Raw genomic sequence first — 57,671 nt, 5'->3', positions numbered from 1 at the left:
GACATGCCGCTGTCGGTCTTGCTCGGCAAGCCGCCCAGGATGACGCGCGACGTCCGCCGCCTGCCCTCGCCCAGACAGGCGCTCGACGCCGCCAAGCTGCCGCTGCGCGAGGCGGTCTACCGCCTGCTGCGGCTGCCCACGGTGGCCGACAAATCCTTCCTCATCACGATCGGCGACCGCACCATCACCGGCCTCGTGCACCGCGATCAGATGGTCGGACCCTGGCAGGTGGCCGTGGCCGATGCAGCGGTGACGCTGGCCGACTACACGGGTTACGGCGGCGAGGCCATGGCCATGGGCGAGCGCACCCCGCTCGCCGTGCTCGACGCTGCGGCCTCGGCGCGCATGGCCGTGGGCGAGGCGCTGACCAACCTGGCGTCGGCTCCGATCGAGAGCCTCGAGCGCGTGAAACTGTCGGCGAACTGGATGGCAGCGGCCGGCGCCCCCGGCGAGGACGCCAGGCTCTATGAAGCCGTGAAGGCGGTGGGCCTCGAGCTGTGCCCGGCGCTCGGCCTCGCCATCCCCGTCGGCAAGGACAGCATGTCGATGCGCACGGTCTGGGACGGCGGCCAGAAGAGCGTCGTCTCTCCCATCTCGCTCATCGTCTCGGCCTTCGCCCGTGTGCCGGACGTGCGCGGCGCGCTCACGCCCCAGCTCCGCACCGACGCCGGGGACACCGTGCTCGTGGCCGTCGACCTGGGGCGCGGCAAGAATCGGCTGGGCCTCTCGGCGTTCGCCACCGTCAGCGAGCAAGTGGGCGACAGCGTGCCGGACGTCGACTCGCCGGCCGATCTGCGCGCCTTCTTCGAGACCGTGCAGGGCCTGCGGCAGCGGGGGCTGGTGCTCGCCTACCACGATCGCTCGGACGGCGGCCTGTTCGTCACCTGGGCCGAGATGAGCTTCGCCGGCCGCGTCGGCGCGGAGCTGTCGCTCGATGCGCTGGCGGCGGACATCTCGCTTCCGGCCGCTCAGGCTGCAGCCTTGTTCTCGGAAGAGCTGGGCGCCCTCCTGCAGGTGCGTGCCCAGGACGCGCCCGAGGTCATCTCGGCCTTCGCCCGCGCCGGTCTCGAGGGAGCGGCGCACGTCGTCGGCAAGCTCCGCAGCGACGATCGGCTGGTGGTGACCGCGGGCGGCCAGGTCGTGCTCGACGAGCCGCGCGTGGACCTGCGCCGCGCCTGGTCCGAGACCAGCTACCGCATGCGAGCGCTGCGCGACAACCCCGAGAAGGCCCGCGAGGAGTTCGACGCGCTGCTCGACGCCGGGGATCCGGGCATCTCGCCGCATCTGCCCTTCGACGTCGAACGATCGCTGGCTCGTCCGCTGATCGAAGCCGCCAGCGAACGGCCCAAGGTGGCCATTTTGCGCGAGCAGGGCGTCAACGGTCAGATCGAGATGGCCGCCGCCTTCCACCGCGCCGGCTTCGCCGCCCACGACGTGCACATGAGCGATCTGATGAGCGGCGCCGTGTCGCTCGAGAGCTTCCGCGGCCTGGCCGCCTGCGGCGGCTTTTCCTACGGCGACGTGCTCGGCGCCGGCATGGGCTGGGCCCGCTCGGCGCTCTTTCACAGCGAGACGCGCGAGGCGCTGTCGGCCTTCTTCAGGCGACCGAACACCTTCGCCCTCGGCATCTGCAACGGCTGCCAGATGATGGCCGGCCTCAAGGACATCATCCCCGGTGCCCAGCGCTGGCCGCGCTTCGTCAAGAACCGTTCCGAACAGTTCGAGGCCCGCCTCGCCCAGGTCGAGATCCTGGAGAGCCCCTCGGTGCTGCTGCGCGGCCTGGTGGGCGCGCGCCTGCCCGTGGCCGTGGCCCACGGCGAGGGTTATGCCCACTTCGAAAGCGACGCCGATCGCCGCGCGGCGCGTGTGGCGGCACGCTGGGTGGACGGCCGCGGTCAGGTCGCCACGCGCTACCCCGCCAACCCCAACGGCTCGCCCGACGGCATCACCGGCCTCACCACCGACGACGGCCGTGTGACGATCCTCATGCCGCACCCCGAGCGCGTCTTCCGCGCCGTGCAGCACAGCTGGGCTCCCCCCGAGTGGTCGGAACGCGGCCCCTGGCTGCGCCTCTTCGAGAGCGCGCGGGCGTTCGTGGGCTGAGGGTCTCTCCGGGAGCTTCGCCCCGACCGACCAGGAGGGCGGGAAATCGTCACGCCGCCCGAGGGCGGCGCGCGCCTCGAAAGCTTCTCCCACAACGCCGCGCGAAAATCGTTGTAGTCGTTGCGGCACCTGCGATGGCAGAGCTCCGGCCGAGAGACCCGAAGGGGCAGCGCGAGGGGTTCACGACGGGCGCGTGCGCGGCCGCCGCGGCCAAGGCGGCGGCGCGCGTGCTCGCGCGCGGCGCGGCGGTCGACGCCATCGAGACCACCCTGCCGAACGGGCAGAAGGTCACCTTCCCGCTGAGGCGCTGCGATCGCGACGGGCCGCGCGCCACGTGCAGCGTCATCAAGGACGCCGGCGACGATCCCGACTGCACGCACGGCGCCGAGCTCGTCGCCGAGGTCGAGCTCCGCCGCGAGCCGGGCGTCGAGATCCGCGGCGGCGCCGGGGTCGCCGTCGTCACCAAGCCGGGGCTCGGGCTGCCCGTCGGCGCGCCGGCCGTGAACCCCGTGCCCCGCCGGAACATCACCGAGATGGTCCTCGAGGAGCTCGAGGGCTCGGGCTTCGCCGGGGCCACGGTGACCCTCAGCGTCCCCCAGGGCGAGGAGATGGCGAAGCAGACCATCAACGCGCGGCTCGGGCTCATCGGAGGCATCTCCATCCTCGGGACGAGCGGGATCGTGAAGCCGTACTCGACCGCCGCCTTCCGCGCGAGCGTCGTGCAGGCGATCGACGTCGCCGCGGAGCGCGGCATCGCGGCGCTCGCGCTGACGACCGGCGGCAAATCCGAGGCGTACGCGATGAAGCTCTACCCGGAGCTCCCGGAGGAGGCGTTCATCCAGGTGGGCGACTTCATCGGCACCGGGGTCCGCCACGCCGCGCGGCGGCGGATCGCGCGCGCTGTCATCGTCGGCATGATCGGCAAGCTCTCGAAGATGGCCGACGGCAAGATGATGACGCACGCCGCCGGCTCGGAGGTGAGCATGGAGCTGCTCGCGCAGATCGCCGAGGAGCTCGGCGCGCGGCCGGAGATCGCCGCCGAGATCCGCCAGGCGAACACCGCGCGGCACGTGCTCGAGCTGTGCCAGCGCGAGGGGCTCACCGGCGTGCCCGGGGGGATCTGCCGGCGCGTCGTCGAGCACACCTCGCGCCACGCGGGCGGCGCCCTCGAGGTGCACGCCTGCCTCGTCGATTTCAACGGGGCGCTGCTCGGCCGATATCCGGCCGGCGACGCCGGTGCCATCGGTGCGGACAGAGCGGAGAAGGCGGAGGAGCCATGAGCGGTGATGAGGTGCGCGCGGTGAACGACATGCGGCAGATGACCGCGCTCGGTCGGCGCATCGAGGACAGGAGCTTCGCGATCATCGACGAGGAGGCCGGCGCGCACGGCTTCCCGGAGGCCGAGTGGCAGGTCGTCCGCCGCGTGATCCACGCGACAGCCGACTTCGAGTTCTCGTCGCTCATGCGGCTCCACCCCGAGGCGATCGCGCGGGGCATCGCGGCGCTCCGGGGCGGCGCGCCGGTCCTCGTCGACGTGAAGATGATCGGCGTCGGCCTGAACGAGCAGCGGCTCGCCTCCTACGGCTGCGCGATCCACTGCTTCATCTCGGACGACGACGTCATCCAGGCCGCCTCCGCGGCCGGCTCGACCCGCGCGATCGAGTCGATGCGCAAGGCGCACCGGCTCGGGCTCCTCGACGGCGCGATCGTCGCGATCGGCAACGCGCCGACGGCGCTGCTCGAGGTCGTGCGCCTCGCCCGGGAGGAGGGCGCGCGGCCGGCGCTCGTGATCGGCGTGCCGGTCGGCTTCGTTTCGGCTGCGGAGTCCAAGGAGGCCCTGCTCGAGTCCGGGCTCCCCTTCATCGTGGCGCGCGGCCGCAAGGGTGGCAGCCCCATCGCCGTCGCGATCGTCCACGCGCTGCTGCTCCTGTCGGCGGACTCGGCGGGACCGGCAGGACCGACAGCATCCGCGGGCCCGGCCGAGCCGGCCAAGGTGGCGCGATGAGCGCGCGCCGCGCCGTCACCGTCGTCGGCATCGGCGACGACGGGTGCGCCAGCCTGTCGAGCCGCGCCGCGTCCGCGGTCGCCCGCGCCGAGGTGCTCGTGGGGGGCGAGCGGCACCTCGAGTTCTTCCCCCAGTTCCGCGGCGAGAAGATCGCCCTCAAGGGCGGCCTGTCCGCGGCGCTCGACCGCGTGGACGCCCTGTCCGCCGAGCAGAACGTGTGCATCCTCGCCTCGGGCGACCCGCTGTTCTTCGGCGTCGGCGCGCTCGTCGTCCGGAAGCTCGGCGGCGAGCACGTCGAGATCATCCCGAGCCTGAGCTCGGTCCAGTGGGCGTTCGCGCGCACCGGCATCGCCTGGGACGACGCCGCGTTCGTCTCGGTCCACGGGCGCTCCCCCGAGGGGTTCGCGACGCGCCTCCGCCGCCTCTCGAAGGTCGCGGTGCTGACCGACGGGGAGAACAGCCCGGCCCGCCTCGCGGCGCGGCTCCTCGAGCACGGCGACGCCGGCTGGAAGGCGTGGGTCTGCGAGAGCCTCGCGGGCGCCGGCGAGCGCGTGCGCGCGTTCGATCTCGCCGCGCTCGCCGCCTGCGAGGACATCGGCCCGCTGAACGTGCTCCTGCTGCTGCGGAGCGACCCCGCGTGGCGCCCTCCGCCGGCCGTCCCCTACCTGCACGAGGACGCGTTCGCGAAGCGCATGCCGAAGAACGGCCTCATCACGAAGCGCGAGGTCCGCATGCTCTCGATCGCCTCGATGGCGATCCGCCCCGACGCTGTCGTCTGGGACGTCGGCGCCGGCTCGGGGTCGGTCTCGATCGAGGCGGCGATGCTCTGCCCCCTCGGGCGGGTCCATGCGATCGAGGTCGACCCGGAGGGCGTGGAGATCTGCCGCGACAACGTCCGCGCGCACGGGGTGGACAACGTGCGCGTCGTCGCGGGCCGCGCGCCCGAGGCGCTCGCGGCGCTCGAGGACCCGGACGCGGTGTTCGTCGGAGGGAGCAAGGGGAGCATGGAGGAGATCGTCACGGTGGCGCTCGATCGGCTGCGCCCCGGCGGCCGGCTCGTGGTCAACGCCATCACGATGGAGAACGTCGCCGAGACGTACCGCGCGCTGCGGGCGCGGGGGCTCGACCCCGAGGTCACGCTGCTCTCGGTCTCGCGCGGCGTCCCGCTCGCGCGCTACGTGCGGTACGAGGCGCTGAACCCGATCCACATCTTCGCCGCGACGAAGCCGGCGAAGGCGCAGGAAGCCGTGGAGGGCGCGGCGCCGACCCAGCCTGCGGCCGGCGGCGCGCGGCGGTCCACCTCGGAGGCGTCATGAGCGGCCTCGGCAAGCTCTACGGCGTGGGCGTCGGCCCCGGCGCGCCGGACCTGCTCACGCTGCGCGCCGTGCGCGTGCTGCAGGAGGCGGACGTGCTCGCGCTCCCCCGCAGCTCGGATTTCGGGGCCTCGATGGCCTACCGGATCCTCGAGCCCGTCGTCGGCAAGCAGCGGGACAAGGAGCGGCTGCTCCTCACCTTCCCCATGAGCAAGGATCCGGATCGCGTCCGCCCCTACGTGGACGCGGCCGTCGAGCAGATCGGCGACCGGCTCTCGCGCGGCCTCACCGTGGCGTTCGCCACCGAGGGGGATCCGTCGCTCTTCAGCACCTTCGTCTATGTGCGCCGCGAGGCGCTCCGCCGCTTCCCCGGGCTCGAGGTCGAGGTCGTCCCCGGCGTCACCTCGGTCACGGCGGTCCCTGCCGTGAGCGGGCTCGCGCTCGCCGACGGGCAGGAGCGGATCGCCATCCTGCCCGCCACGTACGGCGTCGACGACCTGACCGACGTCCTCCGGCGCTTCGACACCGTGGTCCTCATGAAGATCGGCTCGGAGATGCCGAAGGTGACCGAGGCGCTCACGCGCGCTGGCCTCCTCGATCGGGCCGTGTTCGTGTCGAAGGCGACGATGCCCGAGCAGCGGATCGTCCGCGACCTCCGCGCCGCCCAGGGCGAGCGGGGCGACTGCTTCGCCATGGTCGTCGTCACGCGCGGGGAGCGGAGCGGGCTGCTCGTCGGGGAGGCCCCGGCCTCGCCGCCGGGCGGCTTCGACAAGGCTCTTACCGAACCGGAGGCCCCATGACCGCCGAGCGCAAGCCGTACGCCATCTACGCCATCACGCGGCACGGGATCTCCATCGCGCGCAAGCTCATCGAGGGGCTGCCGGGCGCGGATCTCTACGTGTCGCAGAAGCTGTTCGACGGGGCGCCGGCGGGGGCGAAGCCGCTGCCGCTGCCGATGGGGCCGCTCCTCACCGAGGCGTTCACGGCCTACGACTGCCACGTCTTCGTGATCAGCGTCGGCGCGGTCGTGCGCATGATCGCGCCGCTGCTCAAGAACAAGAAGGTCGATCCTGCGGTCGTGTGTGTCGACGACACGGCGCGCTTCTCGATCTGCGTGCTCTCCGGGCACGTCGGGCGGGGCAACGCGTTCACCGAGAAGGTGGCCGGGCTGCTCGGCGCGCAGCCGGTGGTGACAACGGCGTCCGACGCGCTCGGGACGCTGACGGTCGACATCCTCGGCCGGGACCTCGGATGGACCCTTGACGATCCCGACCGCAACGTGACGCGCGGCTGCGCCGCCGTCGTGAACGCCGCGCCGGTGCTGTTCGTCCAGGAGACCGGCGAGCCCTCGTTCTGGCCCGAGGCGACGCCGCTGCCGCCTGGCGTGCGTTACGCGACGTCGCTCGACGGCGTGGATCCCGGCGCGTGGGAGATCCTGCTCGTCGCGAGCGATCGCGATCTCGCCCGCTCGCACCCCGGGATCGTCGAGCGCGCCGTCGTCTACCGGCCGAAGAGCCTCGTGCTCGGCATCGGCTGCGATCGCGGCGCGCCGCTCGCCATGGTGGAGCGCGGCGTCGACAGGCTGCTCGAGGAGCACGGGCTGTCGGCGAGGTCGGTGAAGGCGCTGGCGACGATCGACAAGAAGGCCGACGAGGAGGCGCTGCTCGCGCTGTCGGCGCGGCGGGGGTGGCCGCTCGTCACGTTCACGCCCGAGGAGCTCGACGCGACCGAGGGCATCGAGAACCCGTCGGATACGGTGAAGAAGCACGTCGGCGCCCGGGGCGTCGCCGAGCCGGCCGCGCTGCGGGCGGCGGGGGCCGCGAGGCTGCTCGTGCCGAAGCGCGCGTACACCGAGGAGGGCGTGGGGCGGTCCATGACGCTCGCGGTGGCGCGCGTCCCGTTCGCGAAGCGCATGGAGGAGAGCCATGGGTGACAGCAAAGGAGTCCTGTCGATCGTCGGGATCGGCCCTGGCGCCGAGGAGCACGCGTCCCGCGCCGCCCTCGAGGCGATCGCGGCCTCGGACCTCATCGTCGGGTACACGACGTACATCCGGCTGGTGAAGCACCTGATCGAGGGCAAGGAGATCATCAAGACCGGCATGACCGAGGAGATCGGCCGGGCGCGCGCCGCGGTGGAGCGGGCGCGGGACGGCGCGCGCGTGGCGATCATCTCGTCGGGCGACGCGGGCGTTTACGGCATGGCCGGGCTCGTCTTCCAGGTGCTGGAGGAGATCGGCTGGAAGCGCGGCGAGTCGCCGGAGCTCCGCCTCGTGCCCGGGATGACGGCGCTCAACGCGTGCGCGTCGCTCGTCGGCGCGCCGCTCGGCCACGACTTCTGCGCCATCTCGCTCTCCGACCTGCTGACCCCGTGGCCGGCCATCGAGCGGCGGCTCGAGGCCGCGGCCGCGGCCGACTTCGTCATTGGCCTTTACAATCCCGCGAGCGGGCGGCGCACGCGCCAGATCGTGCGGGCGCAGGAGATCATCCGCCAGCACCGCGCGGGCACGACGCCGGTCGCGCTGGTGAAGAGCGCTTACCGCAAGCTGGAGAGCGCGGTGCTCACCGATCTCGACCATTTCCTCGAGTACGAGATCGGGATGCTGACGACGGTGCTCGTCGGGTCGACCAACACCTTCATGTTCGAGGGGTACATGGTCACCCCGCGCGGGTATACCAACAAGTACACATGGGATGGAGCCGCGCTCCCCGGCCAGACACCGGGGCGCTCGCTCGTGCTCTCGGACGAGGGCGGCACCGCGGAGGAGGTCTAGATGGCACGCGTAGGGAGGCTGGGCGGCGCGATCCTCGCCGAGACCCAGGGGGCGTATTACCTCATCGGCAACACCAAGGCGCCGTGCGACTTCCGCGCGGCGGGGTTCGAGCCGCCGGACGAGGCCGATCTCGTGAAGGGGGCTTATGTCCGGCTCAAGCCGCTGCGCGACGCGGGCGAGATCGAGGTGGCGCCGCCGGTGCTCTTGCTCGATGTCGAGGGCGAGGAGCTCGCGAAGAAGCTCGTTCACCGCTTCGTGATCGACCGGAATGGCTCGGTGAGCGAGCGGCTGTGGCGGCTCGTCTACAGCCACGACGACCCGCTCGACGACGCCGAGGCGCCGGTCGAGCGGGACGCGCGCTGGCTGGGCGGGATCCCCGAGCCCATCTGGCAGCTCGTGCGCGACAACGTGCTGCGCTGCCTGTAGTCCGAGCGGACACGGGGAGGACGCTCAGCCAGCTCGCCTGGATGTCGGGGTGCTCGAGGCGACCCGCACGCTGGCCGCGCAGCGACACCCGGGAAGAGGTGTGTCCCACGCCCGGGCTCGTGTGACGTCGAGGATGCCGCTGTTCCATGGCGCACCATGGCCACGACGGCGGGATGCCGCTGCTCCTTGGTGCAACAAGGTGATGACGGCGCTACGCTTCGCGACGTGCAAGCGCTCAAGGCCCGCGTCCAGAACGGTCGCATCGTCGTGGACGAGCCCACGGATCTGCCGGAGGGCATGGTGCTCGATCTCGTCATCGCCGATCCGGGCGACGAGCTCGACGACGAGGAGCGCGCAGAGCTGCACGCGGCCCTCGAAGAGGGGCTCGCCGAGATGCGAACAGGGGCAGGTATCGAGGCCGACGTGCTGCTCGCCGAGCTGCGGGCGCGCGGGTGAAGGTCCGATTCCTGGGGAGATCGGCCGAGCAGGCGCGCGCGGTGGATGCATGGTGGCGCGAAAACCGTCCCGCGGCGCCGTCGCTGTTCGCCGATGAGCTCGCCGCAGCGCTCCGCATGCTGCAGCGCAAGCCGGAGATGGGAGCCCCCTACGGCCCCAAGGCGAAGGATGGAGTGCGGCGTGTCTTGCTGTCGCGTACGCAGTACCATGTATATTACGCGGTTGAGCCGGAGATGCGCCTCATCGGGGTGCTCGCTGTCTGGAGTTGCTTGCGCGGCAAGCCGCCCAGCTTGGGTCACGCGAAGGACGTGAAGAAGAACCGCTGAGGCGGAGAGCTCTCCCTCCAGCGGGCTCGGCTCGTGATCAACATCCGTTGCGAGGCTGCTCGCCCTGAGGGAGGCGCGACGCGCCGAGCCTCCTTCGTTGACAAGCGCTGGGCGATTCCGAGACAGACGGTGCCGGCAGGCTCTCCCGGAGCGCTCCGGTTCGCCCGCGGCCGTGCTCTCGCCGCTCGCCCCTTCACTGGCACCAGATCATGATCGAGCGAGCGGCTGTGGCGGCTCGTCTATAGCCACGACGACCCGCTCGACGACGCCGAGGCGCCGGTCGAGCGGGACGCGCGCTGGCTGGGCGGGATCCCCGAGCCCATCTGGCAGCTCGTGCGCGACAACGTGCTGCGCTGCCTCTAGGCTCGATCTGCTTCTCGTCGGCGACGAACTCGCGGTGGCGAACCACCGCGATCCGTCACTTTGACCACAGTTTTGGGGTCCCAGACCACCGATCGCGCCCCTTCGAAAGGCATGGCCCGAACATGGGCCCAACCGGTGAGTCGCGGGCCCGGGGAGCTCGCGATGGTCGATCCGTCGCCTTGGGCTGCCGTGGTCGCCTCGGCTACACGGGACGCCACGACCGCACCGTGGCCGTGCGTCCATGTCAACTGGCACAGCGGGGCAAGATGCCAGTTGCCTTCGGAGCGGTGTTTGGCCCCCTATCCCGCACGGGCGGCGTCAGGCACTGTAGAGGTTGGTTCCGATGACTTTCCCGTCTACCGTGGGGATGGGCGTGTTTCCAGTCAGAGCGTAGACGGGATCCTTCCCGGTGTCGACATCGGAAGCGATGAACGTGACGGCAACACCACTCAGGTTCGAAGCCGAGCAAGCCACCCAGGCCTGGGAGCTCACGTTGAGAGCCGCGGTCTGCCTGGCGAGGATTTTTTGCTGTGGGATAGTAAGGATTTGCGGCCTGGACGGCTGGTCGGGGACGACCCATCCCACGCTGTAGTGGTTGTTGTTGTCGGTCGTCCCGAGGGTGAGGGTGAACGCGCGCAGGGCGATATCGTAGTCACCCCTCGACGTGGCAGACAAGGTGATCGTCCAAGGCCAATGCCTGGTTTGATCCTCGCACTGAATCCATGTCGGCTCAACGAGAGACAGGGTCAGGTGCTGGCTTTCGTAAATGACGAGCGGAGCGGCAGACTGGCCTGACGTACTCAGAATGCTAGAATGCTTTTGTGTGGACATGGTGGATCAATCCTCGTGTTAAGACCCCAGAACTCGGGGTGGACCGACTGAGCAGGAGCAGCGCCCCTGGGTGTGACACCCGGCGATGAACGAACGGGGGCGAGCCAGGTGACCGCGCCCGCGCGCGCGATGACAACCGGCCAGCCGTCGCACGCGAGTCACCCTTGGAGCAACATCGAGGCCAGCGCGCACGGGCCCGGGCGTGCGTGTATTCTGGATAGATGGACGCCCACGATCCGAGGCCGGGCCTGGCGCCAGCGCACCCGTGTGAGGCCGCGCCGAGCGTTCACCGCAGGGCCACCACCGTGGACGCGTGGACGAGGAGATGCTCGGATGCCGTCGGGGCTCAGCTCTCGTCAGCCGGGCCTGCGTCCGGGGGGGACACTCCGCGTCCTGCTGAGACGCTGGTCCCGGATCGGTACGACACCTGCTTGCACGGGCGCGGGCGGTCGAGATAGGGCAGCTCTGCTCAGCAGGAGCTGGCCGGAGATCTCAGCCGGGGCCGACCGTCACGAGGAACGAGGGGCCCAGGTCGTCGTCCCTGCACCGGGTTGGGCCGGAGCACCACAGAGCGTGCGCTGTCGCGCGCCGCCTCCTCCAGATCGCCCACCATGGCCTCCGGGTCGTGGCGCTCTCGCATGCGCAGCTGCTCGGCGGCTATCGGGGCTAGACGAACAGAGGGACCGGGTTGAGCTCGCCCTCGGCGAGCGGGCGGGCGAGCCACCCGAGCGCGCACGGCACCTCATAGAGCCTCCCCGGGCCGAACCGGGGCCAGAAATGGCGCAGCCCTGGGACGATCACCTGGACCACGGGCAAGCCGATGTCGGGGCGGGTCTTGTCCACCGCGACGAGCTCCAGGCCCGCCCCGTCGAGGCGACCCAGGCATTGCTCGATGTCGGCGCGCAGATCGGCGCCGCCGATCCGGGGCAGGTGCTCGGCCGCGACCCGGCGGAGATCGGGGCTCGGGAAGAGATGCGCGCGGTCAGGCAGCCGCTCGAGGTCCCACGGCGCCCGGCGCGCGCCTTCAGGCTCGAAGAGCTGGTTGAGCTCGGTGAGCGATCGCTGCACGGCGAGGCGCGGGTCGATGTGGCAGCCGAACCCGATGGTGAATCGATCCCCCCGGGCCTCGTGCGCGAGCGCGACGCAGGTGGGGATACCGAGGTCGTGCGTCAGATCGAGCACCCAGACGGCCCAGCCGAGGCGGGCATAGTCCGCCTGGAGGGCCTCGAAGTACGGGTCCCCGAAGCTGTCGAGCTCGATGGCCGGGCGCGCGAGCCGGTTGTACCACCAGACCGCGGCGGCATCGCGCTCCACGAGCTCGAGCAGCGCCTGCAGCACGGCCTCCTCGAGGCAGGTGCCGGCCGCCACGCCGTTGCCGCAGGGGCCGCAGAACGCGGTGCCGCTCTCGGGCGGGGCCTCGGCGTAGCAGTAGGCCAGCGGGACGTAGCGCCGCTCGCGCTTGCTCAGCGACCACGCCGGGGTCCAGTCGATCCTGGTGCCGGCGTCGAGCGGCTCCGGTACCCACTGGCGACGATCCGCTGCCCGCGCGTTGAGCTGAGCGCGCTCGCGGTACTGCGCCTCGCTGAAGTTCAGCAGATCGCCGGGCGAGAGCGCCGCCGCGCCGAGCTCGTCCTTGCTTGCGCGGACGCGCGCCTCGTCTCCCTGGTACACGCCGCTGTAGCGCTCGAGCGCCTCGCAGAGCGCGCTCACCCTGGCCTGGTCCGCGCTGCGCCCCTTGCCGGCGCAGCCCTTGTCGAAGACGTTGGTGCGCGGGACGCCCTCCCGGGGGCAGGCCAGGTAGCCGGACGCGTACACGGCGCGGAGCTCGGTGTCCCGCCCCGGCATCGGCACGAGGTACGTCACGGCTCCGGTGATCGGGCTGACGAGGTGCTGGTAGCGCTCGTAGGTCCGCCGCGGGGTCTGCCGGCGATATCCACCGTCCTCGTAATGCGCCTTCTCCACCGGCTGCAATTCGATCGGGCGCTCGCCGACGGCCGCCATCCGCGCCGGATCGCCGCACGCCGGGCACTGCGGCCTCCGGACGACCGCGTGCGCGGTGATCTGGAACGTCGCCAGGTCGAGGGCGAGCACCCGGGCACCGAGCGCCTGGGGAGAGCTGGTATCGTCCCTGGCGAGCGCGCGGGCGATGGCCGAGGCGCCGAGCCCGCAAGCGGTCCGTACGCTCGCCTCGGTGGCCGCCCTGGGGGGAGGGACATGGCCCTCGTGCCCCCGGCGCCGGCGAACGAGCTCCTCGACCGGGCGGTTCTGGCGCATCCAGAACGCCATGCAATCCCAGCAGGGGCCGGCGCCGGGCTCGAAGACAGGCCCGATGAGCGGCTGGACGCCGGCAGGCTTGATCAGGAACCAGCGCGCTCCTTCACGCTGCGCGCGGCGGTTGATCGAGGCCAGCTCGGGGTGCAAGTAGTCGTCGGCCACGACCACCTGCACCGCCGCCTCGGCGTCGATCCGCACGCCTGCCTGCTCGAGCGCCTCGGTCATCCACCCGGCGGGAGCGGCTTCGCCGACGGCCAGGACCGACACCGGGGTCCGGCTCAGCGCCTCGGCGGCCGCCTTGCCGTCGAGACCCACCCCACGCCAGAACGCGGCGCTCTCGGAGGGAAGCTCCGGTGTTGCGGGGACCAGGTAGCCGCGCGCCGCGAGCCGGCTCAGGGCATACAGGGTCTCAGGCTCGGAGAACCGATCGCGCGCGGCGCTCAGGATCTCGTGCACCGTGCGCCGGCCGTCGACGAGCGCGGCGACCTCGGCGGTGCAGGCGCCGGAGAGGACGAAGCGCTCGCGCTCGCCGATCAGGAAGACCACGCCCGCATCCATGCGCTCGACGCGCAGCGTGGGATTGAACGCCAGCACCTGGCTCAGCTCCAGAGGATCCATCGTCGTTCCTGGTTTCACCCGCCAAGGAGCAGGCGCAAGTGGCGAGCTCGAGGAGAGCGACCACCGGATGGCCGGGGATCGCCTCGACCCCCCGAGACCCGTCAGAGTCCGGGCGGATCGGAGCTGCACAGGGCGCGCCCCTACATCCCCATGAGGCCGCAAGGGCTCTCCCAGAGGATCGCCCGCAGCGCCTCGTCCCCGAGCGCGTCCCGCAGCGCCATCATCTCGTCGACCATCCCGGGGCCGTGGTCGAGGTGGGGGAAATCGGTTCCGAATACCATCCGCTGGGGGCCGATCTCCCTCACCACCCGGTCGAGCATCACCTCGCCGGGCTCGAGCGCGATCCAGCACTGCCGCTGGAAGTACTCCGAGGGCGGCCGGCGCACCCGGCCGCGCACCTCGCCGCGCATCTGCGCGTACTCGACGTGGTCGAGCCGCCAGAGCCAGTAAGGCAGAAAGCCGCACCCCGCCTCGAGCAGGCCCACCCGCAGCGTCGGGTGGGCCTCGAGCACGCCGCCCTCGATCAGCGAGAGCAGCGCCATCATCGCCTCCATCGGATGAGAGCAGGCATGCCGGCCAAATTGGGTCTGGAAGCGATCGGCTCCCGCCGTGGGGAGGCGCGCGTGCGTGCCCTCGTGGAGGAGGATGGTGACCGCGTGGTGCTCGCACGCCGCCCAGAATCGCGCATAGGCAGGAGCGCTCAGCGTGCGGCCCCGTACCGGGTTGGGCCGGAGGACCACCGAGCGCACGCCGCCATGGACCGCTTGCTCGAGATCGCCCACCATGGCCTCCGGATCGTGGCGTGAGATGAGCGCCGGGCCCAGGAGCCTGGCAGGCGCGCTCGAGCAGAAATCGCCCAGCCATCGATTGTAGGCGCTGGCGTAAGCGCGCGAGCGCTCCGCGTCGATGGAGTCGTCGTTGACCAGGTAGGTCGCGAACGTGGGGAGCATGACGGCGACGTCGACGCCGGTCGCGTCCATCTCGGCGAGGTGCCCCCGAGGCGTCGTTGCGGCGGCAAGAAGCTCGCGACGCCCCTCGGCGATGAGCCCGACCTCGATGTACGCCGCCTCGGGGACACGCATGACGGGCTCGCCAGCCACACAGAGGATCTGGGGCGTGGGCAGGAGCGCGTGCTCACCCAGGCGATTCAGCCGCTCGGCCAGGGTCTCGGGGGGGCCGAAGGGCTCGAACCGAGGCGCAACTTCTCGCATCCGCGCCGGCAGGTACTCCGGCCACATGGCGACGGGCTCGAGGACGTGACGGTCCACATCGATGATCCGAAATCCATCCCGCATCCTCAGCTCCTCGGCGGCTGGAATACCGATCGCGTTGAAACTGGGAGAATTTTCACAGGGAGGCGGGGAGGCGGGGAGGAAGAAGAAAAAAAAAATGAATCTCTCGCTCTTGCCGTCTCTCGCTCCCCGCCTCCCCGCGAAATTCCTGCTTCCTCTCGTGGTTTCAACCCGTTTGTCGCGCTAGGAGCAGCAGCTGAACGGGTATTGTGCCCCTGCGGCGTTGTACGCGGCGAGGGCGAGAGGCTCGTCGCTCGAATTGTCCGGCGGCTGGGGCAGACAGAGCGTGAGCATGTGACGCCGGCTAGACTCCCAGGGGCCAGTCATGTTTTTGGGATTGCGATTTCCTGCGCCAAGACCCTCGTCGCTCGCTGCATCGCTATTTCCTACACCATTGCCCCTACCACCGGCGGGAGCCTTCCAATTAGAAGCGCAGTCCCACTTGGCGCCCTTGTCTTCCTGGATATAGAGCCCCATCTCCCAGGGCATTTTGTACTTTCGGATGGTCTGCAGAGCTTGCATGGCGTTGGTCTGGAGCATTTCTTTGAAGGACGGGTTGGCCCATGCCTTGGCCATCGCCCCGAGCAGCGCGACCTTGAACGCCGTGAAATCCGCGTCGTCAGGCATGAGCTGGCCGGAGATCGTCGGCGAGCTGATGCAAACCTCCCCGTAAAAACTGGTCGCGTCGCCCGGGTCGACCTGGAGCGGCGCGATGGCCTCATCCGTCGGTTTGATGCACCAGTTCCCCCAGTCGTCGCTGAACAGGTTCGCGTGCTGCATGTAAAACTCTGTAAGCGCACGAGCCTCGATCGGATGGTCGCCAGACGTCGTGCTCTCGGTGGAAGACGGCGCGCTGAGCGGCAGCCACAACGTCAGGCTGTCTATCGGGGGCAGGGCGGTCGGCGGGGTATTGCGGGGTGAAGACGGCGCGGGCCTGGGCCAGATCCACTCGTCGCCGGTCCAATGGAGCCTGGCGCCGCCCACGATCTGGATCTGGCATACGTTGTTCCACGGTGAGCGTTCCCAGTCAAAGCCATACTCCCTCAGGACAGTGATGGTGTTGCCGGTGCCAGCCTCGCTCGCGTAAGGGCTGGTGGTCAGCTGTTCAAGAAGTTCAGGATCGCTCCACGCTCCCGCGATCGCGCGCAAATACGCGGTGCGAAACCGCATCAGCTGGCTCATGTCTTTCATCGAGTTCTTCCTTCTTCGTGACGCTCTCCTCGATCCCTCGCAGGCACGGGTGAAGCGCGAGCAGATCGTCGAGGCGGGCTCGGTGTGGCGCGGCGCCGCCGGAGCGCCCGAGCAGCTCCAGCGTCGCCAGCGCTTCAATCCTCGGCATGTCGTGGTGCCGCGCGAGCCGGGCGGCTCGCTCCAGCGAGAGCCGCACGCCTTCGGCCGCAGGATCCTTGTGCGCCTCGTACATGGCCCGGCGGAGGTGGAGCTCGGGCTCGTAGTAGTGCTCGTCGTTCTCGCGGCACAAGGAGAGGCAATGGTCGATGCACGCGATGGCCGCGTCGAGATCGCCGCGCTCGGCCTGGCGGTCGGCCATCAGAGAGCCGTAGTACGAGAGGCCGAGCTTGCACCCGAGGCTGGAGAGGCCTTCCATGATCGCCCGGGCGCGCTGGTCGTCGCCGGTCGCCCAGTCGTGGAGGGTCTTCGCATATCCCTCGTAGGCAGGCAGCCCATATTTACCGCTCAGGGTGAGGATCTCTCCGGCCATGGAGGCGACCGCGCGCCGGTCGCCAGCGAGCTGGTAGATCATGCACCCATACAGCAGACAAAGGGCGATCGAGGGCACGTGGCCGACCTCACGCGCCCATTCGAGGGCGCTCGTGATGTGCGCGAAGGCAGAGGCGGTGTCGCCGGAGTACCAGCAGAGCTGCGCTACGTACGCCTTCGCCAGGACCAGCGAGTCCAGCCCGAACCGCACCCCGTGGTCCCGATGAAGGTCGGGATCGTAGAGCGTGGCCGCGCGCTCGGCCACGCGCCGCGCGGCTGCGTGGTCGCCATCCACGAAGAGGGCGAGCGCGTAGAGCGCCTCGACAGCGGCGCGGAGCCCCCGGTCGCCGGAGCGCTCGGCGATGGCGACCAGCTCTTCTATCAACGCGCGCGCCGTTCGGCGGTTGCTGGCCACGTGATGGTAGACGAACAGGAAGCTCAACGTCGGCACACGGTGCTCGCTGTCCTGTTCGAGCAGCTGCAGCAGGCTGGCCGAGCGATCGACGGTCGCCTTGACCCGCGGATCGGCCCAGCCATGGTTCGCCATCAGGGCCTGGGTCAGGACGCCGTTCGCGCGGAGCTCGGCCTCGACCCCCCCGGCGCCCGACAGCGCCTCGGCCCACGCCACGGCATTGGAGGCGTGCACGATGGCCTCGGCATAGGCCGAGCGTTGCAGCGCCTGCTCCGCGGCGCGCTGCGCGTAACCAGCGGCCTGCCCCTTCTGCTCCGCCGCCGCGTGGTGGTGCGCGAGCAGATCGGGCCGCGTCCGGACCATCTCCGGAAACCGCTCCTCCAGCGTCGCAGCGATCCGCGCGTGGACCCTCCGCCGCGCGCCCGTGGAGAGCGACTCATAGGCCGCGTCCCGCACCAGCGCGTGCTTGAACACCCCTACCGCGTCCTTCTGCCGCCGCTTGCGCAGCAGGAGCCCCGCGCTCATCAGCCGCTCCAGGTCGTCCTTCACCGCCGCCGGGCCGAGCGGGCTCGCTGCCGAGAGCACCTCGATGCCGAACTCCCGCCCCAGCGCGGCCGCGAGCTGGGCCGTCTCCCTGGCGCGCTCCAGCCGATCCAGGCGCGCCGTGAGCAGCGCCCGCAAGGTCCCCGGGATCGCTGCCCCCGAAAGCGACCCCGTGAGCTCGCAGCGATCCTCCCGCTCCACGAGGAGCCCCGAGTCGACCATCATCCGGAGCAGCTCCTCCGCGAAGAGCGGAACCCCGTCCGCGCGGCCAGCCACCTGCTCGATCACGGCGGGAGGCAGCGCCTTGTTGCCCACCAGCCGGGTGAGCATCTCCTCCATCTGCGGGCGCTCGAGGCGGCCCAGCGGGAGCAGCAGCACATCGGCCGTCGAGAACGACGGCGAGAACTCCGGGCGAGCCGTCATGACGACGCACATGGGGACCGCTGGCGCCTCGCGAACCAGCTCCGCGAGGAACTCCATCGTGGTGGGGTCGGCCCAATGCAAATCTTCGGCCAGAAGAAGGACGGGCCGCCTGTCGGCCATCGCGAGGAGCAGCGACGCGACCGCCTTGAGCGTCAGCGCCTTCTGCCGCTGCGCCGAGACGTCGAGCGGGGCATACGGGGCGCCGAGAGGCAGGGAGAAGAGCGGCACGAAGAGCGGCATGGACTCGGCCAGCGCGAGGCCGTGGCCGGCGAGCTCCCCCTCGAGCCGCGCGATCGTGCTGCCCGCGTCGGGCTCCTGGTCGAGCCCGAGCGCGCGCTCGAGGAGCTCGATCACCGGGCGCAGCGGGCTGTTTTGCGTGGCGGGCGAGCACCGCGCCTCGAGGAAGGTGGGGTCCTCGTGCGCTACCCGATCGCGCAGCGCGCGCGCCAGGCGGCTCTTGCCGATGCCGGGCTCGCCGGTGATGAGGCTCGACTGGCCCGCCCCCTCGCACGCGCGGCGCCACCGCTCCAGGAGGAGCCTGATCTCCGCATCTCGACCGGGGAGCGGCGCCTTCGAGCCGTCGGGGGTCGGCCACCTCGCCGCGGCGCCGTGCTCCTGCCCGAGGCGGTAGGTCTCCACCGGCGCCGCGATTCCCTCGATGGAGCAGGCCCCTTCGCCCTCGAGGTCGAAGGAGGCGCGCAGCAGCGCTTGCGACGCGGCGCTGACCGCCACGGCTCCCGGCGGCGCCAGCGCGGCGAGCCGCGCGGCGAGCCGCGGGGTGGCGCCGGTGACGAGGCACGCGCCGTCGAGATCCCCCAGATTCCCGTCGACGACCAGGCCGGTGTGGAGACCGACGCTCACGTCGATCCGCACGCCCGGCGCAGCGCTGCGTGGGTCCTCGGCGTCCTCGGCTTGCGCAGCGCCGGCCATCGCCAGCGCCGCGCGGGCAGCGCGCCTGGCGTCGTCCTCCGCCGCGCTGGGGTAGCCGAAGTAGACCAGCAGATCGTCGCCGAGCGCCGCGGCCACGTACCCCCCGTACCGGCGCCCGACGTCCGCGCAGAGGGCGAGCGCCGAGCGCAGGGGATCGTCCAGCGCCTCGGCGTCGGCGGCCTGCGCGACGGCCGCGCGCGCCCTCAGGTGACAGCAGAGCGCCGTCAGCTGCCGGCGCTCGCCGTCGAGCGCGGGCGCCCTCCGCCGGTCGAGCGACGCGGCGACCGTAGCGGCCGAGGCGAGCGACCGCGTGTCCCCGCCGGACGAGGCGCCGCCGGCGACGAGCATCGCCTCGCGCGAGAGCCCGCGCAGGGTGCAGGCCTCGAGCGCCTCGAAGAGCCCACGGGCGGTGACGTCGCGCGCGCCCTCGTCCTTGCGGAGAGCGCGGGCGAGCAGGTCGCCCAGGGGGTGGCGCTCGAGCGCGGCGGGGATCGGGACGGGATCGGGGCCGAGCAGCCGATAGAAGATCTCGGCCTCCGTGCCGCCGTACGCCGGCTTGCCCGTCAGGCACTCGAGGAACACGAGGCCCCACGAGAACAGATCCGCGCGCGGCGAAGCCTCGGCGCCGCGCCACTGCTCGGGCGCCCCGTAGCCGGGCGTGCCCAGCGCGTCGTGGCTGCCGGTCAGGCGCGTGGATCGTCCGTCGTCGAGCGTGGCGCCGATCCCGAAGTCGAGCACCAGCGCGTTGCGGCGGGCGCCCGTGGGGATCACCATGATGTTGCTGGGCTTGAGGTCGCGGTGGACGACGCCCGCCGCGTGGGCGCAGGCGAGGGCGTCGAGCACCTGGAGCATCAGGTGCCGCGCCTCGGACGGCGCGAGCGCGCCCTCTCGCTCGAGCAGGGCGGCGAGGTCGTCGCCAGGCGCGAAGGCGAACGCGGCGTAGAGGGTCCCATCGTCCACCTGCCCCGCGTCGACGAGCTGGACGATGTTGGGGTGGTGGAGCTGGGCGCAGAGCCGCGTCTCGCGCAGGAAGCGCGAGACCCGCCTGTCGGTCTGCGCGCCGCGCGCGACGCCTCCCTGCTCGGCGAGGCGCAGGATCTTCAGGGCGATCGGCTGCCCGGTGGTGAGCTGGCGGGCCTTGTGCACCACGCCGAAGCCGCCCTCGCCGAGCTTGGCCAGGATCTCGTAACGCCCGTCGAACGTCGTGCCTGGCGCGAGCGCGGCGCCGTTTGCAACAGAACACTGCATGCTCGATCTCGTGGTCGCTGGAGGCGCTCGGAGAGCGCTGGCACCGCGCGTCGTCAAGGCTCCTTGTCGGCGTCGAGCACCGCCTGGAGCTCCGGATCAACCTCACCTCCGAGCAGGTCCAGGACCTCGCGCACCCGCGAGAGCTCGCGCCGCAGCGTCCGATGGTGGTTGCGGTTCTTGAGCAGCATCTCCTGGCCGAGCAGCGTGAAGGCGTCGTCCCGGTTGCCCGCCCGCTGCACCGCCGCGCCGAGGACCATGCCTCGGAATGCGTCGGTCAGATCGAGCGGGAGCGGGGCGCTGCCGCCGCGGCGTCGCTCGGCCTCGTTCACGAAGCTGAGCGCCGCCCGCCAGAGCAGCCTGGTCAGCGCGCTCGGCTCGGCGTCGCCGTCGAAGGTGAGCGCGCGCTCGACGTGGCGCCGCTGGATCACCAGATCGCCGCCGAGGCCGCTCTGCCCCGCGAGCTGGAGCGCGTAAGCGCGCCGGACGATGTTGTCGAGCTGCCGCAGGTTGCCCGGCCAGGGCGCGGACACGAGGAGCTTCATGGCGTCGGGCTCGAAGCGCGCCGTCCCTTTGCCGTCGGCCTCCTGATGGCGCCGGTTCAGCATGTAGTCGGCCCAGCGCGGGAGCTCGTCGAGCCGCTCGGCGAGCGGGAGCAGCCGCACCGGCAGGACGTTGATGCGGTAGTACAGGTCCTCGCGGAAGCGGCCGGCGCGCACGGCGGCGCGCAGATCGGCGTTGGTGCCGACGAGGAGGCGCGCGTCGGCGCGGCGCTCCCCCGCCCCGTCGTCGCCCAGCATCCGGTAGGCGCGCTCCTCGATGAACCGCAGGAGGCCCGCCTGGGCCTTGAGCGAGAGCTTGTCGATCTCGTCGAGGAAGAGCGTGCCCTTCGCGGCGCGGGCGACCGCGCCAGGGTTGTCCTTGACCGCTCCGGTGAAGGCGCCCCGCTTCCAGCCGAACAGCTCGGCCATCTGCAGGTCCTCGGGCACGCCGAGGAGGTCCAGCGATTCGAAGGGCTGGCCCCGGCGCTGCGAGTGCTCGTGGCACCAGCGCGCGAGCCTGGATTTGCCGGCGCCGGTCGGGCCGGTGATCAGGATGGTGTCGTCCCGCGGGGCGAAGGCGCGGAGCAGCTCGACGAGGTGCGCGGTGCTCTGACCGACGACCGGCAGGAACTCGTCCGGGCTCGCCGGCTCGTCCGAGCGGAGCGGCAGCGCGCGGGCGGCGATGAAGGCGCCGGCGATGCTGGCGAGGATCGCCAGCTCCTCGTAACACTCCGCCCAGGGGAGCTCGAGCCCGACGGCCCCCCTGCAGCTCACCTCGATCGTGATCATGCCGTCGACGCTGCCGCCCGGCGCGCGCAGCGGGACGACATGGACGTGGGTCGCGTCGCGACCGAGCATCCGCTCGCGTGTCGCGTCGCCGGGCATGCCGGCCGCCTCTGGCGGGTGGCGGAGCGCCATGGCCCCGTCCGGCATCCAGGAGCGGAGCGAAGCGCGCTGGACGTCGATCGAGACCGAACAGCGGTGCTTCTCGATCCAGCTCCAGACGCTGCCGGAGGTGAGGTAGCCGGTGCCTTCGATGCGCGCGCCGCTCGGGCGGTCGATGCCGAAGAGGCGCTGGTAGCTGTCCTCGGGGCGGAGGTGGACCACGCCACGCAGGATCCGGGCGCGGCTGGCGAACGGGCTGCCGGCGAGCGCCTCCTCGACGCAGGTGAACATGGCCTGGAGGACCGCCGTGGCAGCTTCGTCGAAATACGTGGCCGACACGAGGCGGGGGACGAGGGAGATGAAGCTCTCGTCACGGGATGCGGTCACGGTGGGCAGCAGGAAAGCAGGAGAACCGGGACGGGTCCAGGTGGAACGAACAGGCTCGCGTCTCCTGCGGACGCGCTGCGTCCCGGCGGGACGCGAGCCCCCTCTTGCCTCGGAGGCCGTGGCGGCGCCGGCGTCCTGCCCGAGGGACCACGGGGGCCGCCGCGGGTCTCCGAAAGCCGGACGGCACGCCCGGACGTCGGGGTGTTCGAGGACCCCCGTACACTGGCCGCGCGGAGACACCCGGGAGAACCGCTGAAGCGGCAGAGCGCTGCCGTCATGCGATCTCGGCCCGATCGGCGAACGCCTCACCGATTCGCCTCAATTTATGCAATTGAAATGCGATCTTGCGTGCTCGCAGGCGTGCTCTGGCGCGCCTGACGGTGAAGCATGCTCTGGACCTCGTTCAATCGCGGTTCGGTAGCTCAATGTCGAGCGCGGCGCTCGCATAGAGGATCGGGAGCTTCTCCCGCAGCCATAGCGTCTTCCACGTGCGCCGGTACGTGCGGACCCCGATATTCACGAGCAGCCGGACCTCCTCCGTCTCGCGCGCGACCTTCAGTACCAGGAAGCTCCTGAAGTCGTTCTTGCCCTCGAGCGCGCGTCGAACGCGGTACACCCAGCCGATGTCGCGATCCCCCTCGCCCGAGACGTCCAGCTCGGTCTGCCCGATGTCGATCGTGAAGGGGCCGGCCAGCACCTTGGCCTCCGCCGCCGCGTCGACGCCCGCGCGGGCTGCGGGGTCGGCCTCGACCGAGAACTTCATGGACGCCTCCAGCGCGACGGAGAGCTGGGCCGAGGCCTGGAAATACGTGGCGTGCACGCGCTGCGGGAAGACCTCGACGGCCCGCGACGCGCGCGGGCCGTCGACACCGTCACGGATCTTCACCACGAACTCGGCATGGTCCGGCGATTCGTCGTCGTCGAGGCGCAGGCTGAACGTGAGCGCCACGAGGAGGAACTCATAACGTTGCTCCTCGCTCGCCACGCGGAGGGGCGGAGGGAGCTCTCGACCGAGCGCCGCATAGAGCGGCAGGAGCGGCGTCGTCTCTGCAAATGGCGCGACGCGCACCCCCCTCCGGACGAGCCCGATCGCGTCTTCCGGATCCGAACACACCGCCGCGGCGGGGCGGAACGGGTCGAAGAACGCCTCGGGCTCCGGCCCGACGGGCGCCTCGCCGTCACCACGGGCCGCCGCCCGGAGCGCTTCTTCCCAGCTCGCCACGGCTTCGGCCGGCAGCACCGCGATGACCTCGCGCATCGATACCTCCAGCCGTCAATAGAGCCGACTCGACCCGCCCGGACAAGGCCCGCGCGCCACGCCGCTTGCCCGCGAGCGGCGACCGCGGGTACCCTCGCGTCGTGACCGCGTGCGCCGGCCGCCTGGTTCGCCTGTTCGGACGCGTCGGGCTCGTGCTGGGCTTCGCCTCTCTCGGGCGCGAGGCCCACGGTCAGGCTGCCGCAGGGCCATGCCTGTGGGGACGCGATCCCGCGACGTTGAAGTGCCTCCCCGAGCCGATCAAGCCGCCGCCGCCTCCTCCGACGCTGGAGCTCACGAGCTCGCCGAGCGAGGCGGAGGTGTTTCGCATCCCGGCGGCGCTGGAAGGGTGCCAGTCGGCCGAGGGACGATCCCTCGGCCGGACGCCTTTGACGCTGACGCCAAAGAGCGGGTTGCGATCGGGCACGCAGAAGTTCTGCCTGAAGGCGGCGGGGTTCGGGCCGACGCCCGTCTCGGTGAAGGTCGCCCCGTCGGGGCTCACCAGACCGCCTCCCGTCACGCTTTCCCCGTTCGTGCGGGCCAAGCTCAGGTGGGATCCGGTGTGCGCTTACTCCAGTCCACCCGAGTGGATCCTCCTCGTCCCGGAGGCTTCCGACGCGAAGGTCGAGCCGTCGAGAGCCCCCTTTCCGCCTGATCCCATGCCGCTCCCGCAGGGCGATCACAGGTTGGTTGTGTCGGCGGACGAGTTCAAAAAGAAGGAGATCACCGTGACGGTGGGGGCGCCGGGCGGCCCCGACCTGGATGCGCCCATCTGCCTCGAACCGGCGACGTCGGTCACCATTCGCAACGGGGAGAAGAAGCACCCGCTCGATGGCCTGTTCATCCAGCTGGTGAATCGTGAAACGCGGGTGCTGTGGAGCGGTGAGGCCCCCGTCGGATCGAAGTCCGTCGAGGTGCCTGTGCGGCCGAGGGATGTCGACGACATCTGGGTCTTCGCAGACCGCGGTTTTACCCGGCGCGTGCCGGAGCAGCACGTCGGGCGCCAACACGGGAGGACCGGCAAGGCGGAGAAGTCCATGCAGAGCGCCGAGGAGCTGGCCCGGTGGGAGGTGTGGCTCGATCTACGCTCCAGAGAAAAGGAGGGCGACGCGAATCGCAAATCGATTCGCGAGTCGATGACGAAAAAGTGCCTCGATCGCGAGATCGGCTACGGCGGCGAGTATTGTGCAAGCGAAGCCTACCTGCGCGTCCACAAGGACCACGTGAACCCGTCGGGCGCGAAGGTCCTGGAGCTCCTCAGGGCCGGCTGCCGGAAGGGCGACATCGCCTCTTGCGCGGCGATGCCCTCGTCGGACGCAGACGCGCTCGCCACGCTCGACGCGCAGTGCCAACAGGGCGCCGCCAGCCTCTCGTGGCTCGCGTGCGTGCGCCGTCGGCAGGGCTCGCGCCCAGGAAGCGCATTCCTCTACCTCGATAGCATCGCGGATCCCTACGAGTTCGAGACGACGCTAGACATCAGCTTCGGCGGAGCGACGGCCCTGACCGTCCAGGGGCGGCCGGGGCTCGTGCAGTGGGCCGAACTGGGGTTTGTGGTATTTCCGACGGAATTGTTCGGCGTAAAGTTCGCGTTGCGTCCGATCGACATCGCCGTCCTGCCGGCGCAGAGCGCGTCGGGCCGGCCTCGCGGCTACTTCGGCCTCGCGGGTGCCGGCCTGGAGCTCGGGGCCTCGGTCAACGCTGCGCCGAGCGTGCGCCTGGATCTCGCCGGCTTCGTGACCGGGTACTACACGGCCTCTGCCTCCAGCGCCGGCGGCTACCTCGACGTGAACGTTTCCATTCCGACGATGGACGACAAGTTCTTTCTTCAGCTCCGCGCCCGCGGCGGGCTCGCGCGCTTCCCGCAGTTCACGTCCATCCGCGACGACGAGCGCGTGCCGCAGGGCGGCGCCGTGCGTCCGTTCGTCGGGTTGGGGGTCAACTGGTTGGCTCGGGAGCAATGAGGGCTCATCGCTCCGGAAACACGTCCTCGAAGCGCCGGACGCGCTGGGGCCCCACCTCGTCGAACCGCTCGATGCGCGCGGTCTTTCCGTAACGGATCGTCAGGCCGAAGCGGCGCTGGGCCGCCTCCCACGATCGATCGGTCGAGCGCTCCCACGCGTGCAGCCTCATCCTCCCGACGAGCGGGACCGCGGCCACGACCTGCGTCTGCCAGGCTCCGACCGCCACATCGGCCGGGCTCTCGTCCAGGAGCGTCACGTCGGGCTGGCCCTCCCGCACGAGCACCAGCCAGGTCCGAGATGGGCTCGGGCCATCGACCGCGTCGACCAGCAGACCCGCGAGATGATCCTCGTCGGCGCCCGCCACCGCCCGAACGACGCACGACGGCGCGTTGCAGAAGGTCAGGGGCCACTGCTGCTGGATGGCCACCTGATCACCCGAGCGCGCCAGCACCCCGAGGATGGGCGCGGTCACGGTTGCTCGTTCGACGAAGCTCCCCGTTCCGAACGCGACGAGGCGCGGATTCCCCGCGAAGCTCGCGAGCGCATGAACGAACGGGAGGCGGAGCCCCGGGCCGCCGTTCACCTTCACGCCGCCCGCGCGGCCGGCCGTGGCGATGAGCAGCTGGTCGCCGAGCCACGCCGCCGCGCGGGCGCCATAACCTCCGTCCACCGGAGGCGACTTGTTTCCTTTGGTCAGCCCCTCGAACCAGGCGTCGAGGCGGGCGATCGACCGCCGCCCGTAGGTCCCGTCGGAGCAGACGTAAGCGATCATCGCGCCATCGCCGGACGGCTTGATCTCCAAGCTGATGACGTATGGCGACGGGTGCGCGTCCCGGGCTCTCTGCGCAAGGCACACCGGCAGCGTCACCGCGCCTTCGCGTCGGTTGATCACCAGCGCGTCGTCCACGGCGCCGATCGACCAGCTCCCCTCAGGCCGGATCTGCACGCGCCGGGTCCCGGATCCGGCGATTGATGTCGGCGCGCGGTCCGGGCGAAAAACGACGAGCTTCCCCGAGCACGAAGCCGTCAGCGTGCCATCCGAGAGCTCCAGCCGATCGCAGGCCTCCGCGCGCCGCTCCTTGCAGCGCTTCTCCTCCGTGCCCTCGTTGAGCTGCGCGGGGAGCCAGAGCGTGGCCGCAATGTCCGGCTCCGGCACGGCGGGCGCACGGTCGGCCCCACGGCGCGCGGCGGCGAACGCCCGGACAACAGCCGCCTCCTCGGAGCACGCCGCGGCGCCGAGCTGGTCGGCGAGATCGTCGAGCTCTCTCCCGCGTCGATCCCAGTAGGCGCGCGCCGCCTCGCGCGCGGGCGAGCCGTCGCCGGCGAGCCCGTCGGCCTGGAGGCTGCTCCAGGTCGCCGAAGCCTTGTCGTCGTCCGTGGCGTTCTGGATCTCCTCGGCGCCCCGCCGCGCCTTCTCCTGGCGCTCGATCGCCTCCTGCGCCGTTCGATCCCTGTTGCGCTTCCACATGACCCCGCCCGTCCCGGCGCCCGCGACGACGACCGCGGCGAGCAGGCCCCAGACCCACCGCGGCACGGGCGGCGCGGGCAGGATCTCCCGGACCCAGCGCTCGTCGAACCGCAGCCCGTAGATGCGGTTGCGCAGCCGGAGGCTGCCATCGGCGTTCCGGTGGACCAGGCCGGCGAGGAGCAGGGCCTCCTCGTCGCGCTCGGGCACGCCGGGCACGCTCTTGCGCTTGAGCATGGTGAGGTAGCGCGAGCGCGCGTGCGAGGATCCGGCGATGCGCTCCCGGACGATCTGCTCGATCCGGTTGAAGTGGACCTTGAACGTGGTCGGGTCGTTGATCTCCGCGAGCGCGAAGGCCTCGACGTCGGCGCTGCGCGCCCGCGCGGCCTTCTCGCACAGCGCGATCGTGAGGAACGGCTGTCCCGACGTCCAGGCGAGGATCTCGTCGACGACCGCCGGGCCCGGGAGCCCGTGGCCGGCGAGGTAGGCATCGAGCGGCGTCAGGTCGCACCGCTCGCGCGAGAAATCGGTGAGGCGGATGGTGCTGCCCACGTTGTACGGCGTGCTGGTCGAGCGCTTGATGAGCTCGTCCGCGGTGAGGACCCCGACCAGGCAGAAGGTCAGCCGGTCGAGCTCCGGCCGCGAGGCGCGCTCGTTGTGGAGGGAGCGGATGGTGAGGAAGAGGTCGTCTGTGAAGCCGAGGCCTTGCGTGACGTCGACCTCGTCGAAGACAACGACGATCGATGTCGGATCCGCCAGGAAGAACGCCTCGACGAACGCCTGGAATCGAGCGCCCATGGCCTCCTCCGCCGGCCGCTCGGACCACCACGCCTTGAAGGGTCGGCTCGCGCCCATGCTCAGCGCCATCTTGAGGAGCAGAGCTCGGTACCACGCTGTCCCGTCCTTCAGCTGGTTTCCGCCGAGCGCGCTCAGGTCGACCGACACCACCCGGATGCCCGCCGCCTGGAGGCGCTGCATGACCCGATGGACGAGGCTCGATTTCCCCATCTGGCGCGACGTGAGGATGTTGCAATACGTGCCGGCCGCGAGGAGGTCATGGACCTCCGCGTCCTCGGGTCGCGTGATGTAGATCGCGAGGTCGGGGACCGTCCCCCCGACCTTGATGGGTTGCAGCTGACGGATGTCGTCCGGCGGGCTCACGTGAGGGCGCCGAAGAACTGCGCGTAGGCGAGGTTCAGCGCGACGAAGCGCGGCGTTGGACGGCCCTCGGCGCGCACGAGCCCGAGCGTCACCAGCGCGGCGGCGGCCCTCGCTTCCGCCGGGGAGAGCGTCCTGTTGTGGACGATCTTGCGCATCACGGAGACGAGCTTCGGTTGGTCCGGGAGCTGCGGCGGGATGCTCTCGATTCGACTCAGCAGGGCCTTGAGGCTCATGGAGAAGGGGCCAGTCAAGGAGCCGCACTGCTCGTGAAGAAAGGCGACGCGGTCGCGGATCTCGGCCGGCGTCGGCGGCGCCGAGGGCTTGCCTTTCCCGGGGGCGAGCACGTACGCCAGGGCCTGGCGGGTGAGGGCGGGGTGCCCGCCCGTGGCTTGATGGAGCAGATCGACCTGGGCCGCGCCCAGCCTGAAGCTCGCCCGCTCCGCGACGATCGCGATGTCACCAGGCGCGAACGTATCGAGCTCGATCGGCCCCTTGTCGATGTTGAACGGCGACCGCTTGATGTCCGTCATGAGGTCGGACGGCTCGGTCGCGATGCACAGCACGAAGCTGCAGCTCAGGCGGACGTCGTCGATCCAGGAGCGGATCGACGAGAAGAACTCCTCGGCATAGGGGCGCTCGATCACGCGGTCCACCCCGTCCAGGATGAGGACCAGCCGGGGCATGTCCTCGAGGGCCATCATCAGGACCTCCTCGAAATCCGGCGGGCTCTCGAGCGGCTGCGTCGGGAGCGGGAGCTTCAGCCCTTTGCAGAAGACGCGCGCGAGGTCGTTCAGGAACGTCACGTACCCGCGGTTCTCTCCGTCGTCCTTCGGCAGCCGTCCGAACGAGCGAAAATTGATCAGCAGCACCGGGCGCCCCTCGTCCTCGCAGCGCTGGCGCAGGCGCAGGGCGAGGCTCGTTTTACCGAAGCCGGACGGGCTCAACATCGTGAGCACGAATGTCTCCGAGCCCATGCGATCGTACGCGTCGGCGTCCACGGGCCGCTCCAGATAGAAGAGATCGCCAGGCGGGAGGGCCCCCGCGCTCATCCGGATGCGCTGGAAGTCGGCTTGCGGGAGCGACGGAGGCGCGGCCGGTGCCTGGGGGGCGCCGGGCTCGACGGCCTGGTGGCCGATCGCCGCCATGATGGCGCGGACAGCGCCGGGCGTGTCCTGCTCGCCGCGCCATGGCGCGTACTGGAGCCGCCCGAGGTAGGTATCGAACTCGAAGGGCAGCGCTTCCAGCGCCGGGTCACGCACAGGGAGCAGGATCGGTCGTCCGGTCTGCCGCCATCGGGCGTACGCGATGCGCACCTCTTGCAGGAGCATCTGGCTCTCCAGCGACTCGGGCGTGAGGACGGGGACGAACACGTCGGCCCGCTCCAGCGTGGTCTGGATGCGCCGGGCCCAGTCCTCTCCGACCTTGATGTCGAGATCGACGAACGCCTCGTGCCCCGCGCCCTGGAGCGCGCGCTGGAGCTCCGCGACGAACGTGGCCTCCGGCTCTTTGCGACGGTAGGCGAGGAACACGCGCGACGAGCCCGCGATCGAGCGGAGGAACGAGGGTATCGACTGGAGGAGCCGGGTCGGCACCGCGAACGCCTTCGCGAACGCCGGGCTCACCGAGGGCTTGCCGCCGCCGTCCGGCGCGACGCGCCTGTAGAGCTGGTGACTGACCACGCCGACGACCCCTCGCTCGGTGAGGACGGGCGCGCCGGACATCCCCTCGAGTGGAGCCGGGTCCCCGTCGACGTGGAGCGAGAGCAGCCAGCCGTCGGTGCCCGCGGCGCGCCGGGCGATCGACCCGTCGACCGTGCCGCCCAGCCAGAGCGGCGCCCGCTCGATGGAGAGCGGGTGGCCGAAGCTCCGCCAGTCGGGGCGCTCGGCGAGATCCTCCCCCGAGAGCGGGAGGCATGCGGTCCCTTCGACCTGGCGCGCAAGCTCGAGAACCGCGATGTCGAGGCCGACGTCCGGATCGAAGCGCTCGAAGACGACCTGGAACGGGACCTCCGACGCGTCTCGCGCCTGGGTGAAGGAGATGTTCCCCTGCGCAGCCTTCTCGCCCGCTGGCCCTCGCAGGCAATGGGCACATGTGAGGACGCGCGTCGGCGTCACAAGGAACCCCGTGCCGTAAACCGAGCCCCCTCGATCGAGCGTCGCGCGGATCCGCCCGACGGACCTCGGGAGGGCGTCGTGCTGTAGGGTCATCACCGTGGCCTCTCGCCCAGGATCGGGAGGAAGCGACGCGGCGTCAAGGCGGGCGGGCGACGGGCGCGCCCTGACACGCGAAGTCGCCATCCAGACGTGCGCCGCTTCGATGGCCAGCTCCCGCACCGTCGGATAGCCAAGCCACCAACTCCGAAGCTGCTCCGGCGGGAGGCTGCCTTCCAGCCGTCCGATGGCGTGCTTGATCGCAAGCTCCCACCAGGATGCGACCGAAATCAGTACCTGCGCACCGGGATCCTGGACCGCATCGACGACCTCCCGCCGTAAGCGGTTGGGTCGGCGGCGAACCAGATTGCGACGTGCGTGTCGAGGAGTCACTTCAAGGCTCGTCTGCCTCGAATGCACCCCGGACGTCGTCAGGGCGAGCGGGCGTGGCGGCTGATCTACGGCGTGCTCACCGATCGCCACGGCAATGCGACCGACGCGAACGTGAGGGAAGATCGCGACGCGATCGGGGCGCGCGTCGACGTGGACCTCAACGGAGACGGCGACTTCCGCGCGGGCGGCCATACCGGGGCCGATCGCGTGGCGACCTACCTGGTGGGCGCCGGCCAGTGGGGCAACCGGCAGCCGCCGTTGCGGCGCTCGTCGGCGGCGAGGTCCCCGGCAAGCTGGCGCCCTGACGAGCGCGAGCTCTGGACATGACCGTGGACGGCGAATTCCGCGCGTCACGAAGCCCACCAGGGATCCGCGAGCGGAGAGAGAATTCAACGCAAAGCCGCCAAGAGCGCACAGGCGCAACGGTATACAAATCTATTCTTTTTTGCGCCTTTGCGCTTTCGCGTTGAATTCTCTCTCCGCTCCCTGGCGGGCGGAGCTAACGCCGCGCCCGCAGCGCGCCGAGCCTCGCTCGCGCCTGCTCCGCGGAGATGGATCGCGGGCGCGCCTTGCCCCAGCGCTCGAGGACAGCCTCGTACGCCCCCGCGGCGCCGTGCAGATCACCTGTCGCCTCCAGGGCCATGCCCAGGTAAAGCCGCGCCTCCGTGGTCGAGAACGGGTCGGCCAGGGCCGCGCACGAGCGCGCCACGCGCGTCAGCGGCCCGATCGCCTCCTGCCCCTTCCCCGCGAGCGCGTACACCTTGCCGATGTGCAGATCGAGCAGGAGCCACCGGCCGCTCTCCGACGGGAGCGGCTGGTCGAGCGGCATCGTCTCGAACGCCGCCGCCGCGTCGGCCGCGGTCTCCACGCCGGCGGCGTACGCCTCGGTCCAGAGCAGCCAGCGGTGCTCCGGCTTGATCTCCTGCGCCGCGGCGCGCCACTTCGACTGGACCCGCTCCACCCACGCGGAGCGCGCCGCGTCGTACGCCTCCTGTGTCATCGACGCTGCCCGGAAGCTGTACGGCAAGAACGCGATGGTCCAGTCGGCCGTCGTCGCCGGCTCGGACCAGGCGCTCATCCGGCGGAGGAAATCGTCCGCCACACGCCCGGCATCCCGCGGCAAACCCATCTCACGGTAGAGCTCCGCCAGCCTGAGGGCCGGGCTCGCGTGCGCGTCCTGATCGTTCCTGCCGGCGACCTCGCGCTGCCATGCGCGGGCGTGCTCCACCGCCAGCTCGAAGTCGCCGTCCATGACCGCGAGCGAGATCCGATCGAGCAGCTCCTTCGCCCTCCGCTCGCCCTCGGGGACCGCCGCCCACCCCTGCTCCAGGGCCACGAGCACGCTCTCGCGCGGCGCGCCCCGCGCGTGGAGCGCCAGCGCCAGGTGCCGGTGCGCCGGCGCCGCCTTCGGATCGATCGAGAGCCAGCGGCGCGCGTGCTCCTCCACCTGCCGGCAATCGCCCTGGCGATGGAGGAGGCGCACCCGGTTCGCGAGGCAGAGCGTCGCGCCGGGAGCCGTCTCGGCGCAGGCCTGGTAGGCGGCGAGCTCCGCCGCGACATCCCCCTTCATCCCGAGCGACTCTCCCTTGGACCCCCACGCGAGCACGTGGCCCCGGTCCAGGGCGAGCGCCCGATCGTAGGCCTCGATGGCGGCGTCGAACCGGAGCTGCGCGAACCTCGCCGCGCCCAGGTACACGAGGAGCTCCGGATCGGCCGGGAACCTCGAGGCCGCAGCCTCGAGCCGCCGCTCCCACGCCACGGCGTCGGAGGGCTGGCGCACGTACGGCTCGGCCGCGTCGAGCAGCGCCATGTCGCGCTCGCCGAGGGCGGCCCGGTGCCGGAGCGCGAGCTGGAAGTGCTCGCGCGCCACGGCCGGCCTCTGCCGAAACGTCCAGATCGCCACGCGCAGGTGTCCGGCGCCGAGGCCGCGATCCAGCGCCACGGCGCGCTCCATCGTGCGCGAGGCCACGTCCGGCGCGCCGTCACGGTAGGCCTGCAGCGCCTCCTGGTAGAGCGCCGCGGCCTCCGGATTGCTCGAGGCGGGGCGCGGCGGCTCCGGGGCGGCGACTGCCGCGCTGATCGGCCGGGGCGGCGGCTCCGGGGGACGCCGGAGCACCGCGACCGCGGCGCCGGCGACCGCCGAGGCCGCCAGCGCGAGCGCGACGAGCCCGCGCCGGCCCGGGCGCGCGCGCTCGTCGCGTGCGGTCCGCACCACGACGGCCTCACCCGACGCGGCCCCGTGATCCGGCCGCGGCGCAGGCTCCGCACCGGCCGGCGCGGGCGGCGCGCCATCGGGGCGCAGCGACGCCGGGTCGGTCCGGTGCGGCACGGTCGGCTCGAAGCCGATCCCCCCGGGCGTGCCCGCGTGCTCGGCGCCTGGCGCAGGGCCGCCCCGCGCGTTCGCGCTCTCGACCCGGGTCTCGGCCTCTCGCGCCGCGTGCAGTGAGCGCGGCGGGAGGCTCGGCAACTCGCCCTCGAGCCCCTCGGCGGCGATCAACGCGCGCCAGAACGCGCCGGCGTCGGGGTACCGGTCGCGCGGTGAGACGCTGAGCGCCCGCGAGAGCACGCGCTCGACAGCGTCCGGCGCCGAGACGCCGCGCGCTCGCAGCGTGGGGCGCAGCGCAGGATCGACGACCACCGAATAGAGCTCGACGATCCCCTCCCCCGCCAGCGCCCGAGCGCCCGTCACGAGCTCCACGAAGACGAGCGCGAGCGCGAAGACATCGGTCCATGGCCCCGTCGCGCCGCGCTGTCTGTCGAACTGCTCCGGAGCGCCGTAGCGGGGCGTGAACACCGAGGGCCCCTCCGCGGTGCTCGCGAGCGCCGCGGTGCGCGAGCGCTGATCGCCGATGATCTTGGCGATGCCGAAATCGAGGACCTTGAGCGTCCTCGCGCCCCCCGCGTCGGCGAGGAAGAGGTTCTCCGGCTTGACGTCGCGGTGCGCGATGTTCTGCTCGTGCGCCACCGCGAGGGCGCGCACCGCGGGGTCGAGCAGGAGGATCGCCTCGCGACGGGACAGGGCGCCGCCGCCTCCGGCGCGCAGGCGCTCGAGGTGGCTGGCGAGCGTCTCGCCGTCCAGCCACTCGAGCACGAGATAGGGCACACGAGCGCCCTCCTGGGTCGTGAAGACGCCGATGTCGAGCGCCTGGACGATGCCGGGCGAGAGGCGCGAGAGCTGGAGCAGGAGCCGCCCCTCGTCGCGCAGCCGTCGGATGAAATCCTGCTGCGCCTCGGGCGAGAGCTCGTCGGGCAGCTTGAGGCACTTGATCGCGACGGGCGCGTCGAACCCCTCGTGCACGCCGCGATAGACGACGCCGAACCCGCCGGCGCCGACGGCGGAGAGGACACGGTATTTGCCGTCGATCGTGGTCCCGCAGAGCCGGAATACGTCGCGCTGGGCGCCGGACATCGGCGGGAGTATACGCCATCTCCGGAGGGCAGACTCAGGGCGGCTCGGCGTTCGCCATGGCGGCCCGGAGCCGGCCGCATGCCTCCACGAACCCGGTCGAGAGGACCTGGTCGAGGTGCCAGAAGTTCCTCTGCCGATCGTGCTCGTAGAACCGGGCGATCGTCACCAGGAGCAGGTCCACGCACAGCGCCGGATCGCGCCAGGCGAGCTCCGTCTGCGGCCCGCTCCGCGACCCGCTCCGCGGCCCGCCCGCGCACGACGCGGCGAGCGTCCGCTCGAGCACCGCGGCGATCTGCGCGAGCTGCAGCACCATCCGGCGGCACGCGCTCGCGCGGATCCCTCCGCCCTTCGCAGCCACCGGCCGCAGCGTGTCGTCGAACGCCGTCGCAAACTCGCGCCACAGCAGCGCGCCCGCCTGATCCACCGCCTCCTTGAGCCCCGCGGCCGGAACGCGCGGCGAGAGCGCGTCGACGAGGCGGGCGCGCGCCCCCTCGTCCTCGGCCAGCGCGCGGTACGGCGCCGACCATCGGGCGACCTGGCGGCGAACGTCGCCCACCGTCAGATCGAGCTTGAGCCCCGTGATGGGGAGGAGCGACGCGTCCGGCAGCTTCAGGGAGGGCCTGTGCCAGGCGTACTTGCTCTCCATGAAATCGGCGAGCATCTCGGCGATGCCGTTGCTCGCGGCCACCTGGATCCGCGCCCTGACGTCGGCTTCGGCGAAGCGGAGCAGCGCCGCCTCGTCGAGCTCGGTGCGGCCCCCGCGCTCGACGAACGCCGAGGCGATGCCGGGGCCGACCGCGCCGGGAAACACGGTGTCGAGCGCGAGGGGCTCCTCGAGCCGCGGCAGCACCGCGTACTCCCACTCGAACTCGGCCAGCGCCTCCTGCCACGCATGGCCCCAGGCGTCATGAACCACGTAGTCCTCGACCTCCGGCGTCCGGAGGACCATCACCATGGTGGCGAGGGTCTGTGTGACGACGTCCGTCGGGACCGAGGCCGCGTCCGCGAGGGAGCGCGCGAGCGCCGGATCGATGGCCGCGCGGTCGAAGTAGCCGAACGCGGGAAACCGCGCCGTCGCCGCGGTGTTCGTGTCGTCGCATCGGGCGATGAAGGCCGAGATGGCGCGCCGCTCCTCCTCGGGGCGCTCGTCCCAGCCGGGCACCTCGAGCCGCGGCGCCTCGCCGGAGCCCGCCGCGCCGGGCGAGCCGGTCGCCGGCGCCGACGCGCGGATGCACAGGAAGATCGCGGTCGACGTCATGAGCAGATCCACGTCGCCCGGGCGCCACGGCAACGGGCCGTAGATCGCGCTCATGAGCTCGGCGCACGCGGCGGGCGACGCGCCCCCCTTCGCGGCGAGCTGCGCGGCGATCGCCTTCGTGATCGCGTGCTTCACCGCGAGGTTGGCGGTCATATGATCCATCGCGGCCTCGACCTGCGCGAGCTCCGCCTCCTCCCACCCGAGCGCCTCCCGCAGCGCCCGCCGGACGCGCGGGATCCCCTCGCTGCCCTCCGGCAGATCGAGCGGGAAATCGAGGAGCGGGCGCGACGCGACCGTATCGATGAGCGGCGCGGAGCTGCTGCCGGCGAACCGGAGCCAGAGCAGCACCGCCTCGGTGAACCAGGCCCGGAACGACGCGCTCGCCGCGTGGAACTCGTCCGGGGTCGGCTCGCTCAGGGCGTCGATGCCGCGCATCAGCCGCTCGCGAAGATCGCGCCCCCTCGCCTCCCGCTCCTCGCGGCTGCCCTTCGTCGCGTCCTGCAGCTCCTCGATGTCGGCGAGCACATCGAGCGTGGGTCCCCACGCGGCCGGGAGCGTCGGCTCGAAGAGGGCGGCCGCGCACAGGATGGGCGCCGAGGGTTGAGAGCCGGTGTTCTTCTGGTCCATGGCCATTCCTTGAAGAGGGGTGCGACCTCCCATCGCATCACAGGCGCATGCCCTGAAGCAAGGCCCCGGACCAGCGTGTCCCAGCGAGAAGACGGGAGCCTTCCGGCACACACCGCAGGTTCGTGTCCTCGGGCCTGCGATGTGTCTCTCGGGCCTCCGCGCCGAGCGCACGGGCTCCACCATGAACGCTGGCGCCCGCTTCGGGACCGCTCTAATTTCGCGCGCCGGCGGTCCCTTCCGCGATCGCCGGCGCACGAAGCGCACCCAAGTATTCGTCTCTCGTGAGCGACGGGAGCACTGGATTCATTGGCGTGTGCAGGGCGCTCACCAGTGGAGTACCCTCAGCCCCGGTATTCGTGGGAAGCTGCGGTCGTCTCGGGTTGCCACATCATACCCGACTGCGAGCGCCGTCGCCGCAATCAAGAGGTCGTGCGCACCGACAGGCGAGCCCTTCGCCGCAAGCTCAGCAGAAAGGCGAGCGTGCACGCGTGCAACCACGAGATCGAAGGGAACCAAAGACAAGTCGGCGAGCAGCCGCTCGACGAACGCCTCTCGCCGGGCGCGCTGCGAAGCTTCCACCGCTCGGTGAACCCCATGCAAGAGCTCCGATGCGGTGATCGTCGCGATGGCCACCGGTTCGTCCCCGTGATCACGAAGCACGCGCTCGAGGTCCAGCTTCCCCCGCTCGGCCGCGATGAGCACGCTGGAGTCGATCAGCGCTCCCACGGGGTCTCCGGCAGCATCGGCTGGTTCCGTGCGACCTCCTCGACGGCGTCGAGGTAATCATCGTCCGGGCGCGGCGCGGATTGCAGCAGTCGAACGAGGTCCCGCACCGTCCGCCGCGCGGGAACGATGGGTTCGATCCGGCAGATCGGTTCACCTTCGCACTCGACGACAAACACGTCCCCATGCGAACGGACGCGCTCGAGTACGTCCGGAAACGTCTGCGTGGCCTCAGCTGCGGAAATGTAGGACGCCATGCGGCTCATGGTACCCGGTCCTGCCCATCTGACAACCCGCCAGGCGCTGTCCCTCTTTTCGATGGTTACGCCCGCGCATGCACGGGACCTGGCGGTGGGCCGAGGCCCCACTGAAGCGCGGCGGCGAAAAGGGTGGACGCGGCGCGTGGCGCCGCGGGGCGTCGAGTGGAGCGAGGCTCGGCGCAGCGTCAGCACCCGCCGGTTGTCGGGCGGCACGGCGCAGTTTACAAGCTTGGTCCGGACCAAAGCTTGAGCGCCTTATTGAGGAGGTCCTTCCCACGCTTCTGGATCGCCTCCTCGTCCCAGGTATCGTGCTCGTGAAGCTGCTGGTTGATCGGTAGCAATGATGCACTCATGAGTGCAGGCTTTTTCGTTGTCCACGCGGAATTCGACACGGTTGAATTTAGCGCCTGGGTGACCAGCGTTAGATTCCCGAAAGTCTGAACGAGATCGTTGCGACGCTTGGTTGCAACAGCCTTCGGGTCGTCGGGCTTCGCTTCCCATAGTTCCGTGCCTGGCAAACCCTTTTCGCCGCTCGGAAGCGTCCACTTTTCGAGCCAACTTTGGGGCATGATGTGCTCGACGGTGAGCGGACTATCAATCGTGATTCGCTCACTGAGCTTCGTCAGGTGCTCTTCGCCGACACGTCGCAGAATATGAACAACCTTAGGATTGGTGAGCTCGTAGGCGTTCCCGTTCAGCCACGCCTCTGAGAATTGAGCGTCAGTGGGCCACGCCGAGCTCTCGCCAGAGAGACCAGAGAGAGTTACGCGGAGGATCTCTGAAGATGTACCCGCCGTTCGCAAGACCCTCGCGAGATTGAGAAAAATGCGGTTATACGACTTGGTGGTCCACCCAAGCACGGCTCTTCGCAAAAGGTAAGATTCCAGAATCGCCGAAATCGACCTCCATTGGTCCTCATTCAAATTTGCGTCAAGAAGAAACAGCAACAGAGGATAACCAGTCCGAATATCGAAGGATTCGAGGAAGGTCGCCAAGCCGAAGACGGCGTCTCCTCGCGTAGGCGCGAGGAGACGCCGGAAGTGTTCGCGCTGCCTCGAGAGCGCAGCGAGCTCCTCCGTTACGCTGTCGAACGGCCGCGCTCTCTCAATCCAGAACTTGTACTCCACGAAGAGGTGCTTGATGGGGATGTCCACCATCTGCCGACTCGCCAGAAAATGCTGCATGAAGAGGTCACTTCGTGGGCGGATCAAGCGCCCTTGGCGTACCTCCTGTCGCCAGAAGTCGTCGTCAAAGCCTGCCCAATACTTTTCGTAAAGATCCTCTTGCGACTCGTTGAGCCTGGCAGCCCTCAGAAAGATATAGTTACGCAACAGGTCAGCCGGAAGCAACGGCTCACCACGAGCGTTCAGGGTTTCAAAGATCATTTGGGCATCGTCGTCCTTCTCCAGGTCAATCGCGACGACTTGCAACGCGCTCTTGAGCGCCTGGAAAGCTTCCTCGATTCGTGCGGCGAGCGGCTGCTCCGCCGCCAATGGCTTTTCCGCTTCCGTTCCCAAGAAGAATTCTCGGATCCGATCGCTGAAGAACAGGTATGCCTCGATCATCCTGGGCCGAGGGTCGTGCTTGCGAGCATATCTTTGACGACGCAAAGGATGTTTAGTCTCGATCTCGGCGCGCGAACCAAGACCAACCGCATCGCGAAACTGGTCGCGATCGAGCTGCGTCGGCCACACCTTGAACTTATCGACATCGGGATTGGCCATCATACCTCTATTCAGAGTGTAGCCATCCAGTTCCTTCGCCAGCTCCTCGCAGCCACGCTCACGGCAGAAGTCACGGAGCGAAGAAAGGAAGATTTGAAGCGTTGTAAGGCGTTGCTGACCGTCGACAACTTGCCTTTTCTCGACATGAGTAGCAGGAGTGCTCTTCTGATCGAGGACCATTGCACCAAGGAAGTGAACTGGCGCATCCTTACGACCATTCAGATACTCGATAAATTTGCGCTCAATATCCTCCCAGAGTGGCTCCCACTGCTGCTCGCGGCTCCAGACATATTGGCGCTGAAAGAGCGGCACCTCGAGCCGCATCTTCTTCTCAAATTACGCGAGCAGCGAAACGGCGTTTGCTTTCATTGCATGCTCCTGAGCAAAGACTGACGAGGCGTAGGGGTACGCTGTGAGCTCCCCCCGGAACTCGCCCCTGGCCTTCCTTAAGGCCGCAGGGGGCTCGGACGACCGGCAGCCGAGCCTCGCCCACCAACGCCATGGCGTCAAGCATCGCGTCCGCCTTACCCGAGGTCCTTCGCGCGCCGGTCCGGCCTCGGTTTGCATACGCAAAGCCTCTGCGGTTGCCCCGTCGGCCACCGTAAGCCTTCGCCCGTGCAACGTCACCTCGAGCTTGGGCAACGCGCGGAGCCTTCCTGCACGCTCCAGAGCACCATCTTTGCGGAGTTGGCAGGCGCCGACCACGCTCCGATCAGTTTTCTCGAGGCTCCGCCTCGGCGGCTCTGCCCCACCCCCTGGCGTCCGCTGCGCGATCGCTCTAGCTTCGCGCCGCGCGCCCGCGGTCCCTTCCGGGATCGCCGGCGCACGAAGCAAGGAAAGAACCCTCATGCGCGTCTACATCATCGGCGCGGGCCCGGGCGATCCCGGGCTCATCACGGTGCGCGGCGCCGAGCTCGTCGCTCGCTGCCCGGTCGTCATGTACACGGGCTCGCTCGTCCCCCGGGAGATCGTGGCGTCCGCGCGGCCGGACGCCCGGGTCATCGACTCCGCCGGCATGACCCTCGACCAGATCGTCGAGGTCTTCGTCGAGGCCAGGGACGCAGGGCACGACGTGGCGCGCGTCCACACGGGCGATCCCGTCCTCTTCGGGTCGACGGCCGAGCAGATGCGCCGGATGGATGCGCTCGGGATCCCGTACGAGATCATCCCCGGCGTCTCGTCCTTCACCGCGGCGGCCGCGGCGCTCGGGCGCGAGCTCACGCTGCCCGAGCTCTCGCAGACCGTCATCCTGACGCGCGCCGAGGGGCGCACGCCGGTGCCGCCCGCCGAGCGGCTCGAGGAGCTCGCCCGCCATCAGGCGACCCTGTGCCTGTTCCTGAGCATCACCCTGCTCAAGGACGTGGCCGCGGCGCTCATCCCGGCCTACGGCGCCGATTGCCCGGTCGCGGTGGTGCACAAGGCGAGCTGCCCCGATCAGAAGATCGTGAGAGGCACGCTCGCCGACATCCGGGACAAGGTGCGGGCCGAGGGCATCAAGAGCCAGTCGATGATCCTGGTCGGCCGGGTGCTCACGTCCACGGATTTCGCCGACTCGCGGCTCTATGATCCGGATTTCAGCCACCGCTTCCGCAAGGCCGAGAAGAAGCTCCTCGTCCCTGGCACGACCGAGGAGGGCTCGTGAGCGCGGAGGAGAGCGCCGGCGCGGGCGCGGCGACGGCAGGTAGAAAAGGGCTCGTCATCGTCTATACGGGCCACGGCAAGGGCAAGACGACGGCCGCGCTCGGCATGGTGTTCCGCGCGCTCGGCCGGGGCATGCGCGTCGCGGTCGTGCAGTTCATCAAGGGCAAGTGGAAGACGGGAGAGCGGCTGTTCGCCGAGACGCTCCCCAACCTGACGTTCCTCGTCATGGGGCGCGGCTTCACCTGGGAGAGCGACGATCTCTCGCGCGACAAGGCCGCGGCGCGCGCGGCCTTCCAGGAGGCCGCGGCGCTCATCGCGGGCGGCGAGCAGGACATCGTGGTGCTCGACGAGATCACGTACGCTCTCCATTACGGCTTCATCGCCGAGGACGAGCTGCTCGCGGCGCTGCGCGCGAGGCCCGCGCACGTGCACGTCGTGATCACCGGCAGGAACGCGCCCGACGCGCTCCTCGCGCTCGCCGATCTCGTGACGGAGATGAGATCGGTGAAGCACCCGTTCGAGCAGGGGCAAAAGGCCCAGATCGGAGTCGATTTCTGATGTCCCGGGCCATCCCCCGGCTCGTCGTCGCCGGCACGGCGAGCGGCGTCGGCAAGACGACCGCCACGGTGGCGATCGCGCGCGCGCTCCGCGCCCGCGGCCTCCAGGTCGCGCTGTTCAAGTGCGGCCCCGACTACCTGGATCCGACGTACCACGCCCGCGCCGTGGCCGGGACATCACACAACCTCGACGGCTGGATGATGGGCCGCGAAGCGGTCCTGTCGACGTTCGCGGCGGAGACCGCCGGCGCCGACGTCGCGCTGATCGAGGGGGTGATGGGGCTGTTCGACGGGGCGAGCCCGACAGGGGAGGAGGGCTCGACCGCCGAGATCGCGAAATGGCTCGAGGCGCCGGTCGCGCTCGTGATCGACGCGTCCGGGATGGCCCGCAGCGTCGCGGCGCTCGTCCAGGGCTTCGCGGGCTTCGATCCGGCGCTGCGCGTCGCCGCTGTCGTGTGCAACCAGGTCGGCAGCCGCGGCCACCTCGACATCCTCCGGCAGGCGCAGGCGCAGGTGAACCGGTCGCTTCCGGTCGTGGGCGGCCTGCCGCGGGACGAGGCGCAGCGCTTCCCCGAGCGCCACCTCGGCCTGCGCACGGCCGACGAGGCCGCGCTCCCCGAGGAGCGCCTCGACCACTGGGGCGCGCAGGCCGAGGCGTGGATCGGGCTCGACGCGCTGCTCGAGATCGCGCGCGCGGCGCCGCCCCTGCCGGCGGCCGGCGCGGCGGCGATACCCGGCGCCGCCGCGACGCCCGGCGCTGGCGCAGCCGCGACGCCCGGCGCCGCCGCCGGCGCGCAGCGCGGCCGGGCGCGCATCGGCGTGGCGTTCGACGAGGCCTTCCACTTCTACTATGCGGACAACCTGCGCCGCCTCGAGGCCGCCGGGGCCGAGCTCATCCGGTTCTCGCCGATCCGCGACGCGCGCTTGCCCGACGTCGACGCGCTCTACCTCGGGGGCGGCTACCCCGAGGTGCACGCGGAGCGCCTGGCCGCGAACGCCGCGCTCCGCGGCGAGATCCGCGCGTTCGCCGGCCGTGGGGGCCCGATCTACGCCGAGTGCGGCGGGCTCATGTACCTGACCGAGGCGATCCGCACGCTGGACGGGCGCGCGCAGCCCATGGTCGGGCTCGTGCCCGCGGAGGCCGCGATGTGCGAGAAGCTGCAGGCGCTCGGGTACGTGGAGGTCGAGACGCAGGCGCGCACGATCCTGGGCGGCGCGGGGCTCCGCTTCCGCGGGCACCAGTTCCGCTACTCCGAGCTCCGCCCGTCGCAGCGCGCTGCGCCGGCGCCGGCCGAGCCGGCCGCGGCGCCGGCGCCGACCGAGCAGCCGCCGTCGCCGTCCACACCGGCGCCCTTGCCGATCGAGCACGCCTACTCCGTGCGGCGCCGCCGCGGCGGCCAGGTCGCGCGCGAGGGGTACCGGGCGGGGAGCGTCCTCGCCTCGTACGTGCACGCGCACTGGGCCTCGAACCCGCTCGTCCCCGAGGGGCTCGTCGCGAGCGCCGCGGCGCACCGGAAGGAGCGCGCGCGATGAGCGGCCCGGGCACGGCGCCGCGCCGGGTCGCCCTCATCGGCGGCGGCGTGCGCTCCGGCAAGAGCGCGTTCGCGCTCTCCCTCGCGCGCTCGCTCGGCGAGCGCCGCGCCTTCATCGCGACCGCCGAGCCGTTCGACGACGAGATGCGGGCGCGCATCGACGCGCACGTCCTCGAGCGAGGCGGCGCGTTCCTCACCGTGGAGGAGCCGGTCGCGCTCCCCGAGCGCATTGCCTCGCTCTCCGGCGTCGACGTCGTCGTCGTCGACTGCCTCACGCTCTGGCTCTCGAACCTGCTGCTCCGCGACGAGACCGAGGGCCGCGCGCTCGGGCCCATCGAGGAGCGCATCGAGGCGCTCGCCGGGGCGGTCGAGTCGGCGGCGCCGCACGTCGTCCTCGTCTCGAACGAGGTCGGCATGGGCGTGGTCCCGGAGAGCCGGCTCGGCCGGGCGTTCCGCGACCTCGCGGGGCGCGCGCACCAGCGGCTCGGCCGCTCGGCCAGCGAGCTCTACGTGGCCGTGATGGGCGCGATCCTCCGCCTGCGCCCCGGCCCTGTCGCGCTCGTCGGCGGCGGCGAGGAAGCGCGATGACGGCCGCCGCCGCGCTGCTCGTCGCTGTCGCGCTCGACCTCGCCTGCGGCGAGCCCCCTTCCGCCATCCACCCCGTCGTGTGGATGGGCTCCGCGATCCAGGCCCTGAAGCGCGCCGCGCCCGCGGGCGGCCGCGCCGCGGAGCTCCTCTTCGGCGTGCTCATGGCCCTCGCGGTCCCCTGCCTCTTCGCCGCGCTCGGCGCCGGCGTCGCGGCGCTGCTCGCCCCGCACCCCGTGCTCGCGCTCGCTTTGTCAGGTCTCTTGCTGAAGCCCACCTTCGCGCTCCGCGCGCTCCGCGACGCGGCCTTCGGCGTGCGCGACGCCCTCGAAGCGGGCGACGTCACCGGGGCCCGCGGCGCGCTGCGCAGCCTCTGCAGCCGCGACCCGTCGGAGCTCGACGAGCCCGCGCTGGTCGCCGCGTCGGTCGAGTCGGTCGCGGAGAACGCGTCGGACAGCTTCGTCGCGCCGCTCTTCTATTTCGCCCTCTTCGGGCTCCCTGGCGCGCTCTTCTACCGCGCGGTGAACACGCTCGACGCGATGATCGGCTACCACGGCCGCTACGAGTACCTCGGCAAGGCCTCGGCGCGGCTCGACGACGCGCTGAACTTCGTGCCGGCGCGGCTCACCGCGCTCCTCCTGCTCGCCGCCGGCTGGCTCCGCGGCGCCGACGCGCGCCGCGGCCTCGCCGTGCTCCTGCGCGACGGCGGCCTCACCGAGAGCCCGAACGCCGGCCGGCCCATGGCGGCGATGGCCGGGCTGCTCCGGGTCGAGCTCGAGAAGCGCGGCCACTACCGCCTCGGCGACCCCGTGGAGCCGCTCCGGCGGGGGCTCATCGACGAGGCCTGCCGGATCGTGCTGCTCGCGGCGCTGCTCTTCGCCGGGCTCGCGGCGGCCCTCCTGGCGGCGGCATCCCTTGGACAGGAGCTCTTCCGATGACGGCGCTCACGGTGATGGTCCAGGGCACGGCGTCCTCGGTCGGCAAGAGCCTGCTCTGCGCGGCGCTCTGCCGCATCTTCCAGCGGCGGGGCCTCCGGGTCGCGCCGTTCAAGTCGCAGAACATGGCGCTGAACTCGTTCGCGACCCTGGACGGCGGCGAGATCGGAAGGGCGCAGGCGGTGCAGGCCGAGGCGGCGCGCGTCGCGCCGACGGTCGACATGAACCCTGTGCTGCTCAAGCCCGAGGGCGACTCGCGCTCCCAGGTGATCGTGCTCGGCAAGCCGATCGGCAGCCTGCACGCGCGCGACTACTTCGCGTACCGGGGAGAGCTCAAGGACATCATCGCCCGCTCGCTCGGGCGGCTGCGCGAGGCGCACGACGTCGTGGTGATCGAGGGGGCGGGCAGCCCCGCGGAGATCAACCTGAAGGACCGCGACATCGTGAACATGCACGTCGCGCGCGTCGCCGACGCGCCGGTGCTGCTCGCCGGCGACATCGACCGAGGCGGCGTGTTCGCGGCGCTGGTCGGGACGATGGCGCTGCTCGAGCCCGACGAGCGCGCGCGCGTGGCCGCGTTCGTGATCAACAAGTTCCGCGGCGACCTCAAGCTGCTGGAGCCGGGGCTCGACATGCTGACGGCGCGGACGGGCGTCCCGGTGCTCGGCGTGGTGCCTTACCTGAAGCAGCTGCGCATCGCGGACGAGGACTCGGTGTCGCTGGAGGGCCGGCGGCGCCGGGCGCCGGCGGGCCCGGGGCAGCTCGACATCGCGGTGGTCCGGCTGCCGCGCATATCGAATTACGACGACGTGGAGCCGCTGGAGCACGAGCCCGGCGTTGTGGTGCGGTTCATCGAGCGGCCGGACGAGATCGGGAATGCGGACCTCGTGCTGCTCCCCGGGACGAAGAGCACGATGGCCGATCTCGCGTGGCTGCGCGCGAGCGGCCTCGCCGAAGCGGTCGCGGCGCGCGCCCGGCGGGGCGGCTGGACGCTCGGGATCTGCGGCGGCTGCCAGATGCTCGGCGGGGCGATCGAGGATCCGGAAGGCGTCGAGTCGGCGGAGCCGGCGGCGCGAGGCCTCGGGCTGCTCGATGTGTGGACGCGGTTCGAGCGGACCAAGACGGTGGCGCAGGTGAGGGCGCGGCTCGCGGGCGGCTCGTTCCTGGGGGCGGCGTGCGCGGCGAGCGCTGGAGAGGCCGAGAGCGAGGGCGCGGGAGAGCTCACCGGCTACGAGATCCACATGGGCCGCGTGGAGCGGGTGGGCGGCGCGGCCGCGGCGTTCTCGATCGCGTCGAGGGGCGGCAAGGCCGAGGCGGCGCTCGACGGGGCCGTGTCGGCGGACGGCGCCGTGGTGGGCACGATGATCCACGGGATCCTCGACAACGACGGGCTCAGGCGCTCGCTCCTCGCGGCGCTGCGCGAGCGGAGGGGGCTCCCCAGGGCCGCGGGCGAGCCGGCGATACCGAGCCGGCACGAGGAGTACGACCGGCTCGCCACGGCGGTCGAGGCGAGCCTCGACAGGGCGCTGCTCGACCGCATCGTGGGGCTCGACAGGCGCTGAGCGGCGCCCGGACGAGCGGGCTCGCCGCGGCTCACTCCTTCGTGAACCTCATGTAGTGCTTGATGGGTCCCGAGGCGTCCGCCCCCGCCGGTACCGGGAAGCCTCTCGTGAACGAGGATCCCTGCACGCAGAACGGGCTCTCCTCGGGCTCCTCGCCCTCGCCCTCGGGCTCGATGGTCAAGATGGATCCGGAGACCGACCAGGTGCCCATCGACGGCGCCGTGATCCGCCCCAAGACAAATGTACACGCGCAGTCGGCGCCCGCATGAGCACACTCCGCCGAGGTGAAGGGCGACTCCTTCCCAGCTGCGAGGCGCTGCATTTTCACGCTGAGCTGCGCGCACGTGATCGGGGTCTCCTCGGCCGCGAGGCACGCCGCAGGGTACACCACCTCGATCGGCCCTTGCTGCGTGATGGTCGTGACATAGGTGTTATCGGCCCGGAATTCGGCGCGTCCGCTCATCACCACGCCGCTGATGTCGCTCTCCGCGTCACACCCCTTGTGGAGGTCCTCGACCATCGAGGGATCCAGGCACGCGCCATCCATCGTCCACGTTCCCGTCGGATCGCCGCCGCACGCCGCGACCAGCCCGCAGGAGGGGCCTTCTTCCTTGCTCTTTCCCTCGTCGTCGACGCTGCCGCCGCACGCGGGCAGCGCCAGCAGGGATGTCACGATCACGGCCGAGCGCGCACGAGAAACCCATTTCATCGCATTCTCCATGGCAACGAGCCAGCCCCTCAGGACGTGCGGTGCATAACACGGGAGGCGTCATGGCTTGCGGAGAAGCGGAGCCCCTGATCACGCTGTCACGGCAGCGTGCCTTCCGGGCAACAGTAGTCGAGGCCCGTCAGCGGTACGCACCCGGGGGGCGGTTCCTTTCCTATCTTGCAGGTCGCCCAGTCCGGAGGGTCGCCGAAGTAGGTGCAGGACTCGACGTCCGTGGCCACCACCGCGCAGTCCGCGCCTCCGGTCCTCCGGCACTGCCAATACGCCGTCCACTCGGGCCTGCACGCCGGCGCCCACGGACCGAAGAAGTTCTCGTCTGCTCCGCAGGCGAGCTGCGCGGGCACCTGGGCCGCCAGGCAGGCGTGGTAGGCGTCGAACTCGGCAAAACACGCCTCCGTCGGGTACTGGTCCATCGCCACGAAGCACGCGAGCGAGCAGTTCTTCGGCGCGCAGGCGGCGCTGAACACGTCGCACGCGGCCTCGCACACCGCTGTCGACCGAGCCTCCGAGTACCCTTCTACGCCCCCGCCCTCTCCAGCTCCCCCGCCGCTCGAACCGCCGCCACAGGCGACAAGAGCCGCTGCGAACAACATCCCCGCAGCCCTGAAAATTTCAGCACGAACAGCAATTTTAACAGAACCAGGAACAGGCCAAACGCTCATTCCGCGCCCGCACTGCAAGGCGTGAGCCGCCCCGGCGAGCGCGTATCGAGGCGCTCATTCGGGCGCCGACGGCGGGGCGAGGTGGGGGCCGCGTCGCCCTCACCCCCCGGCACCCGCGCAGGCCCTGGCTTCGACGATGTCTCGTGGCGCCTTCTCCTCGCCGCCGTTTCGCGCCATCGTGCTCGCGGGATGAACAGGGCACGAACGATCCACGGCGGCCGGACGCGGCGGGCTCCCCGCGCGATCGCGGCGCTCCCGGCGCTGCTCGCCGTCCTCTCGGGCTGCGGGGACCGGCAACGCCAGCCGGGCGGCGGTCCCGGCGACGGCGGCCCCGCCGCCCCGCGGTCGCCGCCCGACGCGGCGACCTCATCGTCGGCGCCCGCGCCGGCGGCGACCGCCTCCTCGTTCGCCGCCACCTCCGCGCACCCCGCCGTCCCGACCGCCGTCCCGAGCGCGTCGAGCGACGTGGTCGCGGGCGCGTCGCAGCGGTACGAGTCCGGGCCCTCGGTGATCGCGTCGGACAGCATCGACGGCGCCGCCCTCAGGAAGCGGCACGTCGAGCGCATCAAGGCCGACGACTCGCCCGTCACCGTGCTCCGCGGCCAGGGTCCCCTGGAGCTCGGCAAGCGCATCTGCGAGGTGGTGGTGCCGAGGCGCCCCGCGGCGACTCCCGTGCTCCTCAAGCCGAACATCTGCGGGTTCGACAGCGTGAAGGACCCTGCGAAGTCGAAGGGCGACGACGGCGTGACCGGCCGGATCACCCAGCCGGAGTTCGTTCGAGGCGTCGTCCAGTGCCTCAAGGCGCGCGGGCACACGAAGATCACGATCGCCGAGGGCTGCGGCCACTCGCACAAGTTCTGGAAGGACATCGCGCAGCGCACCGGCTACGAGGCGATGGCCGCGGAGGAGGGCGCCGCGCTCGTCGCGATGGACGACGACGGGGTCTACGACGTCGCCGGGGACAGGCCCGGAAAGCCCCTCGCCATCCGCGGCATCCAGACAACGCACGTCCCGACGCTGCTCATGCCGAAGGTGCTGGCCGAGCACCTCGACCACGGGCTCTTCCTGTCGCTCCCCCGGCTCAAGATGCACCGGTACTCGGTCATCTCCGTCGGTATCAAGGGGATGCAGGGCACGGTCATGCTGTCGGACAGCGCGCCTGCCTACAAGCAGAAGTGGAGGATGCACAGGGAGCTCAAGGCGTACCTGGACACGAAGTCCGCTGGCCAGGAGGATAGATCTCTTTACTTGTCGTCGCTCCGCGTCTTCGCCGAGCGGATGGTCGACGTGCTCGAGATATCCGCGCCGGACGCGGTGCTCGGCGACGGCGCGCCGGCGATGGGCGGAGACGGCTTCCAGGTCCTCCACCCCACGGCGGAGATGGTGGCCGTCGGCGGCACGAACCCGGTGCGGGTCGACCGCGTGGCGGCGGAGCTCCTCGGCGTCTGGAACAGCCCAGCGCTCGCGCGCGAGCTCGGCGGCCACCGGACCTCGCCGCTCATCGACGCCGCGGCGAAGCGCTTCGGGCTGGATCTCAAGGCGACGGCGATCACGGGAGACGGGGCAGAGCTCCTGAAGAGCCCGAGGCCCGTCCACTACAAGGCGATGGCGCCGTTCCGGCTCGACTGGGAGCCCGGACAGGCGCCCTTGCCGGGCGGGCCCGCGAAGGGGCTCGATCCCGCGCCGCCGGCCTCGCAGAAGGCGCCCGACGGGAAGCAGGGCGAAGGGCCGGGCGGAGGCCCCGCGAAGCCGGAGGCACACGCGTCGTCGCTGCCGCCCGGAGAGCAGATCGTGCTCGACGGGAAGGCCGACGACGCGGCATGGAGCCGCGCGAAGGCCGTGCAGTGGGACACCGACTATGCCGGCAAGGGCACCGGGTTCCCCACGCGGGCGCGCTTCCTCTGGTCGAAACAAGGGCTCCACGCGCTCTTCGAGCTCTCGAACGCGGGGCTCGACACGGATCGCTCGAAGCCCGTCGGCGCGGAGCGGAAGGGACTTTATAAAGAGGATTGCATCGAGCTCTTCCTGACGCCGGCCCCGGGCTCGCCGAGGCGGTATTTCGAGGTGGAGATCGGGCCATTCGGCCATTTCTTCGATATCGCGATCGATCGCGACACGCGCCAGGAAGACACGGCGTGGTCGAGCGGCGCGACGATCGCGACCAGCCAGGACGCGCAGGCGCGCACGGCCGTCATCGAGGCGCTGCTGGCGGCGCCGGGGATCGTGGGCGCGCTCGCCCCGAACGCGCGGCTGCCCATGAACCTGTACCGGATGGAGGGCAAGGATCCGCGGCACTACCTCGCGTGGAGCCCGCCCCGCACGAGCAAGCCGAACTTCCATGTCCCCGAGGCGTTTGGAACGCTCGTGCTCGATCCCTGAGCCGGACAGGTGCTAGAGCGACAAACGGGTTGAAGCTGCACGCGGACGGCGAGAAGTTGAGACGCCACAAGACGCCAATTTTTATTGTTTTCTTGGCGTCTTTTGGCGTCTTGGCGGCTCATTTCTCTGGTTTCCAAGCTGATCGATGTTCTAGAGCGGTCGCTGTTCACGGGAGAAGCTCCGCGGAGTTGACCTGACAGCGCCTCCTCGATTACGAGCGCAGGATGCCGATCGATCTCGCCGCCCTGCTCCGCTCGGTCGAGCTGCGCCGCGAGGACGAGAGCCCGGATCCCGGGCCGCTCTCGGCCACGTGGGAGGACCCCGCGGCGTTCCGGCGCGCCCTCTTCGCCTTCGCCGCAGCGCGGACTGGCACGCTCAAGAGCCGCGCTGGAACAGCCTATGACGTCTACGCCGACGCCGTGCTGCGACACGCCGCCTCGGACAGGATCGCCTTCGTCGAGGTGCCGAGTCGAGGGGCTCCGGCGCGGCTCCGCTTCTCCGAGCTCCACGCGCGGGCCTTCGCGCTCGCCGCGGCGTGGACGCCCCTCGGCGTCAAGCCCGGCGCCGCGATCGCGATCGTCCTCCCGCCCGGCGTGACCGGCGTCGTGGCGCTCGCCGCCGCGCTGTACGCCGGCGCGTGCGTCTCCTGGATAACGCCGAAGGGCGATCTCGCGCTCGCAGCCGCCATGGAGGCCCTCGCGCCGGCCCACGTCGTGCTCGATCCGAAGGCGCCCGCGAAGGTGGGCGAGAAGCTCGCGAAGAAGGCGCTCCCGGTCGCGGCCCCTCCGCGCGCCCCGGCCGTGGGCCCGCACGCCTACGCCCCGAAGGAGCCGTGCCTCGGCGCGCTCTCCCCCCTCCGCGCGCCGTTCGGGACAGCCACCCTCGTCCCCGCAGAGACGGTGGTTTCCAGCGCCCTCTCGGACGCGATGCTGGTTTATCGCCTCGCGCCCGGAGAGCGGCTGTCGGCGCCGGGGTTTCACCACGAACAGGCCTTCTTGCCCATGGTGCTGTCGGCGTGGCTCGCGGGCGCGGCGTACGTGTCCGTCCCGCTCGCCGCCTTCCAGTCGACCCCCGCCGTCCTCGACGCGGAGGGCGTCAACGCGCTCGGCCTCTCTGCGTCCGCCACCGCGGCGCTCCGCGCCTCGCCCCGCGCCTGGCCGGGCTCGCTCAAGGCGCTGTTCCGGGACGTTGGGGAGCCGCTCGACTGGATGGAGACGCGCGCCGCGCTCGCCGGAAACAACCTCGGCAAGCTGCCCCTCTCCAACCTGCTGATCGACACGGCCGCGGGGGGCACGGTGCTGTTCTCGGCGCGGCGCCCTCTGGGGATCAACGCCAAGGCGCTGCCCTCTCCCGGGGTGCCGTGGGACCTCTTCGATCCCGCCACGAAGAAGCCCACGACCGGCGACGCCGGCCTGTTCGTGCGGCGCGGCGACAAGCCGGACAAAGACGGTTATTTCCTGCTCGCCCGCGTGGCGTCGGAGTACCTGTGGGGCAGCACGCTCACCCCTCGGAGGTCAGCGCGGGTGTTTCCGGGAGAGGCCTTGTCGCTCGCGGTGAGCGAGCTGCCTTTCTGCGAGGGCGCGGCCGTCGTGCCCTTGCCGGGCGGGGCCGCGCGCGGCGACACGCGGTTCGTGTTGTGCGTGTTCATCGGCGGACGGAAGATCGAACCGAGCTTCACCGACGCGATCGACAAGCTCGTCCGCGAGCGCTTCGGGCCAGACTACACCCCGGACGCGGTGGAGCTCTTCCCGCTGTACGGACGCGGAAAAGGCAAGAAGGTCGACCCGGAGTGGTGCGCCTCCAACTACCGCGCCGGCCGCCTGCACGCGCGCGCCGCGAACCCGGGAGTCGCCGCGCTCGTGGAGCTGCGGCGGCGGCTGACCTCACCGCCCCCTCGTGGGGAGAACGGCGGATGAGCCTCGGGGCGCGCCCCGCTCGGGTGGGAATCACCTCCGGCGCGCGGGGAATTTGGTGCTCGCCGGCGTGACGGGTACGTTCGCGCTCGGCAGCCCGTGTACGACAACGAGATCAGGCAGGCGCTGGACCAAGGGCTCCAGCGCATCGGCGCACAGGGAGTGTCCCTCGCCCCCTTGAACAACGCCGACGACGCCCGCCCGTACATCGAGGGCGCGCTCCGATCCATTGTCTCGGATCTCGACTGGCACCTCGGCGTGGACGGGTCGCGAGCGATGATGGCGCCCCTCATCGCCTCGGGCCTCCTCGACCACGCGGTGCGCGACCTCTTCGGCCCGTGCCAGACCGCGGCGCTGCTGTACGCGCGCGGCGAGTGGAGCATCGTCAGCTCCCTCCGGACGGCGCGCACGCGCGGTCTCCTCACGACCACGACCAGCATCAGCCGGAGCCTCTTCTCCAACCTGGTGTACACGCTCCCGCCCACCGTCGCCGACCGGGTCGACGCGCTCATCAAGCTCGTCAGGCAGTCCTATATCGACTTCGGGGTCGAGATCGTCACTCGCCTGCACCGCGACAGAGCCCTCCTCGCGACCCTGTTCGGCGTGGGAGGGGGCGTGGCCGCGATCGACATTCAGGGGAGCGACCCGCACGTCTGCGCGCGCCGCGTGGTGATCGTGAGGTACGGCAACGGCGTGCGCGTCGTCTACAAGCCCACCGATCTCACGTTCCAGCTCATGCTGATGGGGTCGCCGCAGTCCTTCGCGGCGTGCGCGCAGGGCCACCCCCGCGTGGCCAACTTCAGGAGCCTGTTCGACACGTTGAACATGGGCTTGCCGCTGCTCCACATCGCCGCGCCGAAGCACAACGCCGGCTACGGATACATGGAGTTCAAGCCCCGCGCGCAGGCGATGACGGAGCAGCAGGCGAGCAGGTACTTCCACGGGATGGGCAAGCTCATCGCCGTCGCGAACGCCTTCGGGATCACCGATCTCCACCAGGAGAACGTGATGGCCACCGTGAACGGGCCCTTCCTGATCGACGCGGAGATGGGCTTCTCGCTCGCTCCGAACGCCGCACCGGCGAATACCCTCATCTCGCACACCAAGCTCGAAGCGGCGCTCGGGGCGAGACCGCCAGCGGCCACCCAGGCGGGCGGCATGTTCGCCCCCTACCGCGACCCCAACACCGGATGGGAGGCCCAGTCGGTCTCGCTCCCCGGCGGCGGAGGCCACGCGAACTCCGGGGCGGCCACCGCGAACGGCGGGGGCGTCCGGAACGCGAGGACGTACGCCCTCTTCATCGCCCTCGGCATCATGGACGGCGTGGACGGCGTGGCCGCCGCGCTCAACCACGCGAGCAACTGGCTCATGCAGCAGTTCGATCGGGTCAACCCGCTGGCGCGCGTGATCCTCACCACCTCGACCATGGTCCGCCAGCACGTGAACGGCATCACGGAGTACCTGCGAGGCACGCTGATCGACGAGGCCACCGCGATCAACGGCAATTTCATGAGCTGGACGGAGTGGTACGGCGGCGTCTTCAACGCGGTGCCCGCCGCGTTCTTTCCGCCTCGTGACAAGGCGGTCATGTACGATCCTCGCCCCAAGATCGGCGTCACGACCGCGGCCGCCGCGCTTGCCGGGGTCCACGTCTCCAGCACCCAGGAAGTCCGTATTCGGCTCGCGACGACGCACATGGGCGGCGCCATCGCCCGCACGAAGACGGATCTCCAGACAGCGCTGGAAGCGGAGCTGCAGATCCCCCGGCGCCTCCAGCATCCAGAGAGAGTACGCCAGTTCCTCTGATCCAGAAAACTTCACTCCTCCCCGTCACCTCGGGCATGCTCGCGCTCCTGCGAGAGGAGCGCTTTCCATGTCCGGTCCCCAGGTCGTCGCCGGCGCGACCATGATGTGCAGCTTCGGGCTCGCCCCCTCGACGCTCGCCGTGCTCCCCGTGAAGGGCGTGCTCTCGAGCGCGCCCTCCGCGAACATCGCCGACATGGCGGCGATCGCGACCATCCCCCCGTTCGGCGCCTGCACGTCGCTCGCCAATCCCACCGTCGCCTCGGCCACCGCGGCCGCGCTGGGCGTGCTCACGCCCATGCCGTGCGTGCCGGTCCCGGCCGGGACGTGGCTGCCGGGCAACACCAAGGTGATGATCAAAGGGCCTCCGGCCACCGACGTCTCCTGCAAGCTCATGTGCTCCTGGGGCGGGGTGATCCAGGTGCTCAATCCAGGGCAATTCAAGGTGATGGACGTCTGAGGCATGCTCGATCCCGCCCTCCTCGAAAAGGCGCTCTCAGGCGGCGGAAAGGACGCCGAGGACGGCCGTCTCCCCGCGCTCGAGAGCGCCATGGCGAACGACCCGATCGGCGGCGCGGATCTGGCCAGGAGCGCCCTCGAAAAAGGGGTGACCGACGTGCGCGTCATCACCGCGTATGCGCTCGGCCTGTTCGCGGAGCAGGGGCCCCCGGCGCTCGCCCCGATCTTCACCTCCCTCCGGAAGGCAGTCGTCGAGAGGTGGAGCGCGCTGCGCCCCGCGGAGCGCAAGGAGCGGACGGTCGATGGGGCGTATTCGACGCTCTTCCGGACGATCGTCCAGCACATCGACGTCCATGAGAAGATGAAGGACGCGACGTTCAAGCAGTGGAGCCGCGCCGATCACGACGCCGTCGGCGGACCCGCGCTCCTCGCCTCGGCCGCGCTGCGAGACGCCATCACCCAGGTGCTCCCGGCGCCGCGCTCGACGGACGCGCTCTCCGAGCTGGAGGCGCGCGTGAGGACACACTTCGACAAGATCGCCGCGGCCGCCAGGCCGGCCCCCCGGCCCGAGCCCCCGCCCGAGCCGCCGGCCGACGTCGCGCCCGAGGCTCCGGAGGCTCCCGAGGACGACCCTGCTCCCGTCTCCGAGACAGTGCCCGCCCGCGTCGCTCCCGCCCGCGCGCCGGACACCTCTGCTCCCTCGGGCACGCTGCGCGTCTCGCCGGCGTTCGCGCACCTCCTCCGGAAGCTCGACGCCTTCAGCACGCTGGTCGAGAGCGGGCAATATCCGAAGGCGGCGGTCATCGCGGACGACCTCCGTCGCACCCTCAAGAGCTTCGATCCCAAGGTGTTCTTCCCCGACGTCTTCGTGCCCTATTTCCAGGCGCTCTCCTCGCACATCGACGAGATCGCGCCCTGCTGGGAAGAGATGGGCAGTCCGCGGTGGGAGGCGCTGGAGCAGCTCTACCAGGTGGATCTGGACGCCTTCGTGGACGGGTGACCGGCGGTGGCCGCGCCCGGATTGCCCGCCTCCTCCGACCCGCCGGACGCGCCCCCCGCGGGAGAGCTGGAGTCGGCGCTCGCGAAGCACGCGCGGCGATTCGAGCCGTGGGCGCTCTACCGGCTCGTTCAGCGCCTCTTTCCGGGCCGCCCCATCCACCTCCGGGGCCGCTCGTCCGCCGCGCCGCAGCCCTCGGCCGTGGACTCCATCGGATTCGGCCCCGCCGGAGTGACCATCACGCTGAACCTGGGTCTCCGGTCGGCCACGTCGGCGCTCCCGTCGTATTTCCGGGAGCTCGAGGCCGATCCGCTGCTCGGGCCGCCCCTCTTCACGCTGATCGAGACCATCGACGCGGCCCTCCTCCGCGACAGGCTCGAAGCCCTCGACCCCGGATCGAGCGGCTGGCTCGCCCCGGCGGGGCGGTACCTCGGCGACAGGCTGCGGCAGATCTCGCGGCTCGCGACGCCCTCGGGGCTCTATTGGCTCTTTTCGCGGGTGTTCCCCGAATTCCAGGTCTCCGTCCGAAGAGGGATGTTCTCCGAAAAGCTCGCCGCCATGGCGGCCGAGCTCGGGCGAGCGGCGCTCGGCTCGGCGATGCTCGGCGGCACCGTGCGCTCCCCGACGTGGGGGTTCGACGTCGTGCTCCACAAGACGTGGAACGACACGTGGATCGACAATGATTGGCCCGTCGAGGTGATGCGCCGGCTGGAAAACACGGTATGGCGCGGGCTCGATCCCACCGAGGCGCTCCTCCGCGTCTGGCTCGTCGATCCGGACGGGCGCGCGGCGCTCCGGCTCGGCGACGGCAGGGTGGGAGTGGAGCCCCTCGTCGTGGCCTCGCGGCCCGAAGTGCGCCTGCTCTTCGAGGGTCGCGCGCCGCGCTCGCGCGGCGATTGAAGCGGGGCGCACCGGGGCTGCACCGCGCTTCTTTGGCCCTGGACGCTGGACCGTGAAATGCTTTCCGTATCGCGCTGGAAGGCGGTCAGGCTCGTGACGCCTGCTCCGCGGTGTGAGAGCCCGCGCCCAGGAGAAGATCGTGAGCAATCAATTTCCCTATCCTTTCCCAGAACGGTTCCGTTCCCGGCTGATGCTCCGCTACCGGACGCGCATCAGCGGGACGGAGGCGCAGAAGAAGCTGCCCTTCCGGCTGCTCGTGCTCGGCAACTTCACCGGGGACCACGCTCACGCCGAAGGTGAGTACGCAAACCGGGTCTCCAACCTCCCCTCCCTCTATGACAGGCCCATTCGCTCGTACGTCTTCGGCGTGCTGGGCGCCAGGGTGGACAAGTTCATGGGGGAGCTGCTCCCCTATGTGAAGCTCGAGCCGTGGCTCGCCACCGACCTGCCCGGGACCATCACGGGCCTTCAGCTCACTGGCGCTCTCCCGGCCAGCAAGGCGCCCGAAGGAACGCCCGAGAGCGTGCAAGTGAAGCTCTCCGGCTCGGCGAGCTTCACGAGCACCGAGGACCAGAACGGCCTCTGCAAGGTGGCCGGCAAGCTCTCCTTCGGCGCCCAGGTCGAGCTCGTCGCTGACAGCCTGCCCACGATGATCGACGCGGGCCTCGGCGGCGGCGGCAAGGTGCGCGGCCTGTTCACGATCCCGGCGCGGGACGAGCCCGTCGGCGTCGTCGCGGGCGTGGTCGAGACGGTCGGCAAGGGCGAGCGGGCCTTCAGAACGAGGCTTTACGTCCAGAAATCCGAGCAGGACGACACCAAGGTCGTGGCCACGCCGATCACGATGGATCAGTGGGCAGGCCTGGTCCCGGACGAGCAGAAGGGCTTCGCCGTGGACGCGGCGGCGGCCGTCGATCGAGCGACTCAGCAGGTCACGGACGCGGGCGCGCAGAAGACCGCCACCGACGCCCTGAGCGTCGATGCGCTGCCGGACGCCGTCAAGACCGCCCTCGGCGCTACGACGCTGCAAGACGCGAAGGACGCCGCCGACGCCTCGGTCAAGGCTGCGACCGCGGCCAAGGGCGCCGCGGACACCGCGAAGACCGCCACCGATGCCTCGGCGACCAAGGTCGCCGCGCTCGACGGCAAGAGCGGCGCAGATCTGGACAAGGCCGCTGCCGACGCGGAGGCCGCGCTGCAGAAGGCCCGCGATCTGATCGATTTCGCGAAATCGGCAGGCGGGGCCGCCAAGGACGCCGCCAGCGCCGCGAAGGCGGCCCACGACGCGCTCGCCGCCCTGATCGCCAAGGGGCAGAGCGCCACCGCCGCGGACGCCACCGACGCCAGGACCAACGTCCGGAAGGACGTCGCCACCAGGGCGCAGACCAGCGCCGAGGGCGTGAAGACGTCATCGGACGCGTTGAACGCCGCCCCGCTCTCGCCGATCCCGCCGGTCGTGCCGAACGGCAAGATCCCCTTGAACGCCGAGCGCGTCCTGCCGTTCGACTCCATCGCTGCGTTCAATCCGGACACCATCGCGTCGAACATCCCGGAGCTGAACCGCCTCGGGATCATCAGCGAGCTGGTCGGATCGCTCAAGAGCGAGCTGCGCAACGTGCCCGCGCTCCGCGACACGATGCGCGCCGCCCTGGAGAACGACACGTCAGGCCTCCTCGCCCTGCAGGCCGCTCTGCAGCCCGGCTACCAGCAGCTCGCCATCGTGAAGTCCGCGGCGCCCCCCGGCGCACCGGGCAACGGCTCGCCGGGCGCCCCGCCGGAGCTCCAGAGGGCGGTGCTCAGCGCGGTCGGCTCCTCCGTGGGAGAGACGGTCGACAAGAACGGGGCGCTGGCGCTCGTCAAGCTGCAGGGCCCGGCCCCCCAGAACGGCGCGCCCGTGCGCTATTCGAAGGTCGAGTTCCGCGATCACGACGTCACCGTGAGCGACGGCGCGAGGCTCATGAACGAGCTCGCCGCGCTCCTCCTCAACGTGGACATCGTGACGACCAAGCCGACCGGCCCTCTGGCGCCCGGCGCGAAGCTCAAGCTGTATTCCGGCAAGGGCGCCAACCTGAGCGAGCTCCTCGACGTCTGCTCGAAGCTCAGCGCCCAGGTGGATCGACAGCTCAGCGAATACCTGGACAAGATCTACCACGCCCCCGGGGTCCAGGAGCTGGAGCGGAACTGGAAGGGGCTCGAGGATCTCTGCCAGTACGTGCAGCAGGAGAACATCGTGATCGACTTCCTCGACGTCACGCGCGAGGAGCTGCGCAACGACTTCCTGGATCACGACTCCGACATCTTCTCCAGCGCGCTCTTCCGCAAGGTCTACATCGAGGAGTACGACCGGTACGGCGGGGAGCCGTTCGCGACCATGCTCGGCCTCTACGAGTTCGAGGACGTGCGGGGCGACGGCGCCGACATCAAGTGGCTGCGGACCATGTCGAAGATCGCGGCGTCCGCGCACTGCCCGTTCCTCGCCTCGGCGAACAGCAAGTTCATGGGCAAGGACTCGATGCAGGACGTGGCCGATCTGGCCGATCTCGACGCCGTCCTGTCCAACCCGAAGTACGGCAAATGGGACGCCTTCCGCGACGAGGACTACGCCGCCTACATCGGCCTGATCCTGCCGCGGTACCTCGTCCGGACGCCGTGGGGCTCGACGGGAGAGCCCGAGCTCGGCAACGAGATCGCCTATGAAGAGACGGTGCACCCCGAGCGGCCGGGCGACGAGAACAACTTCCTCTGGGGCAACCCCGTGGTGCTGTTCGGCAA

40 protein-coding genes and 1 pseudogene (2 of these 41 only partly in view) are annotated in these 57,671 nt (G+C 70.8%); 24 read left to right on the top strand and 17 right to left on the bottom strand.

What is annotated here, in order from left to right; genetic code table 11:
• From purL to WMF22_RS01285, 9 genes and pseudogenes are all read left to right on the top strand, one after another.
• Nucleotides 1-2,103: the 3' portion of a phosphoribosylformylglycinamidine synthase gene (gene purL, locus WMF22_RS01325; protein WP_438034587.1), read on the top strand. It extends 1,827 nt beyond the left edge of the window; 2,103 of the gene's 3,930 nt are visible here — the last part of the coding sequence; its start codon lies beyond the left edge, outside the window; it ends in the stop codon at nt 2,101-2,103.
• A 134-nt stretch (nt 2,104-2,237) separates the two neighbouring features.
• Nucleotides 2,238-3,383 carry a cobalt-precorrin-5B (C(1))-methyltransferase gene (locus WMF22_RS01320; RefSeq protein ID WP_438034586.1) on the top strand — a complete coding sequence of 382 codons (1,146 nt, stop codon included), beginning with the start codon at nt 2,238-2,240 and terminating at the stop codon, nt 3,381-3,383.
• Nucleotides 3,380-4,108 (top strand): precorrin-8X methylmutase, encoded by a 729-nt coding sequence (locus WMF22_RS01315; RefSeq protein ID WP_437297311.1) that lies wholly within the window; start codon nt 3,380-3,382, stop codon nt 4,106-4,108. The genes WMF22_RS01320 and WMF22_RS01315 overlap by 4 nt, the downstream gene beginning before the upstream one ends.
• The gene (gene cbiE, locus WMF22_RS01310) at nt 4,105-5,424 is read left to right on the top strand and encodes a precorrin-6y C5,15-methyltransferase (decarboxylating) subunit CbiE (RefSeq protein ID WP_438034585.1); all 1,320 of its coding nucleotides are present in this window, start codon (nt 4,105-4,107) and stop codon (nt 5,422-5,424) included. Before WMF22_RS01315 ends, cbiE begins: the two co-directional genes overlap by 4 nt.
• Nucleotides 5,421-6,221: a precorrin-2 C(20)-methyltransferase gene (gene cobI, locus WMF22_RS01305; RefSeq protein ID WP_438034584.1), complete on the top strand. Its 801-nt coding sequence runs from the start codon at nt 5,421-5,423 to the stop codon at nt 6,219-6,221. Before cbiE ends, cobI begins: the two co-directional genes overlap by 4 nt.
• Nucleotides 6,218-7,354: a cobalt-precorrin 5A hydrolase gene (locus WMF22_RS01300; protein WP_438034583.1), complete on the top strand. Its 1,137-nt coding sequence runs from the start codon at nt 6,218-6,220 to the stop codon at nt 7,352-7,354. Before cobI ends, WMF22_RS01300 begins: the two co-directional genes overlap by 4 nt.
• Nucleotides 7,347-8,618, top strand: a pseudogene (cobJ, locus tag WMF22_RS01295) (precorrin-3B C(17)-methyltransferase). The gene WMF22_RS01300 and the pseudogene cobJ overlap by 8 nt, the downstream one beginning before the upstream one ends.
• Nucleotides 8,619-8,843: 225 nt before the next feature.
• Nucleotides 8,844-9,074, top strand: coding sequence for a hypothetical protein (locus WMF22_RS01290; protein ID WP_437297307.1), 231 nt, complete (start codon nt 8,844-8,846; stop codon nt 9,072-9,074).
• Complete coding sequence (locus WMF22_RS01285; RefSeq protein ID WP_438034582.1) at nt 9,071-9,400, top strand: type II toxin-antitoxin system RelE/ParE family toxin; 330 nt, start codon at nt 9,071-9,073, stop codon at nt 9,398-9,400. The genes WMF22_RS01290 and WMF22_RS01285 overlap by 4 nt, the downstream gene beginning before the upstream one ends.
• 681 nt (nt 9,401-10,081) lie before the next feature.
• Here WMF22_RS01285 and WMF22_RS01280 read toward each other — a convergent pair.
• The 8 genes from WMF22_RS01280 to WMF22_RS01245 form a co-directional block, all read right to left on the bottom strand.
• A complete protein-coding gene (locus WMF22_RS01280) occupies nt 10,082-10,594 on the bottom strand; it encodes a hypothetical protein (protein WP_437297305.1) in 513 nt (170 codons plus the stop codon).
• 666 nt (nt 10,595-11,260) lie between these two features.
• Nucleotides 11,261-13,486, bottom strand: a complete 2,226-nt coding sequence (locus tag WMF22_RS01275; RefSeq protein WP_438034581.1) for a TOMM precursor leader peptide-binding protein — start codon at nt 13,484-13,486, stop codon at nt 11,261-11,263.
• Nucleotides 13,487-13,626: 140 nt separating this feature from the next.
• A complete protein-coding gene (locus tag WMF22_RS01270; RefSeq protein ID WP_438034580.1) occupies nt 13,627-14,781 on the bottom strand; it encodes an amidohydrolase family protein in 1,155 nt (384 codons plus the stop codon).
• 180 nt (nt 14,782-14,961) lie between these two features.
• On the bottom strand, nt 14,962-15,969 hold the full coding sequence (locus tag WMF22_RS01265; protein ID WP_438034579.1) for a hypothetical protein: 1,008 nt from the start codon (nt 15,967-15,969) through the stop codon (nt 14,962-14,964).
• A complete protein-coding gene (locus WMF22_RS01260; protein WP_438034578.1) occupies nt 15,893-20,053 on the bottom strand; it encodes a TOMM system kinase/cyclase fusion protein in 4,161 nt (1,386 codons plus the stop codon). Before WMF22_RS01260 ends, WMF22_RS01265 begins: the two co-directional genes overlap by 77 nt.
• 53 nt (nt 20,054-20,106) lie before the next feature.
• Nucleotides 20,107-21,864 carry a sigma-54-dependent transcriptional regulator gene (locus WMF22_RS01255; RefSeq protein ID WP_437297300.1) on the bottom strand — a complete coding sequence of 586 codons (1,758 nt, stop codon included), beginning with the start codon at nt 21,862-21,864 and terminating at the stop codon, nt 20,107-20,109.
• Between the two features lie 403 nt (nt 21,865-22,267).
• Nucleotides 22,268-23,122 carry a hypothetical protein gene (locus WMF22_RS01250; RefSeq protein ID WP_437297299.1) on the bottom strand — a complete coding sequence of 285 codons (855 nt, stop codon included), beginning with the start codon at nt 23,120-23,122 and terminating at the stop codon, nt 22,268-22,270.
• 190 nt (nt 23,123-23,312) lie between these two features.
• Nucleotides 23,313-23,621 carry a hypothetical protein gene (locus WMF22_RS01245; RefSeq protein WP_438034577.1) on the bottom strand — a complete coding sequence of 103 codons (309 nt, stop codon included), beginning with the start codon at nt 23,619-23,621 and terminating at the stop codon, nt 23,313-23,315.
• A gap of 157 nt (nt 23,622-23,778) precedes the next feature.
• On the opposite strand from WMF22_RS01245, the gene WMF22_RS01240 reads away from it, so the two are divergent.
• On the top strand, nt 23,779-25,080 hold the full coding sequence (locus WMF22_RS01240) for a hypothetical protein (protein ID WP_438034576.1): 1,302 nt from the start codon (nt 23,779-23,781) through the stop codon (nt 25,078-25,080).
• 4 nt (nt 25,081-25,084) lie between these two features.
• Here WMF22_RS01240 and WMF22_RS01235 read toward each other — a convergent pair whose 3' ends face one another.
• On the bottom strand, nt 25,085-27,706 hold the full coding sequence (locus WMF22_RS01235; protein WP_438034575.1) for an AAA-like domain-containing protein: 2,622 nt from the start codon (nt 27,704-27,706) through the stop codon (nt 25,085-25,087).
• On the bottom strand, nt 27,703-29,913 hold the full coding sequence (locus tag WMF22_RS01230) for an AAA-like domain-containing protein (RefSeq protein WP_438034574.1): 2,211 nt from the start codon (nt 29,911-29,913) through the stop codon (nt 27,703-27,705). The genes WMF22_RS01235 and WMF22_RS01230 overlap by 4 nt, the downstream gene beginning before the upstream one ends.
• Nucleotides 29,914-30,270: 357 nt before the next feature.
• Here WMF22_RS01230 and WMF22_RS01225 point away from each other — a divergent pair, with 357 nt between their 5' ends.
• Complete coding sequence (locus tag WMF22_RS01225; RefSeq protein ID WP_438034573.1) at nt 30,271-30,576, top strand: hypothetical protein; 306 nt, start codon at nt 30,271-30,273, stop codon at nt 30,574-30,576.
• Between the two features lie 172 nt (nt 30,577-30,748).
• Here the strand turns inward: WMF22_RS01225 and WMF22_RS01220 are convergent, their stop codons facing one another.
• The 5 genes from WMF22_RS01220 to WMF22_RS01200 form a co-directional block, all read right to left on the bottom strand.
• Nucleotides 30,749-33,658, bottom strand: a complete 2,910-nt coding sequence (locus WMF22_RS01220; RefSeq protein WP_438034572.1) for a protein kinase domain-containing protein — start codon at nt 33,656-33,658, stop codon at nt 30,749-30,751.
• A gap of 34 nt (nt 33,659-33,692) precedes the next feature.
• Nucleotides 33,693-35,543 carry a hypothetical protein gene (locus tag WMF22_RS01215; RefSeq protein ID WP_438034571.1) on the bottom strand — a complete coding sequence of 617 codons (1,851 nt, stop codon included), beginning with the start codon at nt 35,541-35,543 and terminating at the stop codon, nt 33,693-33,695.
• A gap of 324 nt (nt 35,544-35,867) precedes the next feature.
• The gene (locus WMF22_RS01210) at nt 35,868-36,269 is read right to left on the bottom strand and encodes a type II toxin-antitoxin system VapC family toxin (RefSeq protein ID WP_438034570.1); all 402 of its coding nucleotides are present in this window, start codon (nt 36,267-36,269) and stop codon (nt 35,868-35,870) included.
• Nucleotides 36,257-36,523, bottom strand: coding sequence for a hypothetical protein (locus tag WMF22_RS01205; protein ID WP_438034569.1), 267 nt, complete (start codon nt 36,521-36,523; stop codon nt 36,257-36,259). The genes WMF22_RS01210 and WMF22_RS01205 overlap by 13 nt, the downstream gene beginning before the upstream one ends.
• Before the next feature lie 224 nt (nt 36,524-36,747).
• Nucleotides 36,748-38,574, bottom strand: a complete 1,827-nt coding sequence (locus WMF22_RS01200) for a DUF262 domain-containing protein (RefSeq protein ID WP_438034568.1) — start codon at nt 38,572-38,574, stop codon at nt 36,748-36,750.
• A gap of 523 nt (nt 38,575-39,097) precedes the next feature.
• On the opposite strand from WMF22_RS01200, the gene cobM reads away from it, so the two are divergent.
• Genes cobM through WMF22_RS01170 form a run of 6 tightly spaced genes read left to right on the top strand, consistent with a single transcriptional unit; the run spans nt 39,098 to nt 45,062 of the window.
• Nucleotides 39,098-39,892: a precorrin-4 C(11)-methyltransferase gene (cobM, locus tag WMF22_RS01195; protein WP_437297289.1), complete on the top strand. Its 795-nt coding sequence runs from the start codon at nt 39,098-39,100 to the stop codon at nt 39,890-39,892.
• On the top strand, nt 39,889-40,449 hold the full coding sequence (gene cobO, locus WMF22_RS01190) for a cob(I)yrinic acid a,c-diamide adenosyltransferase (protein WP_437297288.1): 561 nt from the start codon (nt 39,889-39,891) through the stop codon (nt 40,447-40,449). The genes cobM and cobO overlap by 4 nt, the downstream gene beginning before the upstream one ends.
• The gene (locus WMF22_RS01185) at nt 40,449-41,981 is read left to right on the top strand and encodes a cobyrinate a,c-diamide synthase (protein WP_438034567.1); all 1,533 of its coding nucleotides are present in this window, start codon (nt 40,449-40,451) and stop codon (nt 41,979-41,981) included. Before cobO ends, WMF22_RS01185 begins: the two co-directional genes overlap by 1 nt.
• Nucleotides 41,978-42,568 (top strand): bifunctional adenosylcobinamide kinase/adenosylcobinamide-phosphate guanylyltransferase, encoded by a 591-nt coding sequence (gene cobU / locus WMF22_RS01180; RefSeq protein WP_438034566.1) that lies wholly within the window; start codon nt 41,978-41,980, stop codon nt 42,566-42,568. The genes WMF22_RS01185 and cobU overlap by 4 nt, the downstream gene beginning before the upstream one ends.
• Nucleotides 42,565-43,503 carry an adenosylcobinamide-phosphate synthase CbiB gene (gene cbiB / locus WMF22_RS01175; protein WP_438034565.1) on the top strand — a complete coding sequence of 313 codons (939 nt, stop codon included), beginning with the start codon at nt 42,565-42,567 and terminating at the stop codon, nt 43,501-43,503. Before cobU ends, cbiB begins: the two co-directional genes overlap by 4 nt.
• Nucleotides 43,500-45,062: a cobyric acid synthase gene (locus WMF22_RS01170; RefSeq protein ID WP_438034564.1), complete on the top strand. Its 1,563-nt coding sequence runs from the start codon at nt 43,500-43,502 to the stop codon at nt 45,060-45,062. The genes cbiB and WMF22_RS01170 overlap by 4 nt, the downstream gene beginning before the upstream one ends.
• 31 nt (nt 45,063-45,093) lie before the next feature.
• Here WMF22_RS01170 and WMF22_RS01165 read toward each other — a convergent pair whose 3' ends face one another.
• Both WMF22_RS01165 and WMF22_RS01160 read right to left on the bottom strand, forming a co-directional pair.
• Nucleotides 45,094-45,741 carry a hypothetical protein gene (locus WMF22_RS01165; protein ID WP_438034563.1) on the bottom strand — a complete coding sequence of 216 codons (648 nt, stop codon included), beginning with the start codon at nt 45,739-45,741 and terminating at the stop codon, nt 45,094-45,096.
• 128 nt (nt 45,742-45,869) lie between these two features.
• Nucleotides 45,870-46,277 (bottom strand): hypothetical protein, encoded by a 408-nt coding sequence (locus tag WMF22_RS01160; protein ID WP_438034562.1) that lies wholly within the window; start codon nt 46,275-46,277, stop codon nt 45,870-45,872.
• A gap of 363 nt (nt 46,278-46,640) precedes the next feature.
• On the opposite strand from WMF22_RS01160, the gene WMF22_RS01155 reads away from it, so the two are divergent.
• From WMF22_RS01155 to tssC, 7 genes are all read left to right on the top strand, one after another.
• A complete protein-coding gene (locus WMF22_RS01155; RefSeq protein ID WP_438034561.1) occupies nt 46,641-48,830 on the top strand; it encodes a DUF362 domain-containing protein in 2,190 nt (729 codons plus the stop codon).
• A 224-nt stretch (nt 48,831-49,054) separates the two neighbouring features.
• Nucleotides 49,055-50,746, top strand: a complete 1,692-nt coding sequence (locus tag WMF22_RS01150) for an AMP-binding protein (protein WP_437297280.1) — start codon at nt 49,055-49,057, stop codon at nt 50,744-50,746.
• A gap of 96 nt (nt 50,747-50,842) precedes the next feature.
• Nucleotides 50,843-52,549: a DUF4135 domain-containing protein gene (locus WMF22_RS01145; protein WP_437297279.1), complete on the top strand. Its 1,707-nt coding sequence runs from the start codon at nt 50,843-50,845 to the stop codon at nt 52,547-52,549.
• Nucleotides 52,550-52,616: 67 nt separating this feature from the next.
• On the top strand, nt 52,617-53,006 hold the full coding sequence (locus WMF22_RS01140; RefSeq protein ID WP_437297278.1) for a DUF4280 domain-containing protein: 390 nt from the start codon (nt 52,617-52,619) through the stop codon (nt 53,004-53,006).
• Between the two features lie 3 nt (nt 53,007-53,009).
• On the top strand, nt 53,010-54,005 hold the full coding sequence (locus WMF22_RS01135; protein ID WP_437297277.1) for a type VI secretion system protein IglI family protein: 996 nt from the start codon (nt 53,010-53,012) through the stop codon (nt 54,003-54,005).
• Between the two features lie 6 nt (nt 54,006-54,011).
• A complete protein-coding gene (locus WMF22_RS01130; RefSeq protein WP_437297276.1) occupies nt 54,012-54,902 on the top strand; it encodes a hypothetical protein in 891 nt (296 codons plus the stop codon).
• Nucleotides 54,903-55,041: 139 nt separating this feature from the next.
• Nucleotides 55,042-57,671 carry the 5' portion of a type VI secretion system contractile sheath large subunit gene (gene tssC, locus WMF22_RS01125; protein ID WP_437297275.1) on the top strand. 661 nt of this gene lie beyond the right edge of the window, so only the first 2,630 of its 3,291 coding nucleotides appear in the window; it begins with the start codon at nt 55,042-55,044; the stop codon falls past the right edge of the window.

The organism is Sorangium sp. So ce204 (assembly GCF_051526795.1).
GTDB lineage: Bacteria > Myxococcota_A > Polyangia > Polyangiales > Polyangiaceae > Sorangium > Sorangium cellulosum_B.
Note: the sequence above shows the minus strand (reverse complement) of the source record. Positions and strands in the feature narration are given on the sequence as shown.

What these genes read in the sequence shown, in the direction of transcription:
- WMF22_RS01320 (WP_438034586.1), top strand. Translation starts at nt 2,238, where the DNA reads ATGGCAGAGCTCCGGCCGAGAGACCCGAAGGGGCAGCGCGAGGGGTTC.
- WMF22_RS01315 (WP_437297311.1), top strand. Translation starts at nt 3,380, where the DNA reads ATGAGCGGTGATGAGGTGCGCGCGGTGAACGACATGCGGCAGATGACC.
- cbiE (WP_438034585.1), top strand. Translation starts at nt 4,105, where the DNA reads ATGAGCGCGCGCCGCGCCGTCACCGTCGTCGGCATCGGCGACGACGGG.
- cobI (WP_438034584.1), top strand. Translation starts at nt 5,421, where the DNA reads ATGAGCGGCCTCGGCAAGCTCTACGGCGTGGGCGTCGGCCCCGGCGCG.
- WMF22_RS01300 (WP_438034583.1), top strand. Translation starts at nt 6,218, where the DNA reads ATGACCGCCGAGCGCAAGCCGTACGCCATCTACGCCATCACGCGGCAC.
- WMF22_RS01280 (WP_437297305.1), bottom strand. Translation starts at nt 10,594, where the DNA reads ATGTCCACACAAAAGCATTCTAGCATTCTGAGTACGTCAGGCCAGTCT.
- WMF22_RS01275 (WP_438034581.1), bottom strand. Translation starts at nt 13,486, where the DNA reads ATGGATCCTCTGGAGCTGAGCCAGGTGCTGGCGTTCAATCCCACGCTG.
- WMF22_RS01270 (WP_438034580.1), bottom strand. Translation starts at nt 14,781, where the DNA reads ATGCGGGATGGATTTCGGATCATCGATGTGGACCGTCACGTCCTCGAG.
- WMF22_RS01265 (WP_438034579.1), bottom strand. Translation starts at nt 15,969, where the DNA reads ATGAAAGACATGAGCCAGCTGATGCGGTTTCGCACCGCGTATTTGCGC.
- WMF22_RS01260 (WP_438034578.1), bottom strand. Translation starts at nt 20,053, where the DNA reads ATGCAGTGTTCTGTTGCAAACGGCGCCGCGCTCGCGCCAGGCACGACG.
- WMF22_RS01250 (WP_437297299.1), bottom strand. Translation starts at nt 23,122, where the DNA reads ATGCGCGAGGTCATCGCGGTGCTGCCGGCCGAAGCCGTGGCGAGCTGG.
- WMF22_RS01240 (WP_438034576.1), top strand. Translation starts at nt 23,779, where the DNA reads ATGCCGCTCCCGCAGGGCGATCACAGGTTGGTTGTGTCGGCGGACGAG.
- WMF22_RS01230 (WP_438034574.1), bottom strand. Translation starts at nt 29,913, where the DNA reads ATGACCCTACAGCACGACGCCCTCCCGAGGTCCGTCGGGCGGATCCGC.
- WMF22_RS01225 (WP_438034573.1), top strand. Translation starts at nt 30,271, where the DNA reads ATGCACCCCGGACGTCGTCAGGGCGAGCGGGCGTGGCGGCTGATCTAC.
- WMF22_RS01220 (WP_438034572.1), bottom strand. Translation starts at nt 33,658, where the DNA reads ATGTCCGGCGCCCAGCGCGACGTATTCCGGCTCTGCGGGACCACGATC.
- WMF22_RS01215 (WP_438034571.1), bottom strand. Translation starts at nt 35,543, where the DNA reads ATGGACCAGAAGAACACCGGCTCTCAACCCTCGGCGCCCATCCTGTGC.
- WMF22_RS01205 (WP_438034569.1), bottom strand. Translation starts at nt 36,523, where the DNA reads ATGGCGTCCTACATTTCCGCAGCTGAGGCCACGCAGACGTTTCCGGAC.
- WMF22_RS01200 (WP_438034568.1), bottom strand. Translation starts at nt 38,574, where the DNA reads ATGCGGCTCGAGGTGCCGCTCTTTCAGCGCCAATATGTCTGGAGCCGC.
- cobM (WP_437297289.1), top strand. Translation starts at nt 39,098, where the DNA reads ATGCGCGTCTACATCATCGGCGCGGGCCCGGGCGATCCCGGGCTCATC.
- WMF22_RS01185 (WP_438034567.1), top strand. Translation starts at nt 40,449, where the DNA reads ATGTCCCGGGCCATCCCCCGGCTCGTCGTCGCCGGCACGGCGAGCGGC.
- cobU (WP_438034566.1), top strand. Translation starts at nt 41,978, where the DNA reads ATGAGCGGCCCGGGCACGGCGCCGCGCCGGGTCGCCCTCATCGGCGGC.
- cbiB (WP_438034565.1), top strand. Translation starts at nt 42,565, where the DNA reads ATGACGGCCGCCGCCGCGCTGCTCGTCGCTGTCGCGCTCGACCTCGCC.
- WMF22_RS01170 (WP_438034564.1), top strand. Translation starts at nt 43,500, where the DNA reads ATGACGGCGCTCACGGTGATGGTCCAGGGCACGGCGTCCTCGGTCGGC.
- WMF22_RS01155 (WP_438034561.1), top strand. Translation starts at nt 46,641, where the DNA reads ATGAACAGGGCACGAACGATCCACGGCGGCCGGACGCGGCGGGCTCCC.
- WMF22_RS01150 (WP_437297280.1), top strand. Translation starts at nt 49,055, where the DNA reads ATGCCGATCGATCTCGCCGCCCTGCTCCGCTCGGTCGAGCTGCGCCGC.
- WMF22_RS01140 (WP_437297278.1), top strand. Translation starts at nt 52,617, where the DNA reads ATGTCCGGTCCCCAGGTCGTCGCCGGCGCGACCATGATGTGCAGCTTC.
- WMF22_RS01135 (WP_437297277.1), top strand. Translation starts at nt 53,010, where the DNA reads ATGCTCGATCCCGCCCTCCTCGAAAAGGCGCTCTCAGGCGGCGGAAAG.